Here is a 44476-nt window from a genome sequence, read left to right as displayed (position 1 = left end):
TCTCCTGACCCCATCATGCGGCAGCCCGGCGCTGACCGCGGAGAGAAGCGAGTGATCCATGGGACGGTCACGAATACGAGAGAGCAGCTTGACCCGATGAGCCCCAATCAGAGAAGACTCTTAAGCACTGCCCATTCATATAGGCGGCCATCGTGAAGAGGGATGATGCGCCATCCCTCGCCACCAGGGATCACGCCATATCAGTAACTAAATCTGGCTTTGAGGCCAAATACCCTTCCCTTTTCCGTCAACGAGTCGACAATCATCCCGGGCTGGAAAGCCAAGGGAAATTGCAAGCCGTTGACAACATTGTTCAACAGGTTCTTGCCATAGGCCGAGATACCCAACCTCCCCCCGGCCACGGTCAAGGTGATATCCGCATCGACGTTGTTGATGGCATAGACCCGGGTGGTGTTGATGTCGTTGCTGAAGGATTGATCCTGATGGAAATAGGTCGCCCTCACCGCAAGCGTGTTGCCACCGATCTTGGTGTGAAACTCCCCCGAGAATCCATAGGACCAGGGCGACAAATAAGGAATTTGCAGGGCGAGCTGGCTCGGCGTGATGACGCCATTCGGGGCCAGGGCCCTCAGCAACTTGTCGATCTTGCCATGCAAATATCCGAAGTTGGCCGAGAGGGTGAGCTGAGGCACGACCGCAAAGGAGGCCTCGCCCTCGAATCCATAAATCGTGGCGTCGGCGGTATTGGCCGTTGTCTGGATGGTACCCACGAGCGGATCGGGGAAGGAAATATCGCGCTGCAGACCGTGGAACTTATTGTGGAACGCCGCCAACGAGATCCGGCCCCGGCGGTCGACGGTCTGCTGCTTGATGCCGGCTTCGAAGGTGCTCTCCACCTCCTGCCCATAAGGGCTCGGAGGCGCGGCGGGATTGGTCTGCCGGATGTTAAATCCGCCGCTGCGAAAGCCTTTCGTCCAATAAGCGTAGATGTTGGTTTCCGGCGTCGGTTTCCACTGAATACCGATTTTCGGCGTAAAGGCGTTCCAGCTTTTGCTGTCGGCAAAAGGAAAATATGAGCAGCTCACCGTCTCCAACCTACAGGGATTACCCGCTCCGAGCGCCTTGATCGCGGCCACTTTCACGGATTTCCGCTCGTTGGAAAAGCGGGCCCCAAGGTTCAGTGTCAGGTTATGCAGGATATCGATATCGAAGTTGGAGAACAAAGCCCAGGTCGTGGATTTCTGGACACCCCCTCCGAACAGGCTAGATGCGGTCAATCCAAAATATCGGTTTTCCAGATAGGAAAATCTATCCGTATAATAATAGGCTCCGATCGTCGTACTTACTGGCCCGAATTTTCCGGAATATCGCAACTCATCCGACCATTGATGCTGGCTAGCCCAACTGTAGAAATTGAAATAGGTCGTCGGCGTGCCATCTTCGTCCACGCCCACATCCGCGGTAGCATGACGAAAGGCGGCAATGTTGATGATCTGTCCGTTGCCGAAGCCCACGTCCAGTCGCGATTCGAGCGTGGCGGACTGCCAGCTGACATCGGTGTATCCCGTCAGGTCGAGATCGAGCGTGAAGTCCCGATAGCCATAGAGCCCACTGTCATGCATCGGCGTGGGATCGGCATTCTGCTTGCCCGCCTCCAGCCGCAATATCGTCGCGAAGCCACTGGATGGATGATATTTCAGGGCCGCCCGGAGGTCGGTGGTATCGTTCTTGCCGAATTTCTTGCCGTTGAAGTCGTTATGGAACCAACCCTCGTCCTGGACGACCGAGGCCGAAACCTTGGCACTCCATACCCCATCGGACGAAAGCGGGCCGGTCACCATCGCTGCGGCGTTGTAGCGGGGGCCACTTTCGATCCCTACTTCCGCTTTGGCCTTGAAGGTCTCGCTGGGCTCGGACGTCCGCAGCAGGATCGCGCCCGCGGTCACGTTGCGACCGAACAGCAACCCTTGTGGGCCACGCAAGACCTCGACGCCCTCGACATCGAACATGTTGCTGAGCGCCGTCGAGCCGCTCATGCCGATATACACGCCGTCAAGAAACACGCCGACCGTCGGCGTCGTCGTCGGCGCGGACGTATACACACCCATACCACGAATCGTATAATTGTTCTGATTGGCGTTGGCGCCACCAGTCAGATGGACGTTCGGAACCATTCTGGTGAAATCGGTGATGGTCTCGATATGCGATTGTTGGATTTGCTGTGCGCCGAACGCACTGACCGTCGCTGCCACATTCTGGACACTGGTCCCGTAGCGCGATTTCGTGGCCGTTACGACGATCTCTCCGCTTTCCTTCGCTGAAGATGCGTCGGCATTGGACGGCCCGGCCGCGGCCGTGCCATCCGAGGCCCGCGCCACCGCCGGACTGGCAAGCGCACCCATCGCAACGCCGCAAGCAAGCGCCGCGCTCAACGATCTGGCAATGATCATCTTTACCCCCTCCTCTCCGGGAAGCGCCCACCGAAGGTTAAGCCGCTGCGCTTTCCTTCGCTGTGACGCCTGGTCGGATCAAAAAAATGCGCGCGCTTGTTCTCGATCGTCATGGTCAACAGGCGATCGTGGCATTCGGCGCAACGTGGAATCCCGCAATTCGAGACAGTCGTTCATCGAGCCCGCTTCGTGCCGTCACAGCAGCGTCAGTTCGGCAAATATCGGCTCCCTGGCGCACATCACGTCGGTGGCCATCTGGGTCTGGCAGCCAGGGCAGCAATATTGGCGGAACTCGACCGGCTCGTCGATGAAAAGTGCGGGATCCCCTACCATCGGGATATCCGTGACCGGCGCAATGTTGACCAGCAGGCCTTCCTTATAGTTCCCGGTATAATCGCCGAGGACGTGTCCACAGATCGCGCAGGCAAGGACGCGCTGCCCGCCTTCGTCGCGTGCCGCGACATATTCGTGCACCAGCCGCGGCGGTTCGCCCGATGCCGGCGTGATCCTGGCTCCGCGGCCGCCCGGACCGGCAGCTTTCCATTGCTTGCGCTTCTCTCGCAAGGCGTGGCGGCACGCCTCGGTCGCCGCCGGATCGGCGGCGCCGTCCGCGGTTCGCATCACGCCATAGATGCGCGTTGCCGCGTCTGCGGATACATAACCCATCGCCACGTCCCGCGCGACGGCTTCCGGCTCGCGCAGCAGCGGATCACCATAGCCGCCGCCGCCCATGAACGTGCCTTCGACCACATCGCCGGTCCGCAGCACGGTGCCGTTCGATTTGCCGCGCAGCAGATGATCCTCCTCGGACGCGAGATCCCCGATCGCAGAAGGCATTTGCCGGCGCGCGAACATCTCGGCCAGGTTGGTGCCCTTGCGCACCAGATAATGACAGGTCGGCGAGGGCCAGCCGCCGAACAGGCCGGCGGCGCCATGGGTCGAATTGTCCTGGCCGCCGGTGTTGGTGATCGCGCTGATCTCACGGGCACGATAGGGCGTAAAGGCGAATTTCATGCCGACACCGCCACGATAACGGCCGGCCCCCGCGCTATCCTCGAGCTCGCGCCGATAGAGATAGACGATGGGATAGAATTGCTCGACCTCCTCGGCATTGAGCAGCTTCATCAGCGGGCTCCATGTCGCGCCCCCCGTATCGACCCCATCGCGGTTGGAACGCGCGCCCGACCCCATCGCAACGGCGTCCATCAGCGCAGTGCCGAAATAGCCGCCGGCATCGTTGCTTCCCGCCAGCACGAGCATCGGCCAGCCGGGTCCGGCGGCGATGACGTCGGACTTGAGCTCCGGGACGCAGGCCAGCATCGCGCCGATCGCCTGCATCAGCGCGTTGGTGTGCACCACGACGCTCATCACCCCACCGCTGATCGCCGCGGGATAGTCGGCGCAGGAAATCAGGCCCGGCGTCATCTCGAAATCGATCTGGCGCTCGGCGCCGCCGGTCGAGAACATCTGCTCGTACAGCATCGTCACCGCGACGACGCCAAGGAACTGCCCGGCAAAGGCTGCGAACACGAAGTTGAGCGGACCTTCGACCTGCGTGTCCGTCCCTTCGTTGTCGACGATCAGCCGATCGCCCTTCTTGGTGAGGTTGACCTGGACTCGATAGGAGCTGCGGTCTCCGGGCATGCGCTCGTCGAAGTAGCGGACCTGCGACCAGCGGCCGTCGGGAATCCGACTGAGCTTATCGCGCATGGACTGCTGGGCGTTATCGATCACCCGCCGCATTGCCGCCTTGACGACGCCGGCGCCGAAATGCGTACAGAGATCACGCATCTGCCGGACGGCGAAGCGGCAGCCCGCGATCTGGGCGCGAAGATCGAGCGCGAGCAGATCGGGCATGCGCGACTGGCGCAGGTACATCGCCTCCAGATCCTTGCGCACCGCGCCCTTCTCGACCAGCTTGAAGGGTTTGAGGATGGTGGGGTCACTGTACACATCCGGAGCGTTCTGGGGCCAGCCGCCCGGCACGACGCCGCCGCGATCATATTGGTGCCCAGCATTCGTCACCCACGCGAACAACTTGCCGTCCACGAACACTGGCGCGATCAGCATTACATCCATCTGGTGCACCGCGCCGATCCAGGGATCGGTCGATACGTAAATGTCGTCCTCGTGAATGCCGGGGGCTTCGCTATACTGCTCCATGATATAGCGGATCGCCAGCGAAGTGCCCGTCCCGAGATTCTGCAGATAGGGCGCGTTCATGGCGATCTCGGCATGCTCTGTGAGCAGGCACATGTTGAAATCGAGCGACTGAAACACGGGCGAGCCAGAAATGCGGGTCAGCGTCTCGCCATGGGCGATGTTGATCATCCAGAGCCGGTTGCGAATCACCTCGAATGTCACCGGGTCGAGCGTTGCGTCGCACGCGTCATGCAGCATCAGATCGCCCGATACGCGCGACAGCCAGTCGCCTTTGGGACGATAGGAATGGAAACGTCCGTCCCATGTCACTCGTCCCGCGCCATCCGGAACGCTCTCGGCCGCCATGTCCGCACGCATCGTCCGATCCGCGGTGGCTACATCGTGACTCATGTACGCCCATCTCCATCGCGACGCCCGTGAGCATGAGGGCGGCCGCTCATTGTCTTGCCCGGCTTGAACATGCCGGCTCCGATCAGGATTTAGACGATCGGCGCAAAACATCAACGTTATTGTTGAATAATTCATTGGGCCGCGCCATGCTCCGCTGACGGCGCGACCGGCGGGATGCGGCAAAGTCCGGGGGAAGCGAGAATAGGCTCATCGCCGTGCCCGTCTCGCCCGCAATTCATTCCGGGAACGCCACAAGCTCGAAATACTCGAAAGGGAAAGGCTGCATGTTCGCACATATATGCCTTGGTGCCGACGATCCGATCAGGGCAAAGATCTTCTATGATGGGCTCTTTATGGCGATCGGAGGGATGCCGGGCTCGGAGATCAAGGATGGCGACCGGATAGTCTATGTCCATGACGATGCCATGCTCGTGGTCGGCAAGCCCTTGAACGGCGCGCCGTCCTCACCGGGAAATGGCGGCACCATCGGTTTCACCATGTCGAGCCCCGCCATGGTCGATTCATGGCACGCGGCCGGCTTGGCGCATGGCGGCACGACATGCGAAGACCCGCCGGGGCTGCGCGCTTCGTCCGGCTTCTACCTCGCCTATCTGCGCGATCCCGACGGCAACAAGCTGTGCGCGGTATTCAAGCCGGGCGCATAGGTGCGCCACGAGGTGCGCCCTCACGTCAATCCTGATCGCGGATCCGGTAAACGGCATCATCCTTCGATCGGAGCGCCGCAGTCCATGCCGGGCCGAAGTCGGTAGTGCCCATCCCCTCTTCGATCCATTCCGTCACGAGGATGCGGCGCGCTATTTTCCAAGCGCCGTCACGGCGCTCGAAGCGGTCTACATAACGGACGCCCATCACGGTGCGGACCATCGCATCCCTGCCGGAGCTGATACTGCGCGCGGCGGTGCGCTCATGCTGTACGATAATGCAATAGGTTTCCGCAAAGGCGGTTTCCCCTGCGATCTCGACCAGGCAATTGCCGATGAAATGCATCGATTGCTCGATGGTCTCGTGGCGCTTTTGAACCCAGGCGATCAGATCGGCCGGGCTTCCCTGCAAGGGGCCATGATCCTCCGTCGCATCCGCATGATAAACGGAAGCCATCAACGCCCAATCCTTGCGATTGACGCCACGGACATACCGCATGATGGCATTGCGGATATCACGTTCTGCAAGCATTTCCGCGATCTGGTCGTCAAGACTGGGCTCGCCGCTCATCTGCTTCTTCCTAGCGCCTGTTTGAGATCACGGGCCGCCGCCGGGCGAGGCGCCGCTACGATATGCGTCCAACGAACAGCTCGCCCCTGACGGCGAAACGCGGTGCGGCGAGAGCCGCGACCATCGTCATCAGAGCCAATGCGGCGAGGACCATGGAGACCGCCCAGGAACCGCCGGCGGCATGCTGCATTGTCGCGGCGAGCATGGGCACGAAACCGCAGAACACGCCAGCGATGTTCGAACATATACCCAATCCGCTGTATCGCCGCTCGACGGGAAAAAGTTCGGCCAGATATTGCCCAATCACCGATACCGGGATGTAGACACTTGCCGTGCCCAGGGTGATGCCGAGGATCACGGCCCATGGCTGCCCGGTATCGATCAGGGCGAATACCGGAAAGGCGAGAAGGAGCGTCAGGACCCCGCCTGCGGCGACGACCCCGGCATTGCTGAAGCGTTCGCCGAGCCGGCTGCCAACCAGCACCACGAAGATCTGGACCACACTCGCAACCGCCGAGGCGGCAAGCAACAAAGGGCGGGGGAGATGCAATGTCGAGGTGCCGTAGCTGATGACATAGCTCGACATCAGGTAGAATCCGCCAATCCCCAGCATGCAGCCGATGGTGCCGACCAGAAACCTCGGAACATTATCGAAGATCACCTCCCTTGCAGGGAAATGCGATAGGTGATGCGCTTTCTTCACCTGCTCGAACATCGGGGATTCATCCACCTGACGCCGGAGCCAGAGCGTGCCCAGCAGCATCGGGAAGGCCGCGAGAAAGGGCAGCCGCCAGCCCCACAGATCGAACATCGCCGGCGGCAGCAGCGAAACCAGGAAGAAGGCGGCAGTGGCCGTCAATATGCCGATCGGCGCACCGAGCTGGGTCATAGCGGCGGAGCGTGCACGTGCATCGGGCGGCGCATGCTCCACCGCCAGCGCAATGGCGCCTCCCCACTCGCCGCCGATGGCGATCCCCTGGATCGCCCTCAGCATGGTGAGCACGAGCGGCGCCATGATTCCCGCCACGGCATAAGTGGGCAACATGCCGATCAGGCAAGTGGTGATGCCGATGATCGCGATGGTGGCGATCAGACATTTGCGGCGCCCGAAACGATCCCCCAGATGACCGAACAGCATGGCGCCCAGCGGCCGCATCGCGAAGCCGACCGCGAAGGTTCCCAATGCACCCAGCGTCGCCACGAAGGGCTCGTTGCTGACGAAGAACAGGCGGGTGAACACCAGCGGCGCAGCGAGACCATAGAGCATGAAATCATAGGTCTCGAGCGCGGTGCCCACGAACATCGCGAAAGCGATACGGCGCGTGCGCCTGCTGTCGGAAGACGTCATATGCATGAAATAGCAACCCCGGCACCGTCATCGATCGCAAATCCGCGCCGCCGCCCAAGCAACGGCTTCGCGCATTCAGTCATAGGGCCGGCCGGGCTGGCTGAGAATGGCGCCGAACCCGTGAACCGGAGTCATCACACCGGCAATGCGCAGGCCAGCCCACAAGGAAGCCGTGAGCGAAGTGACGACCGGTACGCCGAGATCCTCCTCCAGCGCTGCGACCACCGATTGGCCGCGAAATGCGGCGCAAGTGACCAGCAGCGCATCAGCCGACGGATTCCAGACCGATCGCGCGAAGCGATAGATCTCGCCCGGCGGAACGTCGCACATATCTGCCGGATCGTTGAGGTCGAGGCCGTGGACATCCACCACCTCTAGGCCGGCACTGTTGAAGAAATCACTCTCCAGCCTGTCGAATTTTGCCGGATACGGCGAGGCGATGCATATCCGCGAGACACCCAGCCGCTCGAAAGCACGCACGATCGCTTCCGCGATGGTGGTGCAAGGCACGCCGGTCTGTTCCCTCAGCTTCGCGATGAGGGCACGGTCTCCCTCGACGCCCTTGAGGATGCTGGAGGCCGTGCAGGCGTAGAGCAGCGCATCGGGCTCGCAATCCATTACACGCCTCACGGCAGCGCGTTCCTCGCTTTCCATCTCCTCGAGCGCGTTCTCGATCGAGGTGGCACGGGAAAACGGCATCCGACCGAAATGGAAGCTCACGCCTTCGGGCGCCACGCGCGGCAGCCAGCCTTCGAATGCCGTGTTCGTGCTCGGCATCACCAAGCCAACACGGGCCCGCCAACCATCCTGCGCCCTGCCTACCAATATACTCTCCCTGTCGAGGGGCCGGCCGTCCTCGCCGCATATGCTTCATCGACCCGCCAATTTGGTCAGATCGCCCAGTCATGTCAACTTATGTGTTGACTCCACATGCCATCATTCGTGCAGACCGCTTGCGCATCGGGCGAAAAAAGGCGCGCAGGTCCTCCACGATCGCCTGCGGACGCTCGGCCGCCGCGAAATGACCACCCACCGCATGTTCGCGCAGCATCGTGAGGTTGAAATAGCCTTGCAGCCAGCGCATGTCCGCATCCGGTGGCAGGTCGGACAGGAGCAGCGAGACTCCGGTCGGCACCTCGACCATCGGTTGACGCGTGTGCGACGGACGCCATTCCTGCTTCCAGGAATCGCGATACAGTCGGGCCGACGTGACGAAGCTGTCGGTCGCCCAATAGAGCGTGAAATTGGTCAGCAGCTGGTCCTTGGAGAAGACCGTCTCCACATCCCCTCCGCAATCGCTCCAGTTGCGGCGCCTTTCAAGCAGCCATGCCGCGAGTCCCACCGGGGAATCATGCAATGCCGCCGCCAGCGTTTGCGGGCTGAGAGCCTGGGCGACCGCGTGGCCCACCTTCCTGGCCTCCCATGCGATGACCCGCCCATCGCGCGCTGCCGCGCCCGACAGGGGACCCGCGACGAGATCGGCCCAAGGGCGCGCCACGTTCCAGATGTCCAGCCGGCGCGGACAAGGTGAGAGGTGAACACCCAGCATGCGCTCTGGATATTTGTGGCCGAGCTGCTCTGTGACCAGAACACCGAAGTCGCCACCATGGGCGCCGAAGCGCTCATAGCCGAGCGCGTCCATCAGCTTGACCCAGAGGTCCGCCGTTTCCCAAATGGCAAAGGGGCGCGACAGCGGCGTCGAGAAGGCAAAGCCGGGCAAGGAAGGGATGACGAGATCGAAGGCGTCAAGCGGATCTGCGCCATCCGACACCGGATCCGCAAGAGGGTCGACCAAACTGGCGAAATCCCAGAAGCTCCACGGCCAGCCATGGGTCAGGATCAGCGGCAGCGGCGCCGTGCCCTTCCCCTTTATATGCATGAAATGGATCGGAATACCGTCGATTTCGACCCGAAAATGCGGGTGGCGGTTGATCGTCCGCTCCTGGGCCCGCCAGTCGAACCCCTCGCGCCAATAGGTCATCAGCTCGCGCAGATAGCGGGTCGGCACGCCATAACTCCAGTCCTCATTGGCGAAATCGGGCGCGAAGCGGGCAGCGGCGAGGCGCCGGGCGAGGTCATCCAGCACATCCTGGCTTATGGCGATCCGAAACGGCTCAGGCGTCACAACATGCCTCTCATCCAGCCGAGGATCAGCTGGGCGTCACGACGGTGACGCCCCTGCCTTATCCCCTGATCAGCTCCAGCGCATGGCGCAGCATCGCCAGATGCTCGTCGACATCGAGTTTCTCGGCGCGACGGTTATAGGGGGCCATGGTGTTGACGCTAATGTGGGTGGCGCCAAGCTCGCGCCACCGTGCCGCTTCTCGCGCCAACTCGTCATCCGCCCGGTAGCGCATGTCAAGCCGACCATCCATGCCCAGCGGCCGTTCACGCGGGGGTGCCTTGCCCAACGCTTCATCGAGCTGTGCCAGCCAGCCCTGCACTGCGGGCGAGAGCGCGCCGCCCGGGCAGATCCAGCCATCGGCCTGCCGCACAACCCGATCGAAGCCGATGGCCGATGTCGCCCCCAGCCACAGGGGAATAGGTTGGGACGGCAACGGGTTCAGCCCGACGCCGCCGAATCGGTGCTGGGGCTTGTCGATATCGACCAGCTCATGGCCCCATAGTTCGCGCAGCACGTCGATCTGCTCGCCCATGCGATCGCCGCGACGCGCGAAAGGCACACCAAGCGCCTCGAACTCCAGATGATTATAGCCGATACCCACGCCCAGCCGCAGGCGATTGCCGCTTAGCACCTGGATTTCGGCCGCCTGTTTGGCCACAAGGGTGGTCTGACGTTGCGGCAGAATCAGGATACCGGTGGAAAGCTCGATCTTGCGCGTGACAGCCGCGAGATATCCGAGCAGCACCAGCGGCTCGTGAAAAAGATCACGATAATTATAATGACCCGCAGGCCATTTCTGCATGCGCGGATCGCTCTGCTTCCCACTGACATCGGCGCCGACGACATGATCGTAGACCACGAGATGATCGAAGCCCATCTCCTCGACCGCGACGACCCATCGACGGAGAGTCTCTGGGTCTGGGGCGATCTCCAACTGCGGCAGGATCGCGCCAATTCTCACCATGTGCCCATTCCTTATGCGCCCAAACGGCGATGCGCGACTGCGTCCGTATCGGATCTTGAAGTTGACCCGATGCCGCGCCTCGGCCGAGGCTCAGACTCTCACCGCATCCAGCAGTTGTTGCACCCGCGCCTTATCGCCGCTGATCGTCACTTGGCCTTTCGCGATCGCGCTATCCAGATCTTCCTGCTTGAGGATCAGCGCGCTGAAGGTGGGAAGCTCAGCCTTCACGACGACGTCCGCCTTGTCCGCGCAGTCGCGCGTGAACAGCGCCCGGCCACCGGCCACGCGGCCAAAGATCGGCGTCGAGTCCAAGTGGAATTCATAGAGGCCGTCGGCCGGCCCACCCTCTTCCGGTTGGAAGCGCTCACTGCTCAATGTCATGATGCCGATCAACAGATCGCGATTGATCAGCGACGGCGCATCGGCGTCGTAGATTCGTTCCGGCTCAGCGCGCACCGCCGCATCGAGCTCGACTGCACCGATGCCGATGAAGATCCGCCAGCGTCCTTCGAGCACGCCATCCAGGACCTGCCGTGCGGCCCGGGGCGGCGGCATGGCGAAGACGTCCGACTGCTGCACGGTGAGCAGATGCTGGATCGTGGATTCCGGCGAATCCTGGACCGGCACGCCCATGCCGACCAGGTAGGAGCGCAAATGCCCGGTGCCGGAATTAGCCTTGCCCTCGGCGCTCGCTGCATCGATGATCTTCTGGCTGTTGGCGCGGATCGCCGTGCCGACGCCGCCGGGCATGACCAGCGACACGCCGACATGGGGTGCGTGCGTCTTGAAATCCTCGATCAACGCTTCGGTGAATCCCCGCACGGCCCATTTGCCGGCGCTGTAGGAGGTGCTGGGCGTGCCCGGCCCATGGGTCGCGCGCAAGGCATTGACGCTGGCGGTGTTGATGACATGCCCTTCCTCCGCCGCCACCACCAGTGGCACGAACACACGGCATGGATAATAGACGCCATACCAGCACACCGCATAAACCCGCTCCCAGGCGGCGCGGTCGTCCTCCAGAAAGCTGCCGGCACCGAAGATGCCGGCATTGTTGAACAGCAGATTGACATGATCGGTCTCGTGCTGGGCGAGCACTTCATCGCGGAAGCGTTCCACGGCGGCTTCGTCGGTGATGTCGGCAATATGGCTGGTGACGCGCACGCCATCCTTGGCGACCGCCATGGCGCGCCTGCGGGTCTCCTCCATCGCGGGACCGTTCAGATCGCACATCGCGACCGAGCAGCCCTCGGCAGCCAGAAGAATGACGAGCTCCCGGCCGATGCCGCTGCCGCCACCCGTCAGTACTGCGAGCTTGCCTGCATATGACTTCATCTTCTCATCCTCTATTCGATAATTGCATCGGATCGTCATCGTGCGCAATCCAGGATCATGACCGGATTTCGGGTTGCGCCAGCATTCCGGCCTGCGCAGTTTGCGCGGAATTGATGACCAGCAGAGATTGCCTGATCTCTTCGGGAATCGCAGCATTGCCTTCGGGATCGCGGTCATAGGCTGGCGAATGATCGAGCGTAAGCCGATCCATGCGATCACGCAGGATTCGCCCCGCCTCGAAAATATCACGCGCCGAACTGCGCGCGGCCTCGAGCGCACCGCTGCGCGCCGCCACGGTTCGCAGCATATCGGTATCGACCGCGCCGGGCGAGACGATCGCCACGGCGATCCCCCGCGGCGCGATCTCATGGGCAAGGGCATGCCCGAAAGAGACCAGCGCCGCCTTCGACATGCGATAGCCGTAATTGCTGATCGGTGCTGTCCTGAGAATGCCCAACGGCAGCAGGCCCATGCTGCCGATCAACATGATCTTCCCCTTCTCTGCCATATGCGGCAGCATGGCCAGCACGGTGCGGATACACCCCAGTACATTGACGTCGAAGACCTGCGCGACATTGGCGACGTCGATTCCCTCCAGACCAGGTGAATCGAGATTGACGCCGGCATTACACACCAGGATGTCGAGCGGAGCGGCCCCGATCCGTTCGCCCAGCCTGCCCATCGCAGCATCGTCGGTGATCTCGACGCCGGCAATGGTTTCCATGCCTGGTCGATCCGGTCGAGGCGAAGCGTCGCGGCACGTGATCTGCACATGGTCGCCCCGCTCGGCATAGGCGGAAGCGATGCCGAGGCCCAACCCCCTGTTGCCCCCGGTGACGAGCACTTTCAATGCGTGATCCATGCCCATCATCGTCGCTTCCGAACTGGATTTACGCGGAACCCTAACCGCGGCCGCCGACTTTCGTCAACGATTGTGATGACAAATGCAGATGTCGTCCATCTGTGAGAACCATTGCCCAAGACCCACGCACCAAAACGAAATGTGCCGGATATCCAAGGCGACGCCGGACCGATCCCGCTCCTACGCCAAAGACGCCATATCGATGACGAAGCGATAACGAACATCGCCCTTCACCACGCGCTGGAAGGCCGTATCCGCCTGCTGAATCGGAATGACCTCGATATCGGCGCCAAGGCCGTGCACGGCGCAAAAATCGAGCATCTCCTGGGTTTCGCGAATGCCCCCGATCGGTGAGCCGGCAATTTTCTTGCGCCGGGCGATCAAGGGAAATCCGCTGAGTTCCATCGGTTCCATGGAAACTCCGAGCAGCACCAGGGTGCCGTCGCGCTGCAGCAGGCTGATATAGGAGTCGTAGGGGATGCTGGCGGAGACGGTATTCATGATCAGATCGAACCGGCCCGCGAGCCGCTGGAATGTGTCTGGGTCTCTGCTCAAGACGAAATCCCTAGCCCCCAGACGCAGGGCATCCTCCCGTTTGTCGGCGGACGTGCTGAACACGGTGACGTCCGCTCCCATGGCCGCGGCGAGCTTGACCGCCATATGCCCGAGCCCGCCCAAGCCGACGACGCCCACCTTGCTGCCAGGGCCCACATTCCAGTGGCGCAACGGCGAATAGGTGGTGATCCCCGCACAGAGCAGAGGCGCCGCCGCGGCGGGATCCAATCCTTCCGGAATTCTGAGCGCATATCGCTCGTCGACGGTCATGTGTGACGAATAGCCTCCGTAGGTCGGCGTTTTGCCGTCCCGTTCTAGGCCATTATATGTCGGCACCATCAGGTCGCAGAACTGTTCCTCGCCCTCGGCACAGTCACGGCACTCCCGGCAGGAGTCGACAAAGCAGCCGACGCCGATGACGTCGCCCACCTTGTAGGTGCTGACTTCTGCCCCGGTCGCCACCACCCGGCCGACGACCTCATGACCGGGCACCATCGGGAAGATCGAGCCGGGAAACTCTCCCTGGGTCTGGTGGATGTCGGTATGGCAAATCCCACAATAGAGGATTTCCATGAGGAGATCGTGCGCGCCGGGCGAACGCCGCTCCATTCGATAGGGCTCGAGCGGGGCGGCCGGCTGCAGAGCGGCATATGCCTTCGCGGGGACCATGGTCATCGCTCAGGCGGCCTCAGTCGTGCGGAACATCACGCCGGCTTCCCACATCGGCGGCGTCTTGGCCGGATCGCAATCCTCCAGAATCACCCAGCGGCACATTTCCCGCAGCGGCTCCAGCGCGTCCCAGGGCCCGGAGAAGGAAGGATTGCAGGCATAGCCGAGCGACGTGAAGCGCTGGGCTCCGAACAGAGGCAGTCGGTCACGCAGCTCATACATCAGGCTGTCGGGATAGATGCCGACGGTCTGCGTGTAGGAGTCGACGGCAGCGATCACCTCGTCCATGCTGTCCACGGGAACGAGATTGGCGATCCGCTTGCCGAGCCGTGGCGCGAAATCAACCGGGGAAGGCAGGTGCGAGACTATGACCGCGCCCTCGTCCTTTTCGCCGCCGACCACGGTGTACCAGTCGTCGCTGAGCTTGGTCGCCTCGAGGCAGTCGCGCAGTTCGCTGTCCATTTCCCGGCAGGGCGTGGACACGTCGTCGGGCAGCGCCACCAGCTCGCGATAGGTTTCGCGGGCGAGATGCTGAAGCTTGGCGAGGCCGGCATCGTCCGTCCCCGACAGGGCATAGACCACCCGCGCGCTCGCGCAGGCTTCCTGATTGGCCGCTCCGACGTCGGTCGCCAAGCGGATGGCCACGTCGCGCAACGCGGCTTCGCTAGCGAACGCTTCCGGCCCGATGATGCTGACGCTGCGCTTTGGATCCATCGAGATCAGCTGCAGCCCCGGCTGCAAATATCTGGTCACATGCTTGATCGAGGCGAAGCCGCCCCACGCGACGATCTTTTCCAGGCTGCGCGGATTGTACAGCTGCTCCTCGACCGCCTGGTCTCCCCCCTTCCAATAAGCCACCGAAATGTGGCGGGTGATGGGGTGATCCGGCGCCATCTCGATCATCGTGCGCGCGATCGCCAGCGCCGTGAACGGATCGTTCGAAGGGCTCTTGATGATCGCATCGCTGCGGGTGATGGCGTTGCGGATCACCGTCAGCGCCGCGATCAGCGCACCGTTGCCGGCGATGATGTGCAGGGCGCGCGATCCGAACGCCCGCACCGACAAGGTGCGCCCGTCAAACATCTTGCGATCGACCCAGCCCTCCAGATAGCCTAGGCCGATCGAGGTATCGATCATCTCCGAGACGATCTCGCGGTTGAAGATCGGGGCCAGGGATTCATACGCGGCGGCCTGCACGGTCTCGGTCAGCGGCGAGGTCAGGCAGGACGCCTCCAGCGCCTCCTGGAGATAGGCATTGCGCCGCAGATCGAGCCGCTCGCCCAGCCGCTCCAGATAGTCGAGGATCTCGTCCATGCTCAACCGGTAGAGATCCGAAAGCGCATCCGGCGTCGACAGCGGCAGCTGGCCGACGATGACCCTCGGATCGGGCGAGCGAAACTCGACCCCGGCGCTGCGGCCACCGAAGGAACCCAGATTGTCGTCGATCCAGCGGCCACGGATCGCGACACCGGCGTTATAGACTTTGGTCATGGTTCAGCCTCCTAGGGTTTCGGCGGCATTGAGGAAATCGAGCGCGTCCTCATAGGCATCGGGAGTGAGCGCGCAGCTGATCTTGTCCTCGCCTGCGCCTTCCTTCTGCACGTCCGCGACGCGGCGGATGCCGTCGACGATATGAGGTCCGGTCCGGCCGCAGGCGCAGCTCGTCTCCCAATCCATCGTGACATAGTCGCCGCTGATGAAACCGCCCCAGCGGGAGTCGATCAGTAGATCGTAGCAGGCGAACCGGCCGCTCTGCCGTCCCTCGCGCGGCAGCGGCTTGCCGCTCTCGATATCCAGCACATAGGGAATGCTCCAGGCCGGCGCGTGATAATGCCCGTGCTCGCAACGACGATAGAGCGCGATCATCTCGGACATTCCGAAGAACATCGCGATCTCCCTGACGCCGAAGAAAGTCTTGACCGTCTCCTCCCAATCCGGCGGCAGGGCGATGCCCTTCGCGCCGCCGCCCGAAACGATGACCGAATCAGGCGAGAAAATGCCCTGCTTGCCGCCTTTCAGACCCTCCTGCGCGATCTTGAACAACATGCTCGTCGTCACCTGTGTGAAGACGCGGCGCCCGGAGAGCTCATCGCAGAGGGTTTCGAAAAATGCCCGCGCATTGTCCGGCATCGCCCGCTGCTGCGCTTCGAACTCCTCCCGCCGGGCGGCCACTTCGGGGCTCAGGCGGAAGGTCGACACCTCGCCCTTCGCCGTCGCGATCTGGTGACGGATTCCCATCAACAACAGGTCGGAACTGAGCCGGCCGGGATAGGCGGCATGGAAGCGCTCCTCATTACCGGCCACCAGCTTGACCAGGCAGTCGTTGGCCGCGGCATGGCTCCAGCCACCGTCACGATAATAAGGATAGATGCAATCGACATCGAGCGGGAGCGTCAGCTCGGCCGGATCGCCGAATAGCCAGAGCACGAACTGCTCGACGAATTTTTCCCATTCCCGCTTCGTCGAGGGAACGAACGACATTGTACCGCTGGTGCCCGACGTGTGGATCATCAGCAGCGGCGTTTCGCGCTTGATCGTCGTCATCCAGCTGTCGATGCTCTGGCAGCCGGACACGTCGACCTTCGAAAGGTCGTGCATCGTCAGCTTGTCGAGCCATTTCGTAAGCTGATCGAACCGGTGCTGATCGACGAGCGCCGATGGATAGGATTTATAGGTCTGGCTGGTGTAGAGCAGCGGAAGTGCATCCTCCAAACGCGATATCTCGCGGATTCCCTGATTGTCCGCCAGCCGCTTCAGGACCGGAACGCTCTCGCGACATTGCTCGAACCGCTGCCTGAGGCCGATGAGCTGCAGTCTTTCGAGATCGGCCCGCCCCAGGGTCAACCAATCCAATCCATTTTTTCGACAAAAATGAAGTGGACCATCGAGGAAATCTGCGACCTCCGCTTCGCCCATGTCCATATCACTCTCCCATCCGAACAAGCCCCCAGGCCTCTTTATCTTAACCCAATCGTCGCCTCCGGAATGGAAGGCCGTCCCAAACGCCGGCCTTCCCTGTCATTATCGCTCAATGGTCGGCACGATTAGAACTTGAAGCTGACCTCTCCGCCGAACGTGCGGGGGTTGCCCACCATGGATCCGTTCACGCCAAGGAGCAGATACATCGGCATCACACCCGAATAATAATGCTCCTGGGTCAAATTCTTGACCCACATCGCCGCGCTCACCCTCGAACCGGCAATACCGTCCCACTGGAGTCGCATGTTGATCAGATGATAGCCGGGAAGCTTCGCGTTCGGTATGAACTGATCTGCCGGCGCCGAGATATTGTTGAGATTCGAGAAGAAGGAGCTCGTCTGACCGTAAGCGTCGACGGTATAAATCAAGCGGCCCGCATTATCTGCCATTTCATGCTTGAACTTGACATATGCAGATCCCGTCCAGGTAGGCGTATCCGCCGGATGACCGAAAAGAAAAGTCTTCGAGCCGATGGTGGCACGCGGATCCGTGTAGCGGAAATGGGTGTAGGAACCCTGCCCACCGAGCTCGAGCCATCCGGCCGGCTGGATCATGGCATCCACCTCGATGCCCTTGCTCTCACCCTTTTTGACGTTTCCGGTGAGCGCGGTCTGACCGCCGCCATCGTCGAAGAAAACCGAGCGCTGGATATTCTTGATATGCTGGTCGTAAAGCGCGACATTCAATCGCGCCGGCATCGTCCCGATCCTGCCGCCGAACTTCGCTCCAATTTCGAAGTCGTAGGTTTTCTCGGGCTTGAACGGATCCGTGTAAAATCCGCGTTCTGGGCTGAAGCTCGCGGCGCTTCCGTTAATCGATCCGGATCGATAGCTTCCCCGCTGGGCAAAGTAAAGCAACAGATGCTCGGTAGCCTGATAGTCCAGCCCGACCGTCCAGCTCGGCAATGTGGACTTCGTGCTCAGATTCGACATCTTGAACGGCCCGTTGGTGTTGGCCTTGTCGTCGCAGGCGCCCTCGCCGAACGGTGCATCGCAGCCTTTGCGGCGCAGCTTGACCAAATCGTGTGTTTCCCGGATGCCGGCCGTAAGCCTGAGCTTAGGCAGAAGCTCGTAATTCGCCTGCGCAAACGCCGCATAGCTCGTGTAAATCACGTCGAAGAGCCCACGCCCGTTCGCCGAAGCGACGAGATTCCAATCGACCCCGCCCTGCCCATCCGGATAAAATACATTTGAATCCGGGAACACGTTGTAGGGCACGCTCTGACCGGCGCTATGCCACGAATAATATAATCCGACTACGAAGTTGAGCTTACTATCCAGAGCTTTTCCCTGAAGCTGCAGCTCGTTTGAAACGCCCTTATCGATATAATAAGGCTGCGTATAATTGAACTGCGGTACAACATTGCCTGCGGCGTCCGTTGTAACGGAGACCTGGCCGAGAAATTGCCCCATGAACGGCGACGCGATATTATCGCCGCTCGCGCTCGATCGTGTATACTGATAACCGGTAATGTTCTTGAGCGTGATATCGTCGCTTAGATCAGCGGAAAAGGAGTTCGTCAGCAATATCTGATGGCCGGACTGCTCATCCTTGTTGCGGCTCATCACTTCATAGAAGCCTAGATTTGCCTTGGCCCATGCTGCGTAGGAATCATAGCCCGTAAAGCCGTATTTCGCCTGCAGCTGCCGAATTTCGGTGATCGGCGAAAGATAATCCTGCGAGCCATCGGGATTGAAGGCCGTGACATAACCCGCCGATGGATAGGCAAGTGAGGCAAATCCATAGGCGCCATGACCAGGGCCCAAAGGCGAATCTTGGTACCAGGGCGCGAGCGATTTACCTATCCCTCGCCACGAACTATATTGTACCGTCAATTGGTCCCGAATTCCTCCGGACGAATATAGCAAGGTGCCACGGATATCCCGTGTCTTGAGCGATCCCGGGTGCGAGCCGTCGAACAGATTCGTCTGGTATCCATCGTGGCTCTTGTACAACCCGGCAACACGCGCCGCCAGATTGTCCGTCAGCGGAATATTGACCGCGCCCTCCACCTCGATCGTATCATAGTTGCCATAACCAAGACGTCCGTAGCCCGAGAGCTCACCCAAGACCGGAGCCTGGCTAGCATAAAGCACGGCGCCGCCGGTTGAGTTTCGACCGAACAAGGTGCCTTGCGGGCCCTTCAGAACCTGGAGAGATGCCATATCGAAAAATTCAACGGTTCTGAAACCGAAGCTGTTCACTTCATTAAAATATGTCGCTACCGCCGACGCAGATGTCGAGAACGCATCGACGCCCTGCCCGCGCAACGTATAATTTGTATTCAGATCCGAGTTAAGCGTGCGGATCGTGAGGCCCGGAACCGCCTGTTGCAGATCCTGTTCACCGAGCACCCGACGCTCGGTCAGAGCCGCACCACTGAAAGCCGTGATGGCGACCGGAACCTTCTCCAGCCTCTCCTCCACACGGCGCGCCGTCACGACGATATCGCCCAGAGAAGCACCCGCCTCGCCAGCCGGCACGCTTGACGCAGCAGCTGGCGGCGCATCATTTGCGAAAGCACTGGTGGAAATGAGCGCCATAGCCACGACCGAAGATGTCGAAACCAAACGAATCATTCCATGATTTCGAGTCGATATATTCATTTCCACTCCCCTCCAGATATGTTTATCATCCAAATGCTATTTCGACCTGCCACACGGCATCTGCTGCAGCGTTGGATTTACCGTCTTTTCGAATATCGTTATCCGCCCCTACGGATTGAGCGCGGTCTCGGATCGCCTCCCGCGCTTGCCCGCAACATTCTTCCCGGCGGACCGCCATAGAATTGGTCAACCATCCTGACGGCACAGAGGGCCTCCCCGACGATTCTCCGCATTCCGGCACGATCTGAAGCGACGGATTCTTTCGATCGTCAAACTCAGCCGATAAGCTTTTATCCGCTCAATATGCTGGACTTATGCCACGCCGAACCGCGTTGTCAACACATGTGTTCATAACTATGCGTGCTTCGACTTTGCCGACAGCGATATTGCCGAGCAGGCCAGACCAGCCGGCATCGCCAGCGCGGAAGGCAATGCGGCAGAAGGTCGACCGAATATCCATCACGACAGAAAGCTTTCGGGCGCGATACCAAGCAGATCGAGCGTGCCGCGCCATGCGAGCGCGCCGCCGTCAACAAGATAAACCACACCGTTGATGAATGAGGCACGGTCGCTGGCAAGGAAGCATACGAGATTGCCGACATCCTCCGGCTCCCCGATCCGCGGGACGAGATTGGGACCCGTGAGCGTTTGCAGGAAGGCCTTTTCTCCCGCCTGCTCCAGGAAGCGCATCGAGCCTTCGGTGCGGATGGCACCGGGACAGTAGCAATTCACCCGAATGCGATCGGCGGCGAGCTCCACCGCCAGATGCTTGGTCAATTGAGCAACGCCTCCCTTAGTGGCGCCGTAGAGCGGGCCTCCGGGATAACCGAGAAAGGACGCGATCGATCCCGCCTGCAGGATCGACGCGTTGGCACTCTCGCGCAGATAGGGGGTTGCGAACTTGGCAGCCATCCAATGGCTTACGACGTTGATCTCCAAGATTCGCCTGAAATGGGTTTCGTCCATGGTCTTAATAGATGGCGCGGGATGTATCACATTGTCGAAAAGTCCGACATTGTTGACCAAGGTATCGATGCCGCCGAAATGAGTGGCCGACCGATCGATAGCCTGCTCAAGCTGGGCGTAATCGGTGACGTCGCAGTGTATATAGAGCGCCTCACCGCCTGCCTTCTGAATTTCCTTCACCAACCGGTTGCCCGGCTCGTCGGCGATATCAACGATCGTCACCGCCGCTCCATCCCGCGCCGCGACGCGCGCAATACCAGCGCCTATCCCCGCAGCGGCAGCGGTGATCACGATTTTCATATTTTGTAGAAGCATCTTCCGCGTCCCCGCTTACCCTCGATCCACCGAACGACCGTAGCGACGCTTGGCCCCAAGAGCCCCTCCGATAACGGCGAGATCTCCACCGCTCTTGGAGCAGCCGCGACTTGCCGGCTTTGGCGATCAACCTGAGCAAGATGATCCGTGAAGCGGCGGCCAAATGTTCGCCCCACCTTTCGCTTGGATCACCGCCAAGCAGCAATCGCTCCTATTTTGGGCACCAAGAAGCACATGCGCCGCAACGGGCGTCAGCGATCGGATCCTCTCCCCTAATTGTCGAGACTCACAAGATCAGAGCGACGAAGATTTGTCAACGCAGGCGTTGCAAAGCTGCGGCGCATCGCTAAGATGACGCCGAAAGCCAATGATAGCGCCAAGCGCACAAGACACTAAGCGGGAGAAGATTGCTTATGGCGGACAGGCCGATCCGAGTCGGAATTGTTGGCGTCAATCCGCTGGGGCATTGGGCGGCTTTGGCCCATCTCCCCGCGTTGAGAAGGGCTCCCGCGGATTTTGAGGTGGTAGGCGTGGCCAACACCAGCCTTGCGAGTGCCCGGAAAGCCGCCGATGCCTTCGGCATTCCGCACGCATTCTCCGATCCTCAGGCCCTGATCGACTCGCCGGAAATCGATCTGGTCGTCATCACCGTCAAGGTGCCCCATCATCATGAACTGGTGACGAAGGCGCTCAGGGCCGGCAAACATATCTTCTGCGAATGGCCACTGGGCACCCATCTTGCCCAGGCCCGCGAGATGGCCGCGCTTGCCCGGGAAACGGACGCCGTGGCCGTGGTCGATACGCAGATGCGGGTAGCCGTCGAGGTAGAATATCTTCGAGAGCTGGTGGCCGATGGCTTCGTGGGAGATGTTCTGTCAACGACCTTATTCGGAAGCGCAGGCAACTCGGGCAGCGCAGAGACGACGCAAGCGATCGCTTATATATGCGACAAGGCCAATGGCGCGACGATGCTCACCATCCCGCTGGCCCATACTCTCGTAGGCCTGCAGGAGGTGCTCGGCGAGCTGAGTGAATTTTCAGCGCGAATTTTCAATCTGCGCCCGACGGCTCGCGTGACGGATACCGGCGAAACCATAGCGAAGACGTCGCCCGATCAAGTTCTCATCCAGGGTGTTCTGGCCAGCGGCGCTCCCATTTCCATCCATTATCGGGGCGGGATGTCGCGAGGCACCAACCTGCTGTGGGAAATCAACGGCACGGAGGGCGACATTCAGGTGACGGCGCCGCATGGCGGATGCCAAATGGCGCAGCTCACCATTCACGGGGCGCGCGGCGGCGACAAGGAGATGAAGCCGCTCACGCCTCCGGCTTCTATGTACGAAGGATGGCCCGATAACCCGGTGGTTCGCAATGTGGCTCGGATGTATGCGTTGATCGCACAGGATATCCGCACAGGCTCGCGCTCGGCGCCGAGCTTCGCGGATGCAGTACGGCTGCACGAAAAGCTCGATGCTTTCGAGCGCTCGTCCGAGGCCTCCTTGCATTTGCAAAAATAGGAGAATTCCCCATGGGTATCGCATTGGTGAACAAGAACAGCATCTACAATGGAATTGCCACGCCTAGGGAGCGCACCTCCGAGCATCGAGGCAGGGTGAATCTGCCGAGCGGCACGGTCGTGGTTTCCGCCGACAATCATTGGTCCTTTGTCGACGACATATTTTATGAGCGCTTCCCGGCGCATTTGCGTGACCGCGCTCCGCGGGCGGTGAACGATGATGGCGCCTTCATCTTCCATGTCGACGGCAAATCGCTGTTCACGCGAACCGTAAGCAATATCCTGCGCACACATGATTCGGTGCCGGGCAATCACCGGATGGAACAGCGAATCAAGGACATGGACGCCGAGGGCGTCCGCAAGGAGATTGTCTTCGGCAACGCGATCGGAGCCTTTTACGCTTACCCCGACCTCGAAGTGCGCGAGTGGGTGTTCCGTATCTACAATCAGTATATGAGCGAGCTCCAGCAGCAGGCTCCGGGCCGCTTCTATGGCGTGGGCCTTATCAACTATTGGGAGCCGGAGCGCACCGCCGAGTCGATCGCGGAATTGAAGAAACTGGGCCTCAAGACCTTCCTGATTCCGATGAATCCCTATGGAGCCGAGCGGAAATCGCTCAGCTACGGCGACGAATCGATGAACCCGATGTGGCAAGCGATCGAAGACAGCGGCATGCCGCTATGCTTCCATGTCGGGGAATTTGCACTGGATGGTCCCGGCGGCGTCGGCCTCGGCCTGTTCCAGACCTTTGGACCGTTCCGAAAGAATTTCGGTGAGTTGGTCTTCGCCGGCATATTTGACAGGCACCCCAATCTCAGGGTGGTTTTCGTCGAGGCGGATCTCAACTGGATTCCAGGAGCCCTGCAAAACGCCGAGGTTCTGTACGAGGTATATAACAAGATCTTTGAACCGCAACTGAAACACCGTCCGAGCTATTATTGGCACAATAACTGCTACGCTACTTTCATGTCCGATCCGATTGGATTAAAGATGCTCGACATCATTGGCGCAGATCGCGTTATGTGGACTCAGGATTATCCGCACCCGGAGAGCTTATATGGCTGCAACTGGTCCGCGATTCAGGAACTCATGGATCACGTCCCATCGGAAGATGATGTGAGGAAGATTCTCGGAGGAACCGCTCTCGAGCTCTTCAATCTCTGATCCGGTTCAAAGCCGTACGGGAGCGCTTGACCGAGGACATAGTGGCATGATCGTTGGGTGCAACGATCGCTTTCCACATAGCCGCCAACCTCTTTCGAGCGCGGCGCAATCCCCGGAACATATGCACGAGGAGAATGTGATGGACGCGAAACGCGAAAAGCGCCTGGACGAGTTGCTGGACAAGGGAGATATTCACGACCGGCTGATGCGTTATGCTCGCGGCATCGATCGCAACGATGGCGAGCTGTGCGGCGATACATTCTGGCCGGATGCGTTGGTGGATCACGGCCATTCCAAGTTCAAGGGCGATACCGTAGGGGAGCTATTCGCCACCGTCAGCAAGCATAACGCGCATCGCCAAGTCCATCAGATCACCAATCTCGTGATCGAACTCAACGGCGACCTCGCGACCTCGGAGGCGCAGCATTGGTATACGGCCGAAACCGAGCGCAACGGCGTGGCCTATCTCCTCAGCCGGTCGCTGCGCTACGTCGATCGCTGGGAAAAACGCAACGATGAGTGGCGGATCTTCCATCGCACGACGATCGAGAGCTGGAACCGTGTCGATCCGGTGGTCGAGCGCATCCCCAATTCCGAGAATGTCTATCTCTGCAAGGACGACAAGTCGGACCTCAGCTATCATCTCTTCGAGCTTACGCGGAAGCGCGAGAAGCCTCCGCTGCAATATCCCGATGCCGACAAGAACTATCTGTCTGCCAGCACGCGCTATGACAGCGCCGGCTTCCGGCTGAGGGACGAAAGCCGGAACAAATAGGCCCCGGCATCTTCGAGCCCTCCTCGATCCGAGCATAGCTGCGACGGAGGCCAACCGGACCAGCGGTCGCGGACAAGGGAGCGATATGGTCGACCTGAGATTTACCGCCAGCACGCACGGCTTCAATCACACCGGCGATTTCGACGGGATGATGGCGTTCGTGCGAACCGCCGACGAGCTGGGCTATGACACGCTCCGCCTCGCCGACCACGTCACGCTGGTGGACATCGGGAAGCATCCGGAAGTCCAGTCGCCCTATACGGTCAAAAGCCAAATCCGGGAGATTTTCGTCCTGCTCGGCTATCTTGCAGGCTGCACCAGGCGCATCACGCTTGCCACGGGCGTCTTGGCGCTGCCGCAGCGCCAGACGGCGCTGGTGGCCAAGCAAGCGGCGGAAATCGACCTGCTCGCGAAGGGACGATTCCAGCTCGGCGTCGGGCTGGGCTATAATGCCGTCGAGTTCGCGACCATGAATGCCGACTTCCATGATCGGGCGGTCCGCTTCGAGGAGCAGATCGACGTGCTGCGCGCCTTCTGGACGCAGGACATCGTCGACTTTGCCGGGCAATTCCACACGCTGGAGCATGTGAACATCAATCCGCGGCCCGTGCAGCAGCCCATTCCGATCTGGTTCGGGACAGGCAATCTCGATCAACCGATGCCTTCCGATCGCATCCTGCGGCGGATCGGGCGGCTCGCCGACGGCTGGCTGCCGCTCTTCGCGCTGGATGCGTCGCTCAAACCCAATCCGTCGGCCATAGCGGCGATCGATCGGGTCAACGCCTATGCCAGGGCAGCCGGTCGCACGGTCGATCGCCTGCCGCTCGAGCTTTGCATATGGCCGGGCGGACGAAGCAAGATGCAAGTCGCGGACCAGATCAAGATGCTGCGCGACATGGGCGCCAGCGATATCCATGCGCAATTCTCATCGTCCGCGCCGGACGATCTCGAGACAAAGCAGGCCAATTTTCAAATCGACTCATTGAAGAGATTCAGAGAGGCAATCGATCTGCTCGCATAGCTGCGGACTTATTCCGAATGATCACCATTACGGCAGCGACAAATGCGATCAAGCTTCTGATGAAATATCTCTGTTACGTTCAAGACACTGATCGATAAAGCGCAAAGGAGAAGGCGATGGTAAAGGCTCGAAAAGATGTCACCGTCGATTTCGATCCGCTCCGTCCAGCGCAGATCCACAATCTGGATGTCGCCTGCGCGGAGCTTCGCCACACCTGCCCGGTGGCATGGAGCGAGGCGCAGGGCGGCTTCTGGGTCGTCACGCGCTACGAGGACGTCGAGAAGATAGGCCGACAAAGCAAGTTCTTCTCGGTCACGGGCGGCAACACATTGCCGCCGGCCCCCTATGAGACGCTGCCCATGGCACATTACGACCCGCCCGCGCATACTCCCTATCGTCGCGGGCTCAATCCCGGAATGTCGCCCCAGGCGATCCAGGACCATTTCCTGCCACGTATAAGATACTGGACTGATGTCTTTATCGATCGCGTGATCGAGAGCGGCTTCTGCGAGGCCGTCTACGATTTCGCCGTCGCCATTCCCACCGCCGTCACGATGGAATGGCTGGGCTGGGAAGACCAGGACGAATGGTGGCAACTCGGCAAGGCCTGGCACGACATGCAAGGCCGGCCGGTGCATAGCGAAGCTTGGGCCAGCGGCTCAAGGACCGTTCTCGATTTCGACACGCGGATCAGAGAGGAGCTGATCAAGCGGCGCAAGTCCCCCCGCGACGACGAGATGAGTCGCATCCTGTCTCTCGAAATCGACGGCAATCCGATGCCGGTGGATCATGCCGTCGGCCTGATTCGGGTGCTCATCGGGGCGGGCGTCGATACCACCACCTCCTCGATCGGCACGGGACTGGTGCACATGCACTTTCACCCCGAGGACCGACAGCGACTGATCGACGATCCCGCGCTCTGGCCCGCCGCCACCGAGGAATTCCTGCGCCGTTACCCGCCCTCCCGGGCGCTGGTGCGCACCTGCGTGCAGGAGACCGAGCTGGGAGACTGCATCATCAAGCCGGGCGAGCTGATCTATGCGCCGATCACGTCCGCCAACCAGGATCGCGCGGTGTTCGCCTCGCCGCTGAGCTTCGACATGACCCGCAAGAACAACCGGCATCTGTCGTTCGGCACGGGGGTGCACATGTGCCTGGGCATGCATCTCGCGCGGGCGGAGGTCGAGGTGGTGCTGCGCCGCGTGGTCGAACGCATGCCCGATTATCGCATCATCGAGGAAGGCCTGCTCGAATATTCGCGCCAATCCACCATCAACGGATGGATGAAGGCGCCGATGGCGTTCCCGCCCGGGAAACGCGAATTGCCGGACATCCCGGAGATGAATCTCTCGGCCCTCACCTATTGATCAGAAAAAAAGGGCTCGTCGATCGGCCGCGGCTTCTATCGTGAAGAGACACGAGCTCGGGGGCGCCTTAGAGCGATTTCGGAGCAGACGGGCTCACTGCTGGCTCGGAAATCGCGGTATCGGAAAGAGGTAGAGCGTCGAATCTGAATCAGCTCCGCTCATCCTGAGTAGGGGCTGAGCTTGGGAGGGCACCCATGAAAATGGCATTTTCGTGGGAACCCGAAGAAGGTGAGCAGGTGAAACACGCCCCCGGCATGTTTCAGCCTCGTCCGGGGGATGAGGCGACCTGCCTCACTATCGAAGGACCTGCGATGCAGTGCGCCCTTCGATACGCCATTTCGACTTCGCTCAATGGCTGCTCAGGATGAGCGGGTCCGATTTAACGCTCCGCGCTCTAGCTCAGGCCTCCCCATAGGCTGCTTCGGTGCAGGCCCGGACATCCTCGCGGCTCACCCCCGGCGCGAGTTCCTTCAGCACGAAGGGCGATTGCCGGTCGGCCCGCTCGAACACCGCCAGATTGGTGATCAGCATGTCCACCACGTTGCGCCCGGTGAGCGGCAGGCTGCAGGTCTTTCGGAACTTCGGAGTACCATCCTTCGCGACATGGTCCATCAGCACGATGATCCGCCGCACGCCGGCCACTAGGTCCATCGCGCCGCCCGGCCCCTTGACCATGCGGCCCGGCACCATCCAGTTCGCCAGATTGCCGTCTTCGGCCACTTCCATCGCGCCCAGCACCGAAACGTCGATGTGGCCGCCGCGGATCATGCCGAAGCTGTCGGCGGAGGAGACATAGCTCGTCCGCGTCAGCTCGCTGACCGTTTCCTTGCCGGCATTGATGATGTCAGGATCGACTCTGTCCTCCAGCGGGTAAGGACCCAACCCTATCATGCCGTTTTCGGATTGCAGCGTGACATCGATGTCCGGCGAGATGAAGTTGCTGACCAGCGTGGGAATGCCGATGCCGAGATTCACGTAGAAACCGTCGCGCAGCTCGCGCGCCGCCCGCGCTGCCAGATCTTCCCGCGTCCAGCCTCTCACCGTTCTACCGATCATCACGCCTCCTCCTGCCGCACGGTACGTCGCTCGATCCGCTTCTCGTTGCTGGTGGCCAGAATCAGGCGCTGAACGAATACGCCGGGCGTGTGAACCGCATCGGGATCGAACCACCCGTCGGGAACCAGCTCCTCGACCTCGGCGACGGTCGCGCGCCCGCATGTGGCGACCATGGGATTGAAATTGCGTGCCGATTTATGGAACTGCAGATTGCCGTAGCGATCGCCGCGCCGCGCCTTGACGATCGCCAGATCAGCCACCAGCCCGCGCTCCAGCACGAAGCTTTCGCCCTCGAACTCCTTCAGCTCCTTGCCCTCGGCGATCAGCGTGCCGACCCCGGTTCGCGTGTAAAAGCCGGGAATGCCGGCACCGCCGGCACGTATGCGCTCGGCAAGCGTGCCCTGTGGACAGAATTCGATCTCGAGCTCGCCCGCGAGATATTGCCGTTCGAACTCACGATTCTCGCCTACGTAGGACGATATCATCTTCTTCACCTGATGGGTGCGCAGCAGCTTTCCGAGACCGAAATTATCGACGCCGGCGTTGTTCGAGATGATCGTCAGATTCCCGACACCCGCTTCGACCAGCGCGTCGATCAACGTTTCGGGAATGCCGCAGAGCCCGAAGCCCCCGGCCGCGATCGTCATTCCGTCGAACAGCAGCCCGGCCAAAGCAGACCGGGCATCGTCAAAGATCTTCTCAGCCATTCATGCGCCTCACAAATCGCTCACCAAATGTCCGCCGTCGACCGCGATCACCGAACCCGTCATGTAGGCGGAAGCGTCGCTGGCCAGAAGCAGCAGCGGCCCATCCAGGTCGCCCAACTCGCCTAGCCGGCGCTGGGGAATACGGCGAATCATCTCGCGGCCGGCCTCGGTCTCGAAAAATTCGCGATTGAGATCCGTGCTCAGATATCCCGGCGCCAGCGCATTGACCCGGATTGCGTGGCGCGCGAGTTCGAGCGCCAGCGCCTTGGTCATCTGGATCACGCCGGCCTTGGACACCGCATAGGGCAATACACCCTTGCCCTGTCGCACCCCCAGGATGGACGCGACGTTGATGATCGTGCCCCCCTTCCCCACAGCCCTCATTTGACGGGCAGCGGCCTGCGCCACGAGAAACATCCCCTTGAGGTTGACGTCGATCACCGCGTCCCAATCCGCCTCGGTCTGCTTGAGCGCCGATGCCGACCGCACCATTCCCGCATTGTTCACCAGGATGTCGATCGGCCCGAGAGCGACGAAAGCAGCCTCCACCGCCTTGCCGTCGGTCACGTCGAGTTCGACCACCTCGACATCGATCGCTTTTCCACGCAGATACCAGGCCTGTTCCTCAAGCAATGTACGGCGACGTGCAGCCATCACCACATGGGCTCCTGCCTTGCCCAGCACCTCAGCGAAATGAGCACCAAGACCGGATGACGCACCGGTAACTAGCGCCTTCAGCCCCGCCAATTGGCGTACGCTGCCCGTCATATAATTCATACCCTTCTGTCCACTGGGATCACCTGCCGACGATTTGCTGCCGCCATTATCCGCTTCGAGCCCTATACAGCTGTCCTACCAACCGTCATGCCGATTTTCAACGATTACGTTGACAAGACTCCGCATCCACTCTCATTGCCGGCGACGTCCATCTCGACAATCAAGCGGCATCGATTGCGGTCAGCGTCTCGGCCGGCCGGAAACCCGGCGCGATCCTGAACAGTTCGTCGATCACCGTCTTGGGCATGACATCCTCACCGAGGAGACGCGCGAACTTGTGTCCCTCATAGGTTGCCTCGATGAGCGATCGCGGCGCCAGCGCATCACCGATCTGATAGATATAAGCCACCTTGCCGGTCAGCATATCGATCAAACCGTCCACCTGCCGGCGCATGGTCGACATGATCACCCCATCGACCGGCACCGTCCGCTGCTCTCCGGTCGCGAGCAACTCCAGCTTCACCTCGCAATCGCCGATCGCCAGGACCCGGGTGCCGAGCGAGAGGAGGACGCCCGCCTCGCGCAAACGCAACCCGATATAATGCCGGGCGGTGCCCATATGGGGGGCGGCACTGTCATAGCTGGAAACGATCGTCACCCGGCAGCCATGCGCCGCGAGGAATTCGGCCGTTCCGACGCCGGCGTTTCGTCCCTCCTCGTCGATGATCAGCAGCTGGCCGCTCGCTGTCCTGGCGCCGCTCAGAACCTCGTCGGGGGTCAGCACGAAAGGCTGATCCCAGCCCGGAATCGGCTGCGCGGAAAAGCCGCTCATCCCCTCACGCGCATAGAGCGCACCGGTAGCAACCATCACCGCGTCGGGTGCTAGCGCGAGGATGGTTTCCGCGTCGGCGTCGGTGGCGGTGCGCACTTCAACGCCGAGCCTGTCGAGCTGATGCGCCCACCAGTCGCCGGCGCGGTGCATGTGCTCCCGCCCCGGCATCCGCGCCACCAGGGCCAAAGCTCCGCCCAGACGTGCCCGGCGTTCGATCAGCGTTACCGTGTGCCCCCGCATCGCGGCCACGCGAGCGGCCTCCATTCCCGAAGGCCCACCACCGACGACGACGACCCGCATCGAGCGCGGCGCCTTGGCGTTTTGCCGCACACCCCACCGCTCCTCCTTCGCGACCGTCGGATTGAGCGCACAGCCATGACCCGGATTGTAAGGGCTGCAATGATTGGCGGCTATGCAAGTGCGGCTTTCGCTTTCGCGGCCATACAGCGCGTTATTGACCAGCTGCGGTTCGGCGATCACGCCTCGCGCGACACCAATCACATCCGCGACGCCACGTGCCAGAAGATCCTCGGCTTCTGCGATTGCGGTGAGCCGGCCCGGTGTCGCCAGCACCGGCACATTGCCGCAGGCTTCGCGTGCACGCGCCACGCGTTCGGCATTGTGCAGCCTGCTCTCGAAAAAGGCGGAATGGCCAGATGATGCTGCTCTGGCTCGACCGCTATGTCGAGATCGATGAAATCCAAAAGTCCCGTCCGGGACAGATAGTGCAGGATTTCCTGCCCGCCTTCCTCGCTCCAGCCGCCGGGCAGCATCTGGTCGATCGTGAAACGCATGCCCGTCGCCAGCCCGCCTTGGGTTACCTCTTTCACCGCTTCGAGCACTTCGAGGATCAGCCTGGAACGATTGGCAAGGCTGCCACCATAATCGTCGGTCCGCCGGTTGAAATAAGGCGACAGGAACGCCTCCAGCAGCATGCCGTGTGAAACGTGAAGCTCCACCCCATCATAGCCGCAGACCAGCAGGTTGCGGGCGGCATCGCGATGCACGTCGACGATATGGTGCAGATCCTCCGCACGCAGAGCATAGCGGGTGGAAGGCATGTTGAAGCTTTGCGTCGCCGAGGGCGAGAGCTGCGGCGCCTGTGGGCCACCCTGTTCCCACAAATGGGTCAGGCCAGGATGATACCAGATCTGCCCCATGATCGCCCCGCCGCTCGCATGCACCGCTTCCGCCACGCGGGCGTAGGAAGGAAGTGCCTGGGGGAGGATAGGACTCGAACTGGGCGTACCCAACCAGGCGGCAAAAGGGGCGACGAGCATGCTATGGAAGATCAGGCCTACACCGCCCGCAGCACGCTCAGCATAATAATAGGCCAATTCGGCAGCGGGCATGCCATTCGGCCCGTAACCGGGCACGCCGACCTCGAGTGGAACGCCATGGGGAGGCATGTAGATTCGGTTGCGGATTTCCACCGGCCCCAAAGAGATCGGCGCGAAGACATGAGGGTATAGCGTGCGACCCGGCTGACCTTCCGTCTGGGCATGCGTTGGCGTCATATGCACTCCCCTCCCCAGTTTTCATCGTCATTGCCCGTCAGCGGCACACGAAGGCCAATTCGGCATCTTGTGGACGACAGCGTAGGGCAAGGATGCACATTAATCAACTATATCGTTGATTACCTTCTGCAAACTCCGTCCGCCGTCCGGCAATTCAGGGGGCAGCACCAAATTCACATCCATTAATCAACATGATCGTTGACTTATGCCGCCATGCGCGTAGTAGTGTGTCCATCCGGCAGGCGCGAGACATCCGCACCGCCGTGTAAGCGGAGAGGCGAGCCAATCTTGATCGCAGACATCGCATAGCGCCGGATGAAAGGAGGGTCGCCGCGCCCAGGCTGGCCGCTGCCTCAAAGATAATTCAATCGAAAACAAGATCGCCGCAAGGATCTGAAATGTCGGAATCTGGCATCGAACGTAACACCATCGCGCCAAACTCGTCACCGATTCTTTCCGTCCCCGAAGCCGTCGTGGTGCGTTTCGCCGGCGATTCTGGCGACGGAATGCAGCTCACCGGAAGCCAGTTCACCCTGTCGACGGCGCTGACCGGCAACGATCTCGCGACATTTCCCGATTTTCCCGCCGAAATCCGCGCGCCGCAAGGCACGTTGTTCGGCGTCTCGGCGTTCCAGATCAATTTCGGCTCGATCGAGGTGACCACCGCCGGCGATGCACCCGATGTTCTCGTGGCAATGAATCCGGCCGCGCTCAAGACCAATGTACAGGCATTGAAGCCTGGCGGTCTCATCATCGCCGACGCGGGCGAATTCTCGAGGCGCAATCTAGACAAGGCGAAATATACGACGAACCCGCTCGAGGATGGCAGCCTCGCCAAATGGACGCTCCTGGCCTTCGATATTTCCGCTCTGACGCTGGAGGCGGTGAAATCTTTCAGCCTAGGCAATAAGGAAGCGCTGCGCTGTAAGAATATGTGGACGCTGGGGCTGGCTCTCTGGATGTTTGAGCGGGATCGCCAACCGCTGATCGACTGGCTGAACGGCAAGTTCCAGAAGAACCCGCTGCTCGCCCATGCCAATATCGCCGCGCTCAATGCCGGCCATGCCTATGGAGAGACGGCCGAAATCGGTGGGCAGGTCAGGAAACTGAATCTCGACCCCGCGCCGAGCGCGCCAGGTCTCTATCGCACGGTGAATGGCGCCGAAGCGGTCAGCCTCGGTCTCGTCGCCGGTGCACAGCTTGCCGGCCTCAAGATGTTTTTCGGCGGCTATCCGATTACCCCGGCCTCGGCCATCCTGCATCATCTCGCCAACCTCAAGGAATATGGGGTAACCACCTTCCAGGCTGAGGACGAGATCGCGGCGATCTGCTCGGCGATTGGCGCCTCCTATGCCGGGCAACTGGGAGTGACCTCCTCGTCCGGGCCCGGCATTGCGCTCAAGGGCGAAGCGATGGGCTTGGCAGTGATGACCGAACTGCCGCTGGTCATCGTCAACTCGCAACGCGGCGGGCCTTCGACCGGCCTGCCGACCAAGACCGAACAGTCGGACCTCTATCAGGCGGTCTATGGTCGCAACGGCGATGCGCCCTTGCCGGTGATCGCCGCGCGCTCGCCGACCGACGCCTTCGCCTGCGCGATCGAAGCCTGTCGCATCGCCACCCGCTTCATGACCCCGGTGATCCTGCTCACGGATGGCTACATCGCCAATGCCGCCGAGCCGTGGCGGATACCTGATCCGGCGGATTTCGAGCCCTTCCCGGTGGATTTCCTGACCGAGGCCAACGGCGAGGACGACAGGGTTCTCCCCTATAAGCGCGACGGCCAGGGCGTGCGTCCGTGGATCACGCCGGGCACGGCCGGCCTGATGCATCGCATCGGCGGCATCGAGAAGGCGCCCGACACCGGCGATCTCGATTATTCGCCGGCCGTGCACCAGCTCCAGACCGATGCGCGCAAGGCCAAGATCGACGGCGTGGCGCACGCTATCCCTGCGCAGGACATCGACCTCGGCCAGGAAGGCGGCCGGCTCGCGGTGGTCGGTTGGGGCTCCACCTACGGCCCGATCCACCAAGCGGTGCGTCGCGCCCGCGCCGCCGGTCTCGACGTCAGCCACATCCATGTCCGGCACATCTGGCCGCTGCCGGCGAATCTCGGCGCGCTGCTCAAAGGGTATGAGGCCGTGCTGGTGCCCGAGATGAATACCGGCCAGTTCAAGACGCTGCTGCGCGACCAATATCTCGTCGAGGCGCAATCCCTGACGAAAATTTCCGGACAGCCCTTCGCCATCGCCGAGATCGAGGCGGCGATCGCCAGCGTCTTCGACGGGAAGCGAGACGATACCGGCGGCACGGACGTGACCGCCGACGCGACGCAACCGTCCAGCATCGAGGCGATCCATCCATGAACGACATGAGCCCCCGTCCCCGCAGCATCAAGGATTGGGAATCGGATCAGGAGGTCCGCTGGTGCCCGGGTTGCGGCGATTACGCGATCCTGAAGGCGGTGCAGCGCACCATGGTCGATCTGGGATCGGACCCCGCCACAACCGTGTTCGTCTCGGGCATCGGCTGCTCCAGCCGCTTTCCCTATTATATGGCAAGCTATGGCTTCCACACGATCCATGGCCGCGCGCCCGCCATCGCCACGGGCATCAAGCTCGCCAATCCCGAACTGGATATCTGGCTGGTGACCGGCGACGGCGACGGCATGTCAATCGGCGGCAACCACACGATGCACCTCCTCCGGCGCAATCTGAATTGTCAGATCATGCTGTTCAACAACGAGATATACGGCCTCACCAAGGGCCAATATTCGCCGACCAGCCGGGTCGGAACGCCGAGCCCCTCGACGCCGCTCGGCTCGGTCGACCAGCCGGCCTTGCCCTGCGCCTTTGCGCTGGGCTCCGGCGCGCGCTTCATCGCCCGCGGCTTCGATGTGTCAAAGGAACTGCCCGCCGTGCTCGAGGCCGCCCATGCCCATCAGGGCGCAGCCTTCGTCGAGATCTTCCAGAACTGCATCGTCTACAACAAGGATCGCTTCGAGGATTTCGCCGTCGCCAAGGGCGCCGAAGCCCGGCAGCTCTGGCTCCGGCAAGGCAAGCCCATGCTGTTCGACAAGGGCACGCGAGGTATCGCGCTGGATATGGCGAAGCTGGCGCTGAAGGTGGTCGAGGTCTATGACGGCGATTGGCAAGCGGCGGGCGTCCTGGTCCATGACGTGGCGAACCGCTCGGTCGCGCACATGCTTGTGGAAATGCCGTTCGGCGCCTTCCCGATGGCGCTGGGGGTGATCTATGACGATCCCCGCCCGACCTACGAGACCCAGACGCTGACGCAGGACGAAGCCGCGCGGGCCGGCAAGAGCCCCGATCTAGCCAGGCTGCTTGCGGGGAGGCGGACGTGGACGCCCCCCCGAACCAAGGAACGCCCCGCCGACCTTTAATCCCGTCCATCGCCTATGAGCATAGGAAAGAGAAAGCCATGACCACCCCTCTCATCGCGCCGCGTCCCGAGCATGTCCCGGAGGATCGCGTGGTGGACTTCGACATGTTCGCCCCGCCAGGTGGGAAGCGGGACATTTTCGGCGCGTGGAAGGTGCTGCAGGATTCCGGCGTTCCGGAGGTGGTGTGGACGCCCCGCAACGGTGGGCACTGGATCGCGACGCGTGCCAAGTCGATGACCGAGGTCGCCTCGGACCATAAACGCTTCTCGAGCCATATCTTTCTGCTGCCGCGCGAAACGGGCGAGAAATTCTCGAACATTCCCCTCGGGCTCAATCCGCCCGACCATGCCCCGGTCCGCGCTTTGCTCAATCCCTCGCTCGGCCCCACCGCGGTCCCCCGTCTGGAGAGCATGATCCGCACGATCGCGGTTGAGCTGATCGAAGGCCTGCGCCCCGCGGGGCATTGCGCCTTCACCGAGCAATTTGCCGAGATCTACCCGCTCAAGATCTTCATGATGCTCGTCAATCTGCCCTTTTCCGATGCGCCACGCCTCAAGCAGGCGGTCGACGAGGTGCTACGGCCGACCGGAGAATTGAGCGCCGAAGAAGGCACCCGGCGGCTTCTCGACTATATCCGGCAGCATCTCGACCAGCGCCTCGGCAAGGACGGCGACGACATATTGTCCCAGATCGTCAATGGGCGGATCAAGGATCGGCAAATCACATATGACGAGGCGCTCAGCGTCAGCCTCGGGGTGCTGGCCGGCGGGCTCGACACCGTGGCCAATTTCGCAAGCTTCGTCCTGCACTATCTCGCCACCCATGACGGCCATCGCCGCGCCCTCATCGCCGATCCGTCGCTGATCGGCACCGCGGTGGAGGAGCTGCTCCGGCGTTTTCCCATCTCGATGAGCACCCGCGTCGTTCGGCACGACACGGAATTTTACGGGGTCCAGCTGAAGCGCGACGACATGATCCTCATGCCGGGGGTCGTCGCCGGGCTCGACGAGCGTTGGAACGAGCGGCCGATGGACGTGGATTTCCATCGCAAGCCGATCAAGCATGCGTCGTTCGGCTATGGCAATCACCACTGCGCCGGCGCGCATCTCGCACGGCTGGAGTTGCGGATCATGGTGGAGGAATGGCTCGGCCGGATACCCGAATTCGCCGTGAAGCCGGATACGGAGGTGACCTATACCGGCGGCCACGTGATCACCGTAGATCGGCTTCCGTTAGTCTGGGATCCCACAACAACGATTCAAAAAGTATTGCACAGTGACAACGAGTATATGGCGAACATTTCATGATACATATATAGACATATTCTCATAATCTGTTTTTATAATTGGGCAAATCTAGATCATGAAATGTATCTTTCACCGCAGAACGATGAATGTCAGATTTTAACTTCAATCCAGACTATCTCTTCGTCTTCATGCTGGCGGCGTTTCTGGGCTTCCAGCTTATCAAGCGTGTTTCGCCGCTTTTGCATTCGCCGCTGATGTCTCTGACCAACGCGATTGCGGCGGTGGTGATCGTCGGCGCGATCACGATCACGGGTGAGGAGGGTGCGACGCCGCTGGCCAAGACGCTCGGCTTCATCGCGGTGCTCGCCGCGACGATCAATCTGGTGTCGGGTTTCCTGATCACCGATCGCATGCTCAAGATGTTCAAGCGGAAGGACGGCTGAGATGGAACAGCTCATCGTCCAGCTTTCGCTGATCGCCACCTGCGCGCTGTTCATCCTGGCGCTGATGTGGATGAGCCATCCGTCGACCGCGCGCCGCGGCGTGCGGGCCGGCGAGATCGGCATGGTGATCGCGATCATCGGCACGCTCGTCCATCACGAGATCGTCGACTATAACCTGATCCTCATCGCGATGGCGATCGGCACGGTCGTCGGCGTACCGATGGCCTATCTGATGCCGATGACCGCGATCCCGCAGCGGACCGCGATCAGCCACGCCTTCGGCGCGCTCGCCGTCGGCCTGATCGGCGCCGCCGAATATTATAAATATGCGCACACCGCGGCGCCGGGCAGCTTCGTCTTCTGGGCGCTGATGCTCGAGATGCTGCTCGGTTTCCTCACCTGCACCGCCAGCGTCATCGCCTTCGCCAAGCTACAGGAGATCATGCCGACCCGCCCGATCGTCTTCGGCGGGCAGCGGGTGGTGAACGCGCTGATCGCGGCGGCGGCGCTCGGCGTTGCGGTCACGCTGGTCTTCGCGCCGACCAACACCGCCCTGTTCCCGCTCTTCGTCGGCCTGGCGCTGCTGTTCGGCATCCTGCTGGTGATCCCGATCGGCGGCGCGGACATGCCGACCGTGATCGCGCTGCTCAACAGCTACGCCGGCCTCGCGGCCAGCGCGATGGGTTTCGCGCTCGGCAACAAGCTGCTGATCGTGGCGGGCGCGCTGGACGGCGCGTCGGGCTTCATCCTCGCGGTGATCATGTGCCGCGCGATGAACCGCTCCTTCGCCAATGTGATGTTCGGCGGCTTCGGGACGCTCGCCGCGGGCTCCGCCGGCGGCAAGGACGATCGCCCGGTGCGCTCGGCCTCGGCCGAGGAGGCCGCGATGGTGCTGGAGAATGCGGACAGCGTCGTGATCATCCCCGGCTACGGCATGGCGGTCGCCCAGGCACAGCACAAGGTGAGCGAGCTCTACCAGGCGCTGACCAAGAAGAAGGTCGACGTGAAGTTCGCGATCCATCCGGTCGCGGGCCGCATGCCGGGCCATATGAACGTGCTGCTCGCCGAGGCGAACGTGCCCTATGAACAGCTCGTCGAGCTCGAGGACATCAATCCCGAGCTGCCGCAGACCGACGTGGCGCTGATCATCGGCGCCAACGACACGGTGAACCCCTCGGCGCGCGACGACCCGAAGAGCCTCATCGCGGGCATGCCCATCATCGAGGCGGACAAGGCCAAGACGGTGTTCGTGATCAAGCGCAGCATGAATGCGGGCTTCGCCGGCATCGACAACCCCATCTACTATAATCCGAACACCCAGATGCTGTTCGGCGACGCCAAGGCGGTCACCGCCGACATGGTGAAGGAGCTTGCCGGCGGCGGCACAGGCCACTGACCCCGCGCCGTCCGGGCGATGCTGTGCGTCGAAGAATCCGTCATCCTCGCCCGGACGCGTCATGAACTGCTCGGGCTAGATATCGCCGCGCAGCAACCGCACCGTCTGGCAAGCCATCTGCGCAAGATTGGGATGGGTTTCGACACCCGAGGCCATGATCATGTGCTGCCAGCTGTCGCGCCGGATAGTCTGAGAACTCGCTGCAGCGCATGAGGCCATGTCAGTGCGCTACATTGAGCTTTATGAATAGTTTGCCGTGCAGATGGACGAGGAATCGCCATCTGGTGAGAGTTACAAGCTTCGATAGCCCGACTCTCAAACACCCGTGCCAAGCAGAAAGGGCGTTATGGCTCCAACAGACAATCCGTCCGCAAAAATCCACGCTTGGCCGCAATTTATCTGCCTGCAAAACCGGGTTGTGAACCGGGTTGCCGACCTTATTGGGCAATTTTTCTAAGTTAAAACAACAGCTTTTGGAGGAGCCGAGAAGATCATCATGCCGCTCATCAGCAGGACAACCACCGCGAGCGCATTGAGCCAGTGCCAGGCACGCACGGGGCGGCGCTGGCGATAGATGAGGTCGCCGCCCGCGGAAGGCGGGTCGATCGGTTGGGAAGCCATCAGTCGCTCCGAGGTTGCGGGGCGCCGGTACAGGGCACGGCGCCCCGGACGCCGATCAGTGGCCGGCGCTCATCATGGCGTCGCGCTTCATCTTGTCGGAATGGGCTTTCATCGCCCCCTCGTGCGCCATCGCGCCATGCGCCGAGGACTTCTTCATTGCGCCGGGCGACTTCTTGTCCGAGGCCATACGGTCCTGGGCGGCCATCTGGCCGTGCGATGCCATCTTGTCTTGGGAGGCCATTGCGTCCTGAGCGACGGCAGGAACCGCAGCGCCAAGCGCCAAGGTGGACAGGGCAACCATCATGATCGTGCGCATGGGAATATCCTTGTATGGTGAGTGTTTCGTCGGATGCCTGCCACGAGAGGTGCGGCGGGCATGGCGGACGCGACCTGTCCCCGGTTCAGGGGTTGGGGGTCTTGCGGGAGAAGCAAGCCGCGTCCTGCTGCCCATCCGCAGGCCGCCCCCGATCGGTTACACCGGACTCCGTTTGAAGTTTCGGAGGCGTTGACTGCGGCTCCGGAGCCGGCCGCGCAGCCGCCCTCGCGCCTGTAACCGCCAGCGATCGCCGCCCGTATGTCACTTTGCTGGACCAAGGAGCGGCGACCAATTCTTGTTCGCCGCCCGACCAGCACTCCGCGAATTGCGACGAGGAACGCGACATGCACGACATGGGTAAGCTCAAGAACCTGAAGAGCCTGGACGCAGGGGCCGCCCGACGCGATGAAGGCGTTCTGGGAGTTCGACAAAGCCGTGTTCAAGGACGGCGAGATCTCCGCTCTCAACAAGCAGCTCATCGCGGTCGCCGTCGCGCTCACGATGCAGTGCGTCTACTGCATTGAGATCCACAACAAGCAGGCCCGCGAGGCGGGCGCGACCGATGCGCAGCTCGCGGAAGCGGCGACGGTTGCCGCGGCGATCCGCGCCGGCGGGGCTATCACCCACGGAACGCACCTGTTCTGAGCCGGCAGGGAGACTGATGAAAGCAGTTGGCCGGCCCGCTAGGCGGGCTGGCCTTTAACCGCCGGGTGAGGCTCAGCGAGCATGCCCGATCACAGCGGGCCGCACGTTCAGCCCGTTCCATTCTCGACATCGCGCTTCGCGCGAAGACGCTCATCGACCGACAGGGGACCGGCCCCGCCGATACACAACGCGACCAGACCGGCGATATAGAGCAGATCGGTCTCGTAGCCCGGCTGTCCGAAATGCGCGCCGGTCGCGTCGTAGGACATCAGCTTGATCGAGCTGAAGCCGTTCGGAAGATGGACGGTGAAGATGGCGACGAGCAGAACCACGATCATCGGCACCGTGATGAGCGGCACCAGCGCGCCCGCGAGGATCATCAGCCCGCCGACGAGCTCCACCACCACGGTCGCCCAGCTCAGCAGGTCGGCCGCCGGCATCCCCATGGCGTGTAAGATCCCGCCGAAATTGTCCGGTCCTCGCGCGAGCTTGGCCCATCCATGCGTGAAAAAGCCGTAGCCGACGATGAGACGCAGCGGGATAGCATACCATCCCGCAGCAATCGGAAGCGGCGAAACCGCGAGTTTCTTGAACAAAGCTGTCATCGTCGAGCGATCCTTGTCAGTTTTGGTGATGGGCGGAGTCGACGCGGCGGCGGAGCAGCCGATCGACGGAAAGCGGACCGTCACCGCCAAGTGCGAGGGCCGCGAGCCCTGCCAGATAGGCGAGGTCGGTCTCGAAACCGGGCTTGCCGAACTTGACGTGCCGTTGGACGCGAACTCCATCAGCTTGATGCCGTCGAACCCGTTGGGAAGGTGGACGGTGACGATCGCGACCAGAAGTACGAAGGCCATCGGCAGAGCCGCGAGGGGCACGAGGGGCCGGTCAGGATGGCGAGCCCGCCGGAGAGCTCGGTCACGGTCGTAAGCCATGTGAGCAGGTCGGGAACGGGCATGTGCAGCCTGGCGAGGATGTGGCCGAACTTGTCCGGCCCATGGGCTCAGCTTCGCATAGCCGTGAAACAGGAAGCCGAGGCCGATGAGGCGCGAAGCGGCAGCGCCCACCAACGACTGCGTGGGTCGCAGGAGGCGTGAATAGACGGTGGAGAGGTGGACCATGCCTGCCATACGGGGCGAGCGTAATCGCGGTTACACCGCATTGAGGGAACCTTCCCGACTGTAACTGGGCGACATCGGCCGGCGTAGGTTGAAGAGTCAACCGAACCCAAACGGAGCCTGTTATGCCAAGCCGACACTGGATCGCAGCCACCTTCTCTTTGGCGGCCGCCGGTGCCGTCAGCCTTTTCGCGATGCCGGCGTTTCCAGCCTCAGCCTCCGGTTCGCCCGTTGTGGTCGAGCTCTATCAGAGCCAGGGCTGCTCCTCCTGCCCGCCCGCCAACGCGAATCTCAACGCGATCGCCGACCGACCGGACGTCATCCCGCTTTCCTTCGCGGTCACCTACTGGGACCAGCTTGGCTGGAAGGACACGTTCGCTCGCCCGCAGTTCACGGCGCGGCAGTGCGACTATGCCCGCAGCGCCGGCCGCGGACAGGTCGCGACGCCGCAGATGGTCATCAATGGCGGACGGCAGACGATCGTCGGCAACAACCGACAGGAGCTCGAGGCGGCGATCGCAGGCGCCCGGCGCTCGGGCGGTCCGCAAATCGCGCTGACGGGCGGCCGGATCTCGATCGGAGCGGCAGGCGGCGCCAGGCCGGCAACGGTGTGGGTCGTTCGGTTCGATCCCCGCGTCAACAACGTGCCGATCCGCGCCGGCGAGAATGGCGGACGCACGCTGCCCCATCGCAACATCGTTCGCCAGCTTCAGGCGGTCGGCACCTGGTCGGGCAAGGTCGCCACCTTCCCCGTACCGGCCAGCCCCAGCCCGGTCTACCGCACGGCCGTTCTCGTCCAGACTGGCAAAGGCGGTCCGATCGTGGCGGCCGCGAGGCTGTGAGTTCCCCCGGCGCTATGCAGGCGGGTCGCACCATGTTGATGCAGTCGCGTCAACGGACTGCATTCGACACGAAGACGGACGGGGTGACCTAAGGAGCCTCACATATGGAACTCTGGTATGCACCAACCTCGCCCTTCGCGCGAAAGGTGCGCGTGGCGGCGCATGAGCTCGGCCTCTCGGGCAAACTGACGCTCGTCGAAATCGATCCCTGGACGGACGAGCATTTGCGGGTGATCAACCCGCTTTCCAAGGTGCCAACACTCGCGCTTGAGGGCGGGACCACGCTCTTCGAGTCCGACGTGATCTGCGATTACCTGGACGCGCTTTGCGGACGACGGCTCCACCCCGTTGACGGCCCGGAGCGGTGGCGAGCGCTCCTGCTTCAGAGCCTGGCTGACGGAGCGATGACCGCGATGGGGCGGCTCTTCGCCGATGAGCGCAACTCGCCGGATCGGCCCCCAACCGCGATGCAGGAACGTTTTCACGCCGCACGCGAGGCTACCCTGGACCGGCTGGAAAGTGAGCGGCTGCGGGCCGATCCGCTGATCGGAGAGATCGGGGTCGCAGTCTTCCTCGGCTATCTCGACTTTCGCTGGCCCGATCGCGATTGGCGAAGCGGAAGACCCACGCTTACGAGATGGTTCGAGCGCTTCGAGGCACGCCCATCGATGACGAGCACGCAACATACCCTTCCTCAATCTTCTATGTAGATTGTTCATACTACCTGGCTGAGTCTGATGGCGAGACTTGGCCGGATGACGTATAATTCTGAACAGCTATTCCGGCTGCATTAACGACAGCTTTCAGGCAGGACCAAGAGGCACCCGAACGGCGAAAAATGGATCGTGAGCTGCCGGCGGCTAAGCGCCCTAATTGCGGTGATTCACCAGCCCGACTCTTAAGCCCGAAAGCCGCCGTTTGTTCATGCAGCAAGGACGGTCATGAGATAGTGCTTTACTGCCCGGAAGCCGCAAGTCCGCTCCCCTGAAGGGTCCGTACGCCTCCGGCGCCCGGAACCCTTCAGGGCTGCCGAACGGCAGATTTCGCCTTTCGATCATTGCAAACCGGACAATCTCCTGTCGGCCCAGGTCAAGCCATTGCATGCGCTAATTTCTGCGGCTCGGCCCGCTCCGGCGATGCAACAGGGTCCATCATCTGCTCGATGACGTCAGCCCATTCTTGAAGCATGCGCCTGCGGGGCGAGAGGTAGAGCGCACTGTTATAGGCGCCGCGCACCTCGTCACGATCGGCATGGGCAAGCGCCATCTCGATCCAGTCCGGACGGTATAGCTCGGCCTCGTTGGCCCAGGTAGAGGCGATCGCCCGGAACCCGCGGACCGTCTGCCGCCCGCGATAGCCCATGCGGTAGCAGCCATAGATCATCGTGTTCTGAGAGATGGGCTGCCCGAGCTTGTCGCCCGCGAACACATAGCTTTCCCGGCTGTGCGTCCGCAGCGTCGAGAGCAACGCGACCACCTGCCGCGAGAGCGGCACCAGATGCTCGCGCGCCATCTTCATGCGGGCGGCCGGCACCCGCCACAGCGGCTCGGAGGTAACGAGCCCCTCGAACTCGTCCCAGGTCGCAAGCCGCGTCTCGTTGGTCCGCGCCCAGGTCAGCAGCGTGAACAGCAGCGCCGCCCGCGTGACCGCCCTGCGCTTCGCGGTCTCGTCGCCGTCATAGCGATCGATGGCCTGAACGAGCTTGGGCAGATCGGCCATCCCTACCCTCGCCATATGCCGGACCCGCGGCCTCGGCATCAGCGAGTCGGTGAGCGCGGCGGCCGGGTCCTGTCCGCCCAGCCCTGCGGGATCGCGAACCGGTAGATCTGCCCCACATGTTGCTTGAGCCTGCGGCTCACGTCGAGCGCACCGCGTGCTTCGACCCCGCGGATCATCGCCAGCACGTCGGCGCTGGTCACCGCGCGCAGGTCCGTCGACCCGAACGCGGGGAGCACATCCCGCTCCAGACGCCGCAGCAGCCGGGAGGCATGCCCGGGATCGAGCGAATCGGCGCGGTTCTTATGCCACGCCCGCGCCGCCTGCTCGAACGTCTTCACCGCCTTGCTCTCGGGCTTCGCGCCGGGCTCCCTCCCCTCGGCCAGCGCGAGCTTGGCCTGTGCGCGGCGCAGCCGCGCCTCGGCCAGGCTGATCCTGGGATAGGGTCCGAACGAGAGCAGCTTCTCCTTACCGCCGAACCGGTATTTGAGCCGCCAGAGCTTCGAGCCGTTGGGCCGGACCAGCAGATGCAGGCCCTCGCCGTCGGTGAGCTTGTAATCCTTACTGCGCTTGGTCGCGTAGCGCACTTCCAGTTCCTTGAGCGCCATGGGGGTATCTCCTGCGGGCCAGCAGACCCTACCCCCAAGAACACCCCCAAAAGCAAATCGACGTCCCAGCATCCGGAGGGACGCTGCGAGACGTGCCGCGACATGGCGATACGGCGCCAAGTCACTGTTTCGGACGTAAAAAAAGCGCCTCAGGGATATGCTGAGACGCTGCGGTGTGGTGTGCTGTTGGTTGCGGGGACAGGATTTGAACCTGTGACCTTCAGGTTATGAGCCTGACGAGCTACCGGGCTGCTCCACCCCGCGCCAACGATGGGGCCGCAGGACGGAGCGGAGCTCCGCAAGGCCGAGGGCCGCCGCGCCTTATTGGCGCGAGAGCCAAGCCGACGGATGTCGGCGCCGGCGCCTGAGGCCAACGACAGAGTAAATGGGTTCGTGTTGAACGGGTATATGATGCGCCGGCTTCAAAGCCTGGCGGCGACCTACTCTTCCATCGCTTAGGCGATAGTACCATCGGCGCTGTCTGGTTTCACGGCCGAGTTCGGGATGGGATCGGGTGGGTCACAGACGCTATGG

The 44476-nt window shown here is 61.9% G+C and carries 38 protein-coding genes, 1 tRNA gene and 1 rRNA gene; 14 read left to right on the top strand and 26 right to left on the bottom strand.

Annotation, left to right across the window (positions count from 1 at the left end; all coding sequences use genetic code 11):
- Positions 1–200: 200 nt before the first annotated feature.
- Together GQY20_RS31340 and GQY20_RS31335 are read right to left on the bottom strand one after the other, a co-directional pair.
- The gene (locus GQY20_RS31340; protein WP_157221106.1) at positions 201–2411 is read right to left on the bottom strand and encodes a TonB-dependent receptor; all 2211 of its coding nucleotides are present in this window, start codon (positions 2409–2411) and stop codon (positions 201–203) included.
- Positions 2412–2606: 195 nt separating this feature from the next.
- Positions 2607–4964 (bottom strand): hydantoinase B/oxoprolinase family protein, encoded by a 2358-nt coding sequence (locus GQY20_RS31335; protein ID WP_198351332.1) that lies wholly within the window; start codon positions 4962–4964, stop codon positions 2607–2609.
- 284 nt (positions 4965–5248) lie between these two features.
- Here GQY20_RS31335 and GQY20_RS31330 point away from each other — a divergent pair, with 284 nt between their 5' ends.
- Positions 5249–5629, top strand: a complete 381-nt coding sequence (locus GQY20_RS31330) for a VOC family protein (protein ID WP_157221104.1) — start codon at positions 5249–5251, stop codon at positions 5627–5629.
- 25 nt (positions 5630–5654) lie between these two features.
- On the opposite strand, the gene GQY20_RS31325 is transcribed toward GQY20_RS31330, so the two are convergent.
- The 12 genes from GQY20_RS31325 to GQY20_RS31270 all read right to left on the bottom strand — a co-directional run bounded on the left by GQY20_RS31325 (position 5655) and on the right by GQY20_RS31270 (position 20903).
- A complete protein-coding gene (locus GQY20_RS31325) occupies positions 5655–6197 on the bottom strand; it encodes a nuclear transport factor 2 family protein (protein WP_157221103.1) in 543 nt (180 codons plus the stop codon).
- Positions 6198–6252: 55 nt separating this feature from the next.
- Entirely contained in the window at positions 6253–7551 is a 1299-nt protein-coding gene (locus GQY20_RS31320) for an MFS transporter (protein ID WP_157221102.1), read from the bottom strand.
- Between the two features lie 69 nt (positions 7552–7620).
- Positions 7621–8322, bottom strand: coding sequence for a maleate cis-trans isomerase family protein (locus GQY20_RS31315; RefSeq protein WP_157221101.1), 702 nt, complete (start codon positions 8320–8322; stop codon positions 7621–7623).
- 136 nt (positions 8323–8458) lie between these two features.
- Positions 8459–9670 (bottom strand): epoxide hydrolase family protein, encoded by a 1212-nt coding sequence (locus GQY20_RS31310; protein ID WP_157221100.1) that lies wholly within the window; start codon positions 9668–9670, stop codon positions 8459–8461.
- A 58-nt stretch (positions 9671–9728) separates the two neighbouring features.
- Positions 9729–10634 carry an LLM class F420-dependent oxidoreductase gene (locus GQY20_RS31305; RefSeq protein WP_198351331.1) on the bottom strand — a complete coding sequence of 302 codons (906 nt, stop codon included), beginning with the start codon at positions 10632–10634 and terminating at the stop codon, positions 9729–9731.
- Between the two features lie 90 nt (positions 10635–10724).
- Positions 10725–11966 (bottom strand): SDR family NAD(P)-dependent oxidoreductase, encoded by a 1242-nt coding sequence (locus GQY20_RS31300; RefSeq protein ID WP_198351330.1) that lies wholly within the window; start codon positions 11964–11966, stop codon positions 10725–10727.
- A 55-nt stretch (positions 11967–12021) separates the two neighbouring features.
- A complete protein-coding gene (locus GQY20_RS31295; RefSeq protein WP_157221098.1) occupies positions 12022–12828 on the bottom strand; it encodes an SDR family NAD(P)-dependent oxidoreductase in 807 nt (268 codons plus the stop codon).
- 180 nt (positions 12829–13008) lie between these two features.
- Positions 13009–14058, bottom strand: coding sequence for an NAD(P)-dependent alcohol dehydrogenase (locus GQY20_RS31290; protein ID WP_198351329.1), 1050 nt, complete (start codon positions 14056–14058; stop codon positions 13009–13011).
- 3 nt (positions 14059–14061) lie between these two features.
- Entirely contained in the window at positions 14062–15543 is a 1482-nt protein-coding gene (locus GQY20_RS31285; RefSeq protein ID WP_157221097.1) for an acyl-CoA reductase, read from the bottom strand.
- 3 nt (positions 15544–15546) lie between these two features.
- Positions 15547–16896, bottom strand: coding sequence for a phenylacetate--CoA ligase family protein (locus tag GQY20_RS31280; protein WP_157221096.1), 1350 nt, complete (start codon positions 16894–16896; stop codon positions 15547–15549).
- A gap of 200 nt (positions 16897–17096) precedes the next feature.
- Positions 17097–19637 (bottom strand): TonB-dependent receptor, encoded by a 2541-nt coding sequence (locus GQY20_RS31275; protein ID WP_157221095.1) that lies wholly within the window; start codon positions 19635–19637, stop codon positions 17097–17099.
- A gap of 459 nt (positions 19638–20096) precedes the next feature.
- Positions 20097–20903, bottom strand: a complete 807-nt coding sequence (locus GQY20_RS31270) for an SDR family NAD(P)-dependent oxidoreductase (RefSeq protein ID WP_157221094.1) — start codon at positions 20901–20903, stop codon at positions 20097–20099.
- Between the two features lie 428 nt (positions 20904–21331).
- On the opposite strand from GQY20_RS31270, the gene GQY20_RS31265 reads away from it, so the two are divergent.
- The 5 genes from GQY20_RS31265 (at position 21332) to GQY20_RS31245 (ending at position 26761) form a co-directional block, all read left to right on the top strand.
- Entirely contained in the window at positions 21332–22435 is a 1104-nt protein-coding gene (locus GQY20_RS31265) for a Gfo/Idh/MocA family protein (RefSeq protein ID WP_157221093.1), read from the top strand.
- An 11-nt stretch (positions 22436–22446) separates the two neighbouring features.
- Complete coding sequence (locus GQY20_RS31260) at positions 22447–23598, top strand: amidohydrolase family protein (protein ID WP_157221092.1); 1152 nt, start codon at positions 22447–22449, stop codon at positions 23596–23598.
- 139 nt (positions 23599–23737) lie between these two features.
- Positions 23738–24373 (top strand): nuclear transport factor 2 family protein, encoded by a 636-nt coding sequence (locus GQY20_RS31255; protein WP_157221091.1) that lies wholly within the window; start codon positions 23738–23740, stop codon positions 24371–24373.
- 85 nt (positions 24374–24458) lie between these two features.
- On the top strand, positions 24459–25394 hold the full coding sequence (locus GQY20_RS31250; RefSeq protein ID WP_157221090.1) for an LLM class F420-dependent oxidoreductase: 936 nt from the start codon (positions 24459–24461) through the stop codon (positions 25392–25394).
- A 116-nt stretch (positions 25395–25510) separates the two neighbouring features.
- Positions 25511–26761: a cytochrome P450 gene (locus GQY20_RS31245; protein ID WP_157221089.1), complete on the top strand. Its 1251-nt coding sequence runs from the start codon at positions 25511–25513 to the stop codon at positions 26759–26761.
- A 399-nt stretch (positions 26762–27160) separates the two neighbouring features.
- Here the strand turns inward: GQY20_RS31245 and GQY20_RS31240 are convergent, their stop codons facing one another.
- The 5 genes from GQY20_RS31240 to GQY20_RS31220 form a co-directional block, all read right to left on the bottom strand.
- Positions 27161–27817, bottom strand: coding sequence for a 3-oxoacid CoA-transferase subunit B (locus GQY20_RS31240; protein WP_157221107.1), 657 nt, complete (start codon positions 27815–27817; stop codon positions 27161–27163).
- Entirely contained in the window at positions 27817–28524 is a 708-nt protein-coding gene (locus tag GQY20_RS31235; protein WP_157221088.1) for a CoA transferase subunit A, read from the bottom strand. Before GQY20_RS31235 ends, GQY20_RS31240 begins: the two co-directional genes overlap by 1 nt.
- Before the next feature lie 9 nt (positions 28525–28533).
- Positions 28534–29292, bottom strand: a complete 759-nt coding sequence (locus GQY20_RS31230) for an SDR family NAD(P)-dependent oxidoreductase (protein ID WP_157221087.1) — start codon at positions 29290–29292, stop codon at positions 28534–28536.
- Between the two features lie 169 nt (positions 29293–29461).
- Complete coding sequence (locus GQY20_RS31225; protein ID WP_157221086.1) at positions 29462–30682, bottom strand: FAD-dependent oxidoreductase; 1221 nt, start codon at positions 30680–30682, stop codon at positions 29462–29464.
- Complete coding sequence (locus tag GQY20_RS31220) at positions 30571–31590, bottom strand: oxidoreductase (RefSeq protein WP_157221085.1); 1020 nt, start codon at positions 31588–31590, stop codon at positions 30571–30573. Before GQY20_RS31220 ends, GQY20_RS31225 begins: the two co-directional genes overlap by 112 nt.
- Before the next feature lie 398 nt (positions 31591–31988).
- Between GQY20_RS31220 and GQY20_RS31215 the strand changes: the two genes are divergently transcribed.
- The 5 genes from GQY20_RS31215 to GQY20_RS31195 all read left to right on the top strand — a co-directional run bounded on the left by GQY20_RS31215 (position 31989) and on the right by GQY20_RS31195 (position 38079).
- The gene (locus tag GQY20_RS31215) at positions 31989–33956 is read left to right on the top strand and encodes a 2-oxoacid:acceptor oxidoreductase subunit alpha (protein WP_157221084.1); all 1968 of its coding nucleotides are present in this window, start codon (positions 31989–31991) and stop codon (positions 33954–33956) included.
- A complete protein-coding gene (locus GQY20_RS31210; RefSeq protein ID WP_157221083.1) occupies positions 33953–34993 on the top strand; it encodes a 2-oxoacid:ferredoxin oxidoreductase subunit beta in 1041 nt (346 codons plus the stop codon). Before GQY20_RS31215 ends, GQY20_RS31210 begins: the two co-directional genes overlap by 4 nt.
- Positions 34994–35031: 38 nt before the next feature.
- The gene (locus GQY20_RS31205) at positions 35032–36300 is read left to right on the top strand and encodes a cytochrome P450 (protein WP_157221082.1); all 1269 of its coding nucleotides are present in this window, start codon (positions 35032–35034) and stop codon (positions 36298–36300) included.
- A gap of 86 nt (positions 36301–36386) precedes the next feature.
- Positions 36387–36683 carry an NAD(P) transhydrogenase subunit alpha gene (locus GQY20_RS31200; protein WP_157221081.1) on the top strand — a complete coding sequence of 99 codons (297 nt, stop codon included), beginning with the start codon at positions 36387–36389 and terminating at the stop codon, positions 36681–36683.
- 1 nt (position 36684) lies between these two features.
- On the top strand, positions 36685–38079 hold the full coding sequence (locus tag GQY20_RS31195; RefSeq protein WP_157221080.1) for an NAD(P)(+) transhydrogenase (Re/Si-specific) subunit beta: 1395 nt from the start codon (positions 36685–36687) through the stop codon (positions 38077–38079).
- A 453-nt stretch (positions 38080–38532) separates the two neighbouring features.
- Here GQY20_RS31195 and GQY20_RS31190 read toward each other — a convergent pair whose 3' ends face one another.
- Both GQY20_RS31190 and GQY20_RS31185 read right to left on the bottom strand, forming a co-directional pair.
- Positions 38533–38700: a cytochrome b/b6 domain-containing protein gene (locus GQY20_RS31190; protein WP_157221079.1), complete on the bottom strand. Its 168-nt coding sequence runs from the start codon at positions 38698–38700 to the stop codon at positions 38533–38535.
- 55 nt (positions 38701–38755) lie between these two features.
- Complete coding sequence (locus GQY20_RS31185) at positions 38756–39016, bottom strand: hypothetical protein (protein ID WP_157221078.1); 261 nt, start codon at positions 39014–39016, stop codon at positions 38756–38758.
- Between the two features lie 405 nt (positions 39017–39421).
- Between GQY20_RS31185 and GQY20_RS31180 the strand changes: the two genes are divergently transcribed.
- Positions 39422–39661: a carboxymuconolactone decarboxylase family protein gene (locus GQY20_RS31180; protein WP_198351328.1), complete on the top strand. Its 240-nt coding sequence runs from the start codon at positions 39422–39424 to the stop codon at positions 39659–39661.
- A 107-nt stretch (positions 39662–39768) separates the two neighbouring features.
- Here GQY20_RS31180 and GQY20_RS31175 read toward each other — a convergent pair whose 3' ends face one another.
- Complete coding sequence (locus GQY20_RS31175; RefSeq protein WP_232476360.1) at positions 39769–40515, bottom strand: DoxX family protein; 747 nt, start codon at positions 40513–40515, stop codon at positions 39769–39771.
- 386 nt (positions 40516–40901) lie between these two features.
- Here GQY20_RS31175 and GQY20_RS31165 point away from each other — a divergent pair, with 386 nt between their 5' ends.
- Both GQY20_RS31165 and GQY20_RS31160 read left to right on the top strand, forming a co-directional pair.
- On the top strand, positions 40902–41618 hold the full coding sequence (locus GQY20_RS31165; protein WP_157221076.1) for a DUF1223 domain-containing protein: 717 nt from the start codon (positions 40902–40904) through the stop codon (positions 41616–41618).
- 104 nt (positions 41619–41722) lie between these two features.
- Positions 41723–42328 (top strand): glutathione S-transferase family protein, encoded by a 606-nt coding sequence (locus GQY20_RS31160; RefSeq protein WP_157221075.1) that lies wholly within the window; start codon positions 41723–41725, stop codon positions 42326–42328.
- 379 nt (positions 42329–42707) lie between these two features.
- On the opposite strand, the gene GQY20_RS32725 is transcribed toward GQY20_RS31160, so the two are convergent.
- The 4 genes from GQY20_RS32725 to rrf form a co-directional block, all read right to left on the bottom strand.
- A complete protein-coding gene (locus GQY20_RS32725) occupies positions 42708–43337 on the bottom strand; it encodes a tyrosine-type recombinase/integrase (RefSeq protein ID WP_232476359.1) in 630 nt (209 codons plus the stop codon).
- Between the two features lie 38 nt (positions 43338–43375).
- A complete protein-coding gene (locus tag GQY20_RS32720) occupies positions 43376–43942 on the bottom strand; it encodes a tyrosine-type recombinase/integrase (RefSeq protein WP_232476358.1) in 567 nt (188 codons plus the stop codon).
- 187 nt (positions 43943–44129) lie between these two features.
- Positions 44130–44206 (bottom strand) — tRNA-Met (locus GQY20_RS31150).
- A 163-nt stretch (positions 44207–44369) separates the two neighbouring features.
- Positions 44370–44476: ribosomal RNA gene (gene rrf / locus GQY20_RS31145) — 5S ribosomal RNA — on the bottom strand; the annotation flags it as partial.

The organism is Flavisphingomonas formosensis (genome assembly GCF_009755815.1).
Lineage (GTDB): Bacteria > Pseudomonadota > Alphaproteobacteria > Sphingomonadales > Sphingomonadaceae > Flavisphingomonas > Flavisphingomonas formosensis.
The sequence above is the reverse complement of the archived record's forward strand: the minus strand, read 5'-3'. Positions and strand labels throughout refer to the sequence as shown.

Excerpts from the sequence above, each read along its gene's own strand:
- GQY20_RS31330 (WP_157221104.1), top strand. The coding sequence starts at position 5,249 with ATGTTCGCACATATATGCCTTGGTGCCGACGATCCGATCAGGGCAAAG.
- GQY20_RS31325 (WP_157221103.1), bottom strand. The coding sequence starts at position 6,197 with ATGAGCGGCGAGCCCAGTCTTGACGACCAGATCGCGGAAATGCTTGCA.
- GQY20_RS31195 (WP_157221080.1), top strand. The coding sequence starts at position 36,685 with ATGGAACAGCTCATCGTCCAGCTTTCGCTGATCGCCACCTGCGCGCTG.
- GQY20_RS31335 (WP_198351332.1), bottom strand. The coding sequence starts at position 4,964 with ATGAGTCACGATGTAGCCACCGCGGATCGGACGATGCGTGCGGACATG.
- GQY20_RS31200 (WP_157221081.1), top strand. The coding sequence starts at position 36,387 with ATGTCAGATTTTAACTTCAATCCAGACTATCTCTTCGTCTTCATGCTG.
- GQY20_RS31210 (WP_157221083.1), top strand. The coding sequence starts at position 33,953 with ATGAACGACATGAGCCCCCGTCCCCGCAGCATCAAGGATTGGGAATCG.
- GQY20_RS31290 (WP_198351329.1), bottom strand. The coding sequence starts at position 14,058 with ATGACCATGGTCCCCGCGAAGGCATATGCCGCTCTGCAGCCGGCCGCC.
- GQY20_RS31320 (WP_157221102.1), bottom strand. The coding sequence starts at position 7,551 with ATGCATATGACGTCTTCCGACAGCAGGCGCACGCGCCGTATCGCTTTC.
- GQY20_RS31220 (WP_157221085.1), bottom strand. The coding sequence starts at position 31,590 with ATGACGCCAACGCATGCCCAGACGGAAGGTCAGCCGGGTCGCACGCTA.
- GQY20_RS31300 (WP_198351330.1), bottom strand. The coding sequence starts at position 11,966 with ATGAAGTCATATGCAGGCAAGCTCGCAGTACTGACGGGTGGCGGCAGC.
- GQY20_RS31165 (WP_157221076.1), top strand. The coding sequence starts at position 40,902 with ATGCCAAGCCGACACTGGATCGCAGCCACCTTCTCTTTGGCGGCCGCC.
- GQY20_RS32725 (WP_232476359.1), bottom strand. The coding sequence starts at position 43,337 with ATGGCCGATCTGCCCAAGCTCGTTCAGGCCATCGATCGCTATGACGGC.
- GQY20_RS31315 (WP_157221101.1), bottom strand. The coding sequence starts at position 8,322 with ATGCCGAGCACGAACACGGCATTCGAAGGCTGGCTGCCGCGCGTGGCG.
- GQY20_RS31250 (WP_157221090.1), top strand. The coding sequence starts at position 24,459 with ATGGTCGACCTGAGATTTACCGCCAGCACGCACGGCTTCAATCACACC.
- GQY20_RS32720 (WP_232476358.1), bottom strand. The coding sequence starts at position 43,942 with ATGGCGCTCAAGGAACTGGAAGTGCGCTACGCGACCAAGCGCAGTAAG.
- GQY20_RS31230 (WP_157221087.1), bottom strand. The coding sequence starts at position 29,292 with ATGACGGGCAGCGTACGCCAATTGGCGGGGCTGAAGGCGCTAGTTACC.
- GQY20_RS31255 (WP_157221091.1), top strand. The coding sequence starts at position 23,738 with ATGGACGCGAAACGCGAAAAGCGCCTGGACGAGTTGCTGGACAAGGGA.
- GQY20_RS31275 (WP_157221095.1), bottom strand. The coding sequence starts at position 19,637 with ATGAATATATCGACTCGAAATCATGGAATGATTCGTTTGGTTTCGACA.
- GQY20_RS31265 (WP_157221093.1), top strand. The coding sequence starts at position 21,332 with ATGGCGGACAGGCCGATCCGAGTCGGAATTGTTGGCGTCAATCCGCTG.
- GQY20_RS31260 (WP_157221092.1), top strand. The coding sequence starts at position 22,447 with ATGGGTATCGCATTGGTGAACAAGAACAGCATCTACAATGGAATTGCC.
- GQY20_RS31240 (WP_157221107.1), bottom strand. The coding sequence starts at position 27,817 with ATGATCGGTAGAACGGTGAGAGGCTGGACGCGGGAAGATCTGGCAGCG.
- GQY20_RS31340 (WP_157221106.1), bottom strand. The coding sequence starts at position 2,411 with ATGATCATTGCCAGATCGTTGAGCGCGGCGCTTGCTTGCGGCGTTGCG.
- GQY20_RS31305 (WP_198351331.1), bottom strand. The coding sequence starts at position 10,634 with ATGGTGAGAATTGGCGCGATCCTGCCGCAGTTGGAGATCGCCCCAGAC.
- GQY20_RS31215 (WP_157221084.1), top strand. The coding sequence starts at position 31,989 with ATGTCGGAATCTGGCATCGAACGTAACACCATCGCGCCAAACTCGTCA.
- GQY20_RS31270 (WP_157221094.1), bottom strand. The coding sequence starts at position 20,903 with ATGAAAATCGTGATCACCGCTGCCGCTGCGGGGATAGGCGCTGGTATT.
- GQY20_RS31175 (WP_232476360.1), bottom strand. The coding sequence starts at position 40,515 with ATGGCCTTCGTACTTCTGGTCGCGATCGTCACCGTCCACCTTCCCAAC.
- GQY20_RS31190 (WP_157221079.1), bottom strand. The coding sequence starts at position 38,700 with ATGGCTTCCCAACCGATCGACCCGCCTTCCGCGGGCGGCGACCTCATC.
- GQY20_RS31285 (WP_157221097.1), bottom strand. The coding sequence starts at position 15,543 with ATGACCAAAGTCTATAACGCCGGTGTCGCGATCCGTGGCCGCTGGATC.
- GQY20_RS31160 (WP_157221075.1), top strand. The coding sequence starts at position 41,723 with ATGGAACTCTGGTATGCACCAACCTCGCCCTTCGCGCGAAAGGTGCGC.
- GQY20_RS31295 (WP_157221098.1), bottom strand. The coding sequence starts at position 12,828 with ATGGATCACGCATTGAAAGTGCTCGTCACCGGGGGCAACAGGGGGTTG.
- GQY20_RS31205 (WP_157221082.1), top strand. The coding sequence starts at position 35,032 with ATGACCACCCCTCTCATCGCGCCGCGTCCCGAGCATGTCCCGGAGGAT.
- GQY20_RS31185 (WP_157221078.1), bottom strand. The coding sequence starts at position 39,016 with ATGCGCACGATCATGATGGTTGCCCTGTCCACCTTGGCGCTTGGCGCT.
- GQY20_RS31180 (WP_198351328.1), top strand. The coding sequence starts at position 39,422 with ATGAAGGCGTTCTGGGAGTTCGACAAAGCCGTGTTCAAGGACGGCGAG.
- GQY20_RS31235 (WP_157221088.1), bottom strand. The coding sequence starts at position 28,524 with ATGGCTGAGAAGATCTTTGACGATGCCCGGTCTGCTTTGGCCGGGCTG.
- GQY20_RS31245 (WP_157221089.1), top strand. The coding sequence starts at position 25,511 with ATGGTAAAGGCTCGAAAAGATGTCACCGTCGATTTCGATCCGCTCCGT.